This is a genomic window from Ottowia massiliensis (assembly GCF_900240305.1).
GTDB classification, from domain to species: domain Bacteria; phylum Pseudomonadota; class Gammaproteobacteria; order Burkholderiales; family Burkholderiaceae_C; genus Ottowia; species Ottowia massiliensis.
Map to the genome: position 1 here is coordinate 812,095 of NZ_LT964854.1, position 56,552 is coordinate 868,646.

The following is a 56,552-nucleotide window of genomic DNA, read 5'->3' on the forward strand; positions in this document are numbered from 1 at the left end:
ACGCCCGCGCACAACCAGCAGCGCCTGGCCTGGCAGGCCGACGAGCCGATGAACCCTGCCTCCGTCATGAAGATGGTGACCACCTACGCGGGGCTGGACATGCTGGGCCCCGCCCACTTCTGGCGCACGCGCGTGTATGCGCAAGGCCCCATCAGCGGCGGCGTGCTCAAAGGCAACCTGCTCATACAGGGCAGCGGCGACCCCAAGCTGGTGCACGAGCGCCTGCAAGAGCTTTTGCAGGCCGTGATGGACAAGGGCATTCTGGAAATCCGTGGCGACATCATTCTGGACAACGGCATCTTCGCCGTGTCCGCGCGCGACCCCGGCGCGTTTGACGACGAGCCTCTGCGCCCCTACAACGCCGCGCCCGACGGGCTGCTCGTCAATTTCAAATCCATCATCTACAAATTCACCCCGGCCGCCGGCGGCAAGCGCGCGGCCATCACCACGGAGCCGCCCATCAGCGGCGTGCGCATACCCGCCAGCATTGCCACGGCCAAGGGCGCCTGCGGCGACTGGCGCAGCAAGATACGCGCCAATTTCACCCATCCCGCGCAGGTGAGCTTTGCGGGCCGCTATCCGGCGCGCTGCGGCGAGCAAACCTGGGCCGTGGCCTATATCGACCCCGCCAGCTACGCCAGCCGCGTGATTGACGCCATGTGGCGCGGCATTGGCGGCAAGCTCACCGGCCAGGTGAAAAACCTGCCCAACCAGCCCGCGCAGGGCGAGCTGGTGGCCACCGGCTACTCGCTGCCGCTGGCCTCCATCATTGCCGACATCAACAAGTTCTCCAACAACGTGATGGCGCAGCAGCTCTTTCTCACCCTCTCGGCCCATGATGGGCACAGGGGCAGCTTTGAAGCTTCGCGCGGGGCGCTGCGCCGCTGGTGGGCGGGCAACCGGTGGCTGGGCGCGCTGCCTGCGCCCATTGCCGAAAACGGCGCGGGCCTCTCGCGTCTGGCGCGCGTGACGCCGCGCGCGCTCGTCGCCCTCTTGCAGCAAGCCGCGCGCAGCCCCAATGCCGCCGCGTTTGAAAATTCCCTGAGCGTGGCGGGCGTGGACGGCACCACGCGCGACATGACCGCGCCCGAAGTGCTGGGCCGCGCCCACCTGAAAACCGGCACCTTGCGCGACGTGACCGCCATCGCCGGCTACGTGCAGGGCCAAAGCGGCCGCCGCTACGCGGTGGCCGCCATCATCAACCACCCCAACGCGCCCGCCGCCCGCCCTGCCCTGCGCCAGCTCGTGGCCTGGGCCGCGCGCGACTGATTTCGCCCGCCCGTCAATCCGCAATTGCAGCCCCGCGCCTGAAGTCACATCCAATGAACCCAAAAAACGACTGGCTCCAGGCGCTGCGCGCGCTGGCGGCACTGGCCGTGCTGTTTTTCCACATGGCGCCGCACTGGGCCACCTCGCCGCACCTGGCCCCTGCCCAAGCGTGGATGCACTGGGGCTTTTCGGGCGTGGATGTCTTTTTTGTTCTCAGCGGCTTCGTCGTCTATCAGACAGCCGACAAGACCAGCTACAGCGCCAGGCGCTTTTTGCTGCGGCGCGGGCTGCGCATCTACCTGGGTTACTGGCCAGTGCTGCTGCTGACGGCCGCCCTGGCCTGGGCCGCCAGCGCCTGGCCGCCGCTGGGCAAGGCCGTGCGCAGCGCCCTGCTGCTCAGCCCCAGCCTGTTTGACAACTGGGTGCCCACGGCCTGGTCGCTCACCTACGAGCTGTATTTCTATCTGTGGATTGCGCTGGTCTTTCTTTTCGCGCCCCGCTGGCGCGCGCCCGCCATGCTGGCGGCTTTTACAGGGCTGCTGCTGTGGAACGCCGCCTGGTACTTCTGGCGCTACCCGACCGTGCAGGCGGGCCTGCAACCCGCGCGTTTCGCGCTGACGGGCCTGGGCCTTGAATTTCTCGCGGGCGCGCTGTGGGCACACCTGCGCAAGCGCCAGGCCTGCCTGCACGCGGCCGCCCACGCCAAATGGCTGGCGCTGGCGGGCGCGTGCTGCATCGTCTATGGCCTGGGCATGGGCAGCCAGTCGCCCATGTATGACCGCATTGAGTTCATGCGCGCGGCCACCTTCGGCGTGGCAGGTTTTGGTTTTTTGCTGGTGGCGCTGGCTTTTTCAGACTGGCAATGGCGCGCCCCCCGCCCCCTGGTGGCGCTGGGCGACGCTTCTTACGCCCTGTACCTGCTGCATCCGCTGCTGCTGGACCAAAGCAGCCACCTGCGCGTGCGGCTGCCCGCCGGCAGCCTGCTGGCGCTGGACGCTTTTTTGCTGGCGCTGCCCGTGGCCATCAGCGCCATTTCCCTGCTGTGGTTCCGCTGGATTGAATGGCCTTTGTTCAACCGCGCCGCCGCCAGCGGCTGGGCGCGGCGGCTGACGGGCCATCCGGCGCGCTGAACCGGTTTTCAGTCTGTCCCATTCAAGCCTGGCTGGGCAGTTTCGCCTGCGCTGCGCGCAGCAGCCGCTCGATCTGGCCGGCCTGCGGCAGCACCGGCCCGTAAAAGAGCGTGGCGCTGGCCGTGCCGATGAGCAGGGTGGGAAAGTCCTGCACGTCCGCATCGCCCAGCGCGTCGGCTTCGTCTTCAATGTCGATCCAGCGAAAGGCCAGATCGGGCCGCGCGCGGGCGGCGGCCTCGAAGGTGGTCTGCCACTGGCGGCAGGTGTCGCACCAGGCGGCGCACAGGCACAGCACGGCCAGCGGAGCGGGGCGTTCGGCAGGGCTGTCGGCAGAGTGCGCGGCCAGCGTTTGCGCCAGAAGGGTTTGCAGCGATGCGTGGGATGTCATGTGAAGCGCCCGCCAGGGGCATGAAAGGCGGCCCGTCCACGGCCGGTTCAAAGAGAGAAAAGGGCGGATTTTCTACACTCGCCGCCCTATGACTGTGGTTCTGGGCATTGAATCTTCGTGCGACGAAACCGGCGTGGCGCTGGTGGAAATCGGGCCTGGCGGCGCGCCGCGCCTGCTGGGCGAGGCGCTGCACTCGCAAGTGGCCATGCACGCCGACTATGGCGGCGTGGTGCCCGAGCTGGCCAGCCGCGATCACATCCGCCGCGTCATTCCGCTGGCGCGGCAGGCGCTGGAGCAGGCGCAGCGCACGCTGGCAGACGTGGACTTCATCGCCTACACGCGCGGCCCCGGCCTGGCTGGCGCGCTGCTGGTGGGCGCGGGCGTGGCCTGCGCGCTGGCGGCTGCGCGCGGCCTGCCGGTGCTGGGCGTGCATCACCTGGAGGGGCATTTGCTCTCGCCTTTTTTGAGCGATGACGCGCCGCGCTTTCCCTTCGTGGCCCTGCTGGTCAGCGGCGGGCACACGCAGCTGATGCGCGTGGACGGCGTGGGCCGCTACGCCCTGCTGGGCGAGACGATTGACGACGCGGCGGGCGAGGCGTTCGACAAATCCGCCAAGCTGCTGGGCCTGGGCTACCCCGGCGGCCCGGCGCTGGCGCGGCTGGCCGAGGCGGGCCGCGCCGATGCCTATGCGCTGCCGCGCCCGCTGCTGCACAGCGGCAATCTGGACTTTTCATTTGCGGGGCTGAAAACCGCCGTGCTCACGCAAGTCCGCAAGCTGCCCGCCGGGCCAGACGCGGCCACGCGCGCCGATCTGGCCGCCAGCACGCAAGCGGCCATTGTGGACGTGCTGGTGAAAAAGTCGCTGGCTGCGCTCAAGGCCACGGGGCTGAATCGCCTGGTGGTGGCTGGCGGCGTGAGCGCCAACCGCCTGCTGCGCCAGCAGATGGACGCCGCCTGCGCCGCCCGCCGCGCGCGCGTGCACTACCCCGAGCCGCGTTTGTGCACCGACAACGGCGCCATGATCGCCGCCGCCGCCGCCTTGCGCTGGCAGGCCGGGCTGGCGCGGCCCGAGCGGCGCTACGCCTTTGATGTGAAGCCCCGCTGGCCGCTGGAGCCAATCAGCCAGGGCGGCCCGGCATGCTGAACGCGCGCGAGTTCAGCCACCGCCTGCTGCAAGAAGTCATCACGCCCGCCAGCACCGTGATCGACGCCACGGCGGGCAACGGGCACGACACGCTGTTTCTGGCCCGGCTCGTGCCCACCGGCCGCGTGTATGCCTTTGACATTCAGGCCGCCGCTATCGAGCAAACGCGCCAGCGCCTGGCCCGGCACGCGCTGGCCTGGCCCGCAGAACCTGCTGCGCCCGTCACGCTCATTCACGACTCGCACGCGCGCCTGGACCGGCACCTGCCTGCTAACGAGGCCGTTTGCGCCGCCATCTTCAACCTGGGCTACCTGCCCGGCAGCGACAAAAGCGTGATCACGCAAGGCGAGAGCACCTGGCGCGCCGTCGAAAGCATTCAGGCCCGGCTGCGCCCGGGCGGGCGCATCGCCATCGTGGCCTACCACGGCCACGATGGCGGCGCGGACGAAATGGCGCTGCTGCAACGCCGCCTGGCCGCGCTGGATGCGCGGCAGTGGCAGGTGCTTCAGTACCAGTTCATCAACCAGCCCAACTGCCCGCCCGTGTGCTTTGGCATCGGCAAAAAAGCGCCAGAGCGCGGCTGAGAGCATGGCCCGGCAGCCCTGCTTACTCAAAAGAAGGAGCGAATTCAAGGGGCATTAAATGCCGGGCAGCGCAATATCCACTAGGACATCATGCTATGAATAAAGGAGCTAAATAGCGGGCAAAGCAGCCGCCTTCCCGCCTGCTCATGGCTCAAACAGCGCCTGCGCCTTGCTCATCCCCATCCGCCTGGCCGGCATTCCCGGGCGGGGCGTGAACCGCCCCTTGCTGGTCTGAAGCGGACGGCGCGCCGCCCTCCGGCGCATCAGCGGCATCGGACGCTGAAGGCGGGCTGAAACTGGCCAGCGCCTGCCCCATGCGCACGCCCTGGCCGGGCAGCAGGCCCTCGGCGAAGCGCAGCTGCGCCTCGCGCGGCCACAGCAGGATGACCGTGGAGCCAAGCAAAAAGCGCCCCATCTCCGCGCCCTGCGCCAGCGTCAGCGCGCGCTCGTCGCGGTAGCGCCACTGGCGCGGGTAATAGGTGCGCGGCGGGTTCACCGTGCCGTGCCACACGGTGGCCATGCTGCCGACGATGGCGGCGCCCACCATCACCAGCGCCAGCGGGCCGCAGGCGGTGTCGAACACGCTGATCACGCGCTCATTGCGAGCAAACAGGCCCGGCACGGCTTCAGCCGTGGCGAAATTCACCGAATACAGATCGCCCGGCACGTAAATCATCTGCCGCAGCCGCCCCTCGCAAGGCATGTGGATGCGGTGGTAATCGCGCGGGCTGAGGTAGATGGTGGCGAAGTGCCCGCCATTGAACAGGCCCGCCAGCGCCTCGTCGCCGCCCAGCAAAGCCGTGGCGCTGTAGTGATGCCCCTTGGCCTGAATGAGCTGCCCCAGCTGTATGGGGCCAAGCTGGCTGATGACGCCATCTGCCGGGCACACCCAATCAGCCTGCGCCAGCGGGCGCGCGCCTTCGCGCAAGGCGCGGGCGAAAAAGTCATTGAACGTGGCGTAGCTGGCAATGTCCGGATTGGCCGCCTCGCTCATGTCCACCTTGTAGCGGGCGATAAAGCGGCGAATGAGAAAAGGCGCATGCGGCCCCGGCCTGCGGGCCAGCCAGCCCGCCAGTTGAGTGAGCAGGCGCTTGGGCAGCAGGTGCTGGGCGGTAACGGCTAGGTTCATGGCAATGGCTGTCGGAAAAAAGCGGATTGTCCTTGCAGACGCCTTGCAAAAGGAGAAGGCGGCGGGCCAGCCATGGCCCGCGCCGCTTCAAAACAGACCTTGGGCCATCAGCCCTTGAACCCGTTCACCGCCTGAGTGCGATGGGCGGCGGGCCGGAATGGGCTGCAAAACCTGTTCAAAGCCTGGCCGTAGAGGCGCGAAAAGCGCGAACAGGCTGCCGGCAGGCTTTCACTCGCGCAAGCTCTCCACCGCGCCGGAGACAGCAATTTTTCCCTGCGCCAGCAAGGCGCGGTGCTTGTCCAGGCGCCGCAAGTCGTAGTAGTAATTGACCATCAGCCCCCAGGACTGCTTCAGGCCCTTGGGCGACGGATCGCCCAGCCAGTTGATGCGCTCCACGCGCGCGCCGTTGCCCAGGTGAAAGCGCGCCACGGCGTCCAGCGGGCGCTTTTGCGCGTCCGTCTCGCGCCCCAGGTAGCGCGCAGCCGCCGCCAGCAGCCAGCGCGCCAGGGGCGACTTTTCATCCAGCGCCGCCACGCCATCGAGCGCCTTGAGCAGCGCCTCGGCCGTCACATCGCCCTTATCGCCCTTATCGCCCTTACCGGCCGCGCCCAGCTGCCGCGCCAGCGCCTGGCGCGAGCGCGAGCTGGCCGCTTGCAGCAGCTCGCCAGCATGAGCCTGCACCCAGCCGCGCAAGCCGGGGATGGGCGAGAGCGTGGCAAAGGTCTTGATCTGGCCGAATTCGGCGCGCAGCGCCTCCACCACGCGCTTGATGAGCGAATCGCCAAAGCTCACGCCTTTGAGGCCCTGCTGCGTGTTGCTGATGGAATAGAAGATGGCCGTATTGGCGCGGCTGAGATCGGCGTGCGCGGCGCTTTCATCCAGCAGCGGCGGGATGCTGGCGGCCATGTCTTGCAGCAGCGCCACCTCCACAAAAATGAGCGGCTCGCCCGGCAGGCGGGGGTGAAAAAAGCCGTAGCAGCGGCGGTCTTCGTCCAGGCGGTTTTTGGCGTCGGCCCAGCTGGTGATGTCGTGCACCGCCTCGTATTTGATGAGCTTTTCCACCAGCGCCGCAGGCGACTGCCAGCTGATGCGCTGCAAGTCCAGAAACGCCACGTCAAACCAGGTGGAAAACAGCGCCTGAAGCTCGGCATCGAGCGCCAGCAGGCGCTTGTCGCTCTTGAGGGCGGGCAGCAGCTCGGCGCGCATGTCCACCAGAAAACGCATGCCGTCAGGAAAAGCCGCAAAGCGCTGCAACAGCCGCGTGCGCGGCGAAACGAAAGCGCGGCGCAAACGCACTTCGGCCTGGGCCTCGGCCGGCGTGCCCAGCGCGGCCTCATAGTCGCGCCGCGCCTCTTCCAGCATGCTCACATCGGGGGCGAACTGCTCGCTCATCAGCAGCCAGCAATCGTGGCGCTGCTGCGCCGTGGCCCGCGCGTACCACTGCGCCACGCCAGCGGCCAGGCGCGCGCCTTCTACATCGCTAATCAGCGGATTGCCCACGGCCTGCAACTCGGCCAGCGTGCGGCGCAGCACGCGCGGCGACAGGGCCTCGCCCTGACGGCCCAAAAGCGAACCCAAGCGCTCGCGCATGGTGCGGGCCGTAGCGCTTTCGGCAGCGGGAGACAAAGCCGGACCAGACGTCTTTTTCATAGCAAACCTCCTGGTTTTTGAACACAAGAGCGCCCAAGGCGCGCTCAAGGAAAACAGCTCCCGGACAAGATATATCCGTTTTCTTTTTTAGGCACAGGCGGAGTTTCCCTAGGTGCCCTTTTGCAATCTCCTGCACGGCAGGGCCAGAAACGCGAGATGAATGAACTGCCAGCGCCAATGCAAAGCGCCGTGGCGATGAATGCTGATGGCAGCTTCAGCGCTCAGCGTGCCCGCGCTGGATGAGCGGGTGCTTTTGGGCTTGGGCGGCTTGGCGGCCAGCCGTCAGCGCAGGGAATGAGAGTCTCCCGAAAGGCATCTTTTCGCTCCTTGATTGATAGCGATACGTCCTAGGAGATACAGCGCAAGCGCCAATTTAAAGGGCCTGTATTCGCTCCTTTTTTCGACATTAAAGGAGCTTGCAAAGCTCCTGCGGCAAGCGCATAAAAAGCCGGCGCAGCTTTCGGAAGCTGCGCCGGCTTTTTGAATAAAGAGATGCGAAAACGGAAACTGCTTGGCGCGGCTGGCGGGGATCGAACCCACGACCCTCGGCTTCGGAGGCCGATACTCTATCCACTGAGCTACAGCCGCAAGGGGGCGGATTATCCCCGATTCAGAAGCTGGCCTGGTAGCGCAGTTGCAGGAAGTTTTCGCCTGGATTGGGGCGTTTGATGCCAGCGTTGGAGACGTGCTGGATGCGCAGCACGAATGCGTGGCGGCGCTCTGCGTCCAGCCACAGGCCCGCGCCCGCGTGCGAGGCGAAGTTGTAGCGGGTGCTCATTTCGCGGCGGCGGTTGGAGTAGTGCCGGTCGGTGAGCGAAAAGCCGATGCCCAGATCAAAAAACCAGCGCGAGGCGGCCGTTGGGCTGGTGCGCAAAGTGGGCGTGATGCCAAGGGTGGTGGCATGGGCGTAGCCTGCGGGGCCGCCGTCTTGGCGGCGCGCAGCCCAGTGGGCCAGCCAGGCGTCCCAGTAGCCCTGCCAGTGCCAGCCGCCCCATTGGCGCTGAAAGCCCTGCCAGGGCAGCAGCACGCCGATGGTCTGGCTGTGCGCGGCGTGCGGCGAAGCGCCAAGCTGCGCGTAAACGGCATAGGGCTGGCTGGCCGGGAGCGCGTCAGTTTGGGACGGCTGCACAGGTTCAGCCGTGGCGGACCAGGAGGCCAGCAGGCTGCAAATGGTGAGCGTGATTTGGCGTTTCATGAGCTTGCGGGTTTTGCGCATGGGAAAGGCGTAAGGCAGGGCAGTTTTGCAAGCCGCCCAGCGCTGCGTCAACCATAGCAGGCGCGACTTGCGAGAGTTGGAGTGCATGGGGGCGAAACAGCCACAGCTGCGTCAGGCCCAGCAGGGTGGATTTGAGATGGATGGAGGCCAGCGCCACGTCCAGATCGGCAGGCAGGCGCTTTTGCGCCACGCACATTTGCAGCGCCGTGTGGATGTTTTGCTGCCACATGTCGAAGTAGCGGGTCATCACGGCGACGATGGCGGCGTTTTCTTCGGTGTGCTCGCACTTGAGGTGCAGCACGCTGCTGAATTTGCGGTAGGCCTCGTCGCGCTCCAGGCGCTCGAAGCTGTTGAGAAACGCCTGCCGCAAACTTTGCAGCATGTCGGCGGCATTGCGGATGTCGGCCTCCAGCTGGTTGCTGACCACATCGAAGATGCGGGCGAACAGCGCATCAAACAAATCTTCCTTGTTCTTGAAGTGCCAGTAGAGCGCGCCGCGCATGACGCCGGCGGCTTGCGCGATTTCGTGCAGCGAGGCGCGCGCGACGCCGCGCTGGTGGAAAACGTCCAGCGCGGCTTGCATGAGGCGTTCGCGCGTTTCTTGCGCCTGGGCTTTGGTTCTACGCATGGCTGACTACAATACAAATCAGCGGGATTCTATACATGCGTTCATGGATGTATGTATTCAACGTAAATTGCAGGGTTTTCCCTTGAATTGCGGCGCAAACATTCATTCGTGTATGTATGATGCGCGGCTTCAGTATTTTTCTTCCGGCCGCGTCATGTGCATGGCGCGGCCCGTTTTTTCTCTTTCACGACATGCAGAAAGCAGGCAAGCAGATGAGCCTCCGTCTTTCAAAACAACTGGGGCTGGCCGCGCTGGCGGTGGCCGCTGCCTTCACGCTGTCCGCGTGCAGCGAGAGCATCGCTGCGGAAGAAGGCGGGCAACCCAAAAACAAACAAGCTGGTGGTCAGCCGAAAGAGCGTCCGGCCCCCGTCGTGGGCGTGGTGACGGTGCACGCCCGGCAGGTGGCCACGGCGGTGGATTTGCCGGGCCGCCTGGCCGCGCGGCGCGTGGCCGATGTGCGTCCGCAAGTGGGCGGCATCATCAAAAAACGTCTGTTTGAAGAAGGCAGCCAGGTCAAGGCCGGGCAGGCGCTTTACCAGATTGACGATGCGGTGTATCTGGCCAATCTGGAAAGCGCCCGCGCGCAGCTGGCCACGGCGCAAGCCGCGCTGGCCAAGGCCGATGCGGATTTGACGCGCTACAAGCCGCTGGTGGCCGCCAGCGTGATCAGCCAGCAGGAATACGACGCGGCCGTGGCCACCAGGCAGTCCGCGCAGGCCAGCGTGAAGGCGGCCAATGCGGCCATCCGCTCGGCGCAAATCAATGTGAATTACTCGCGCATCACGGCGCCCATTTCGGGCTATATCGGCCAGTCTTACGTGTCAGAGGGCGCGCTGGTGACGGCGGGAGACGCCAACAAGCTGGCAACGATTCAGCAAACGCACCCCATGTATGTGAACGTCACGCAATCGGCCGCCGAGGTGATGAAGCTCAAGCAGGAAATTGCCGATGGCAAACGCAAGCTGGTCAATGGTGCGGTGGAGGTGAGCATCAAATTTGAAAACGGTCAGGAATACGCCCACAAGGGCCGCCTGCTGTTTGCCGACCCGACGGTGGACGAGGCTACGGGCCAGCTGACTTTGCGCGCCGAAGTGCCCAACCCCGACAACGTGCTGCTGCCCGGCCTTTACGTGCGCGTGGGGCTGTCGCAGGGCGATATCGGCAATGCCTTTGTCGTGCCCCAGCAGGCCGTCACGCGCGGCAAGCAAGACACGCTGATGATCGTCAATGCCGAAGGCGGCATGGAGCCGCGCGTGGTCACCATCGCGGGCCAGCAAGGCGGCGACTGGATCGTGACGGACGGCCTCAAGGATGGCGACAAAGTCATCGTGGAAGGCATCATGCTGGCGGGCATGAGCGGCTCGCCCAAAGTGCAAACGCGCGAGTGGACGCCTGGCGGCGGCGCGGCGCAGCCAGGCGCGGCAGCGGGCGCAGCGCCCGCGCAGCAAGAACAACAACAACCGCAACAACAGGGCCGCTAAGCCGGCGCGCCAGGCAAAGGAGCATTCATGGCCCGTTTTTTCATTGATCGCCCCATCTTCGCGTGGGTGATCTCCATCTTCATCATCATCGCTGGCGTCATCGGCATCCGCAATCTGCCGGTTTCGCAATACCCGTCGGTGGCCGCGCCCACCATCCGGCTATCAGCCACTTATCCGGGCGCTTCCGCGCAGGTTCTGGAAGACAGCGTGCTGGCCGTCATCGAGCGCAACATGAACGGCATCGAGGGGCTGGACTACATGAGCACCAGCGCTTCGGCCAATGGCGTGGGCGAAGTCAGCCTGACCTTCACGCCCGAAACCGACGAAGACCTGGCGCAGGTGAACGTGCAGAACAAGCTCTCGGAAGTCACGGCGCTGCTGCCTGCCACGGTGCAGCAAAACGGCATCACGGTGTCCAAATCGCGCTCCAACTTCCTGATGGTGCTCATGTTCGACTCCAAGGTGATGGAAACGGAGGACATCGCCGACTACGTGGAGCGCAACGTCCGCCCCGAAATCCAGCGCGTGAGCGGCGTGGGCGAGGCGCGGCTGTTCGGCGCGCAGCGCGCCATGCGCGTGTGGGTCGATCCGAAAAAGCTGAAGAACTACAACCTCTCTTTCCTGGACGTGTCTTCGGCCATTTCGGCGCAGAACGCGCAGATTTCCGCCGGCTCCATCGGCTCCCTGCCTGCCGAGGCCGGGCAAACCATCACGGCCACCGTCACGGCGCAAGGGCAGCTGAGCACGCCGCAAGAGTTCGGCAACATCATCTTGCGCGCCACCACGGGCGGCGCCAATGTCTATCTGAAAGACGTGGCCCGCGTGGAGCTGGGCAGCCAAAGCTATGACAGGTCCACGCGCCTGAACGGCAAGCAGGCCGTGGGCATGGCCGTCATGCTCTCCAACAGCGGCAACGCCATCGCCACGGCCACGGCTGTCAAAGCCAAGATGGAGCAGCTGCAGAAATTTTTCCCGCAAGACCTGTCCTGGTCAGCGCCTTACGACACCTCCACATTCGTCGGCCTGTCCATTGAAGCGGTGGTGCACACGCTGCTTGAGGCCGTTGTGCTGGTGTTTCTGGTGATGTTTCTGTTTTTGCAAAACATCCGCTACACGCTCATTCCCACCATCGTGGTGCCCATCTCGCTGCTGGGCGCATTTGCGGGCATCTGGTATCTGGGCATGTCCATCAATGTGCTGACCGTGTTCGCCATGGTGCTGGTCATCGGCATCGTGGTGGACGACGCCATCGTGGTGGTGGAAAACGTCGAGCGCATCATGAGCGAAGAAGGCCTGCCGCCGCTGCAAGCCACCAAGAAAGCCATGAGCCAGATTTCCGGCGCGGTGGTCGGCATCACGGCGGTGCTCATTTCCGTGTTCGTGCCGCTGGCCATGTTCAGCGGGGCCACGGGCAACATCTACCGGCAGTTCGCGCTGACCATGGCGCTGGCCATCGCCTTCTCGGCCTTTTTGGCCTTGTCGCTCACGCCCGCGCTGTGCGGCACGCTGCTCAAGCCCGTGCCCAAAGGCCATCACATGGAAAAAAGCGGCTTTTTCGGCTGGTTCAACCGGGGCTTCAGCGCCACCACGCATGGCTATGAAGGCATCGTGGCCCGCTTGCTGCGCCGCTCTTTGAGCCTGATGGTGGTTTATCTGGCGCTGGCCGCTGGCGCGGTGTGGGTGTACATGCGCCTGCCCACGTCCTTTCTGCCCAATGAAGACCAGGGCACGCTGATGGTGAGCATGCAGCTGCCCGCTGGCGCAACCAAGGCCCGCACCGACGCCACGCTGGCCACGGTCACGCAGATTGCCACGTCCATGCCCGAAGTGGACAGCATGATTGGCGTTTCCGGCTTCAGCTTCACCGGCTCCGGCCAGAACATGGCCATGGGCTTTGTCATGCTCAAAGACTGGAGCCAGCGCAAGGCGCCGGGCAGCGACGCCGCCTCGGTGGCCGGCAAGATCACCGGCGCCATGATGGGCATGGTGAAAGACGGCTTTGCCTTTGCCGTCAGTCCGCCTGCCATCATGGAGCTGGGCACCAGCTCGGGCTTCACGTTCTTCCTGCAAGACCGCAACAACAACGGCCATGCCGCCTTGCTGGCCGCGCGCAACAAGCTGCTGGGCCAAATGCGCTCCAGCAAAATGTTCAACGCGCAAAACACCCGCACTGGCGGCCTGGAAGACGCGCCCCAGATCAAGATTGACATCAACCGCGCCGCTGCCGCTGCGCAAGGCATTGACTTTTCCAGCATCCGCTCCGTGCTGGCGATGGCGCTGGGCTCGTCCTACATCAATGACTTTCCCAACAACGGCCGCCTGCAACGCGTGATCGTGCAAGCCGATGCCTCTTCGCGCATGCAGCCCGAAGATGTTCTGGCGCTGACGGTGCCCAACTCCTCGGGCCAGGCCGTGCCGCTGTCTACCGTGGCCTCGGTTTCATGGGAAGAAGGCATGCAGCAAAGCCAGCGCTTCAACGGCTACCCGGCCATGCAAATCGCAGGCGCGGCCGCCAGCGGCTACTCCTCGGGCGAGGCCATGGCCGAAGCGCAGCGCATGGTCGATGAAATGGGCGGCGGCTACAGCCTGGAATGGGCGGAGCAGTCGCGCGAAGAAGTCAAGGGCAGCGCGCAAACCGTCATCCTCTACGCCTTCGCCATCCTGGCCGTGTTTCTGGCGCTGGCGGCGCTGTATGAAAGCTGGTCGATTCCGCTGGCCGTCATTCTGGTGGTGCCGCTGGGCTTTCTGGGCGTGGTTCTGGGCACAACGGGCCGCAACTGGTTCAACGCCGTGCCCACTTACCTCAATGACATCTACTTTCAGGTCGGCCTGATCACCGTGATCGGCCTGTCCGCGAAGAACGCCATCCTGATCATCGAATTTGCCAAAGACGTGCAAGAGCAAGGCAAAACCGCGCTGCAAGCCGCGCTGCAAGCCGCGCACCTGCGTTTCCGCCCCATTCTGATGACCTCGTTCGCCTTCATTCTGGGCGTGGTGCCGCTGTATCTGGCCTCGGGCGCCAGCTCGGCCAGCCAGCGCGCCATCGGCACCTCGGTGCTGTGGGGCATGCTGATTGGCACGCTGCTGTCGGTGTTCTTCGTGCCCATGTTCTACGTGCTGGTGCGCAAATTCTTTAAGGGCGGCAAAAAGGCGGCCGCGCCTGAAGCCGCGCTGGCTGCGCCCGCAGAATCCGGGCCGCAACACGGATGACCCCGCATCAAGAGGATCCAACAACATGAACGACACCTCCACTTCCTTCATGCGCCGCCTGGCCGTGCCGCTGGCCGCCGCCCTCGTGCTGGCGGGCTGCTCGCTCACGCCCCGATACGAGCGCCCCGCCGCGCCCGTGCCCGCACACTGGCCCGGCGCGCAGCCCGCCGAAGGCGGCCCAGCCGAAGACCAGGCCCAAACCCTGGCCGCGCCCGACCTGCCCTGGGAACAGTTCGTGCAGGACGAACGCCTGCGCGAAATCATCCGCCAGGCGCTGCAAAACAACCGCGATCTGCGCGTGGCCCGCCACAGCGTCGAGCAAATGCGCGCCAGCTACCAAATCGCCCGCGCCAACCAGTTCCCCACGCTGGGCGCCAGCGGCAGCTACACGCGCTCTGCGCCCGCCACCGTGCCGGGCGGCGCCAGCGTCAACTCCAACGCCAGCCTGAGCGTGGGCATCACCGCGTGGGAAATCGACTTCTTCGGCCGCATCGCCGCCCTCAAGCAAGCCGCGCTGGCCCAGTATCTGGCCACCGAAGAAGCGCAGAAAAACACGCAAATCAGCCTCATCGCCGCCATCAGCAGCGCGTGGCTGTCGCTGCAAACGCACACCGAACTGCTGGCCCTGGCCGAACGCACGCTCGCCACACGCGAAGAGTCGCTCAAGCTCACCCGGCTGCGCCTTGACAACGGCGTGGCCACCGCGCTGGACATGCGCCAGGCCGAATCGCAGGCCGCCGCCGCCCGCGCCAGCCGCGCCGAGCAAAAGCGCCTGCGCGCCGAAGACCTGAGCAACCTGGCCCTGCTGGCAGGCCAGCCCATCGCAGAGCAACTGCTGCCCAAGGCCGATGAAACGCAGCTCTCAGGCTTTGCCGACGTGCCCGCCGGCCTGTCTTCCGACGTGCTGCTGCGCCGCCCCGACATCCGCCAGGCCGAGCAGCAACTCATCGCCGCCAACGCCAACATCGGCGCGGCCCGCGCGGCCTACTTCCCCACCATCAGCCTCACGGCCGGACTGGGGCGCGCCAGCAGCGACCTGGACGGCCTGTTTGGCAGCGGCGGCCAGCGCGCGTGGAACTTTGCTCCCGCCATCTCCCTGCCCATCTTCGACATGGGCCGCAACCGCGCAGGCGTGGAATCGGCGCAAGCCGCCCGCGACATCGCCGTGGCCCGGTACGAAAAAGCCATCCAGACCGCCTTCAAGGAAGTGGCCGATGCCCTCACCGCCCGCCAGGCGCTGGCCGAGCAGCTTCAGGCCCAGCAGCAGCAGACCGACGCCGAGCGCGAACGCTACCGCCTCGTCGATTTGAGCTACCGCAACGGCGTGGCCAACAGCCTGGACCTGCTCGATGCCCAGCGCTCGCTTTTTGGCGTCGAACAAGCGCTGGCCCAAACCCGGCTGGCGCAGCGCGCCAACGAAATCACGCTCTACAAAGCCCTGGGCGGCGGCTGGAACCAGACGCAGCCTGAATCTGACCAAAAACAAGAAAAAGAAACGTCAAAAGAGTGAGAAAACGGGGTTTTTTCACCCGAAACCTATAATTTGCGCCCTTCAGCAGGGCCTGAAGCCCAACACGGCTTCAGGCCCTGTTTTCCATCCTGACCCCGCCCAAAAAAGAGGCCGCCATGAGCGAAAACACGCAACCCACGTCCAGCGACCAGCCCGAATCTTTCAAATGGCTGCTATGGCCCGTCATTGCCGCCGTCGTGGCGCTGACGCTCTTTAGCCTGACCCAGCCCGCTCCCGGCAGCTATGGCAGTCTCACGCGCAGCGGCGAAGGGGCCGGGAGCGTCGATGCGCGCATCGCCAAAGTCGGCGCGCTCAACCTGGCAGGCCAGGCCGCCACGCAAACCGCCTCCGCCGAAGCCGCTGCCGCGCCCGCTGAAGCGGCGGCGCCCGCGCCCGCCGCAGCCGCCACGGGCGAAGTGCCTGCCCTGTACAAGAAAAGCTGCGCCATGTGTCACGGCACGGGCGCAGGCGGCGCGCCCAAGGTGGGCGACAAGGACGCCTGGGCGCCGCGCATCGCTACGGGCATGGACGAACTCATGAAAGTGGCCATCAACGGCCGGGGCGGCATGCCCGCGCGCGGCGGCACCAAGGCCAGCGACGACGAAATCAAGGCCGTCGTCGAATACATGGTGGCGCATTCCCAATAATCCGCTCCCCCGAACGCCCGGCTGCTTTCCAAAACCCTGTTCAGCGCCTTCCCGCAAAGGGCGAAAGCAATGAATCAGGATGGGCTGCCTTGGGAGCAGGCCTGAATGCACGGCGATATTGGGATCGCCGGGAATGGATGGCCTCATGCCCTCAAACCGGCCCATCCGCCTTCCGCCCGCAATGGCTCTGCGTTCCTGACTGAAAACCGGCCCAAAGTCCGCCCGCAATGCGAAAAGCGCGGCCTCGGGCGCCCTCTTCCTGCTTGCTTCGGCTGGCGCTTGCAGGCGGCCAAAGCCGCTTGCAAGGATGAACAGCGGCAAGCTGGCTTTTCAGCTTTTCAATGCCCGTGGCGCGTGCAAGAACGTGCAAGAGGCCGCTGCGAAGACGGCATAGCCAGCGGCCTTTCTGACCGTGCCGCTTGCAGCAGGTCCGGCCGCGCCGCTTCATTCATCCGCCGCAACGCTCCGCTCCGGGCGGCGTGAGCGATCCAGAACCCGCTGCCTGTTTTCCGGCCGCGCGTTGGCACGGGCGCTTTCGGCGGGCAAGGCTTCGCGCCATTTCTGCGCAACCCCTTTCGACAAGCAAGGCGCGCCTGTGCGGGTTAAAAATTAAATTTAATTTAATATGATGCCCGCCATGCTGATCTCCACCCTTTCCCTGCTTTCTGGCGGCACGGCGCATGCCTTGCCGCGCCGCGCTTCGCGCTCCGGGCGGCTTCTTGCGCGCGGCCTGGCGCATGCCATTCGGGTTTTCTGCCTGTGCCGGGCCGTGCGCTGCGCTTTGGGGCTGGCCGTTTGCGGGGCGGCGCTGGCGCTTTCCGCCTGCTCGAAGAGCGGGGCGGGCGATGGCACGCTCACGCTGTACGGCAATGTGGACATCCGGCAAATTGCGCTGGCGTTTGAAGGCTCCGGCCGCGTGCTGGAAATGGCCGTGGACGAAGGCGCGCGCGTGCAGGCCGGGCAGACGCTGGCCGTGCTGGACACGCAGACGCTGGCTTTGCAGGCCGCGCAGGCGCGCGCGCAAATCGAGGCGCAGCGCCAGAGCTTGCGCAAGCTGGAAAGCGGCACGCGCCCGCAGGAGGTGGCGCAGGCGCAAAGCCGCGTGGCCGCCGCCCGCGCCGATGCCGCCAGGGCGCGGCAAGACCTGGCCCGGCTGCGCCAGCTGGCTGGCGGCGGCGCGGCCAGCCGCCAGGCGCTGGAGCACGCGCAGACCGCCGCGCAGGTGGCCGAGGCCAAAGTCCGCGAGACGCAAGAGGCGCTGCGGCTGGCGCAGATTGGCCCGCGCGAGGAAGACATTGCCGCCGCCCGCGCGCAACTGAAAGCCGCCGAGGCCGCGCTGGCCCTGCTGGAGCATCAGATTGAGCAGGGCGCACTGCGCGCGCCCGTCAGCGCCGTGGTGCGCGCGCGCCTGCTGGAGCCGGGCGACATGGCCAGCCCCCAGCGGCCCGCCTACACGCTGGCGCTCACCCAGCCCAAGTGGGTGCGCGTGTATGTGGCCGAGCCGGATCTGGGCCGCGTGGCCCCTGGCATGCCCGCCGCCGTCACGACCGACAGCCAGCCGGATCAGCCCCTGCGCGGCACGGTGGGCTACATCGCCTCCGTGGCCGAATTCACGCCCCGGCAGGTGCAAACGGCCGAGCTGCGCACCAGCCTCGTCTATGAAGTGCGCGTGCAGGTGGATGACCCGGCCGACGCCTTGCGGCTGGGCCAGCCCGCCACCGTGCGGCTGCAAGGCGCGCCTGCCGCCGGCCAGCCTGCCCGTGCGCCCGCTGGCGGGCAGCCGTGAGCGGATTCATCTTCGCCCGCCTCCATGCCCTCCGCTGGCCAGCCCGTCCGGCTGAAGGCCGGGGGCGCGCCGCCAGATGGCATCAGAAACAGGAGCAAATTCAATGGGGTTGAAATGCCTTCTTGCGCAGTTTCCACTAGGACATCATGCTATTGATACAGGAGCGAAATGATGTCGCCTGGCCCATCTGCCGCCTGCGCTGCGCGCACCCCAATCCGCCCGTTTCGCGGCGGGCGGGCCGTGCCCGGGCTGTAACGCCATGAGCTTCATCGTCCAGGCCCAAGGCATCAGCAAGACCTTCGCCGCGCCCGCAGGCGGGCGGCTGCACGCGCTGCGCGAGGTGTCGCTGCAAGCGCGCGCGGGGCAGCTCACGGCGCTGGTCGGGCCGGATGGCGCGGGCAAAACCACCCTCATGCGCCTGCTGGCCGCCCTGCTGGCGCCTGACGCGGGGCGCCTTGCCGTGCTGGGCCATGAGCTGGGCCAGGGCGGCGCGCGCCAGCCGCAGGCCGTGCAAAGCCGCATCAGCTACATGCCGCAGCGCTTTGGCCTGTATGAAGACTTGAGCGTGCAGGAAAACCTTGACTTGTATGCCGATCTGCACGGCGTGCCGCCCGCCGTGCGCGGCGCGCGCTACGCCCGGCTGCTGGAGATGACCGGCCTGGCGCGCTTTACCGGGCGTCCGGCGGGCAAGCTCTCCGGCGGCATGAAGCAAAAGCTGGGCCTGGCCTGCACGCTGGTGCGCTCGCCCGATTTGCTGCTGTTGGACGAACCCAGCGTGGGCGTCGATCCTCTCTCGCGGCGCGACCTCTGGGCCATCGTGCAGCAGCTGGTGGAGGCCGAGGGCCTGAGCGTCATCGTCAGCACCGCCTACATGGACGAAGCCGCGCGCTGCGCCCAGGTGTTCGTGCTGCACCAGGGCCGCGTGCTTGCGCAGGGCGCGCCGCAAAGCCTGCGGGAAAAGGCGGCGGGGCTGACCTGCACGGCCTGGCCGCCCGCCGGACAGCCCCCGCGCCAGTTGCAGGCGCGCCTGATTGACGCGCGCCGCCTGATCGCCGACGCCGTGCCCGCTGGCGGCGCGGTGCGCTACATCCGCCAGCCCCATGCCAGCGCCGCCGATGTGGCTGCGCTGCTGCAAGGCGCGGCCACGCAGCCGCGCCCGGCCGGGCTGGAAGACGCCTTCATGCTCCTTCTGCGCCAGCATGAAGACGGCGCGCAGGCTGGCGAGGGCGCGGCAGCGGAAGCGGCGGCGAAGCCGGAAGTGGCGCAAGTCGCCGCAGAAGTTGCCGCAAACGTAGCCGCCAAAGAGCGCCCCGCCATCGCCGTGCGCGATCTGGTGCGCCGCTTTGGCGGCTTCACGGCGGTGGCCAGCACTTCGTTTGAGGTGGCGCGCGGCGAAATCTTCGGCCTGCTCGGCCCCAACGGCGCGGGCAAGACCACCACTTTCCGCATGCTCTGCGGCCTGCTGCCGGCCACCAGCGGCCAGCTTGAGGTGGCGGGGCTGAACCTGCGCACGGCCCGCGCCCAGGCGCGGGGGCGCATCGGCTACGTCTCGCAGAAATTCGCCCTCTACGGCAACCTGAGCGCGCGCGAGAACCTGGCATTTTTCGGCGGCGCCTATGGCCTGCGCGGGCGCGAGCTGAGCCGCCGCGTGAGCGAGAGCCTGGCCGAATTCGGCCTGGACGGCAGCGCCCCCAGCGGCCTGCTGCCCGGCGGCTACAAGCAGCGCCTGGCGATGGCCGCCGCCCTCATCCACCGCCCGCAAATTCTGTTTCTGGATGAGCCGACCAGCGGCATCGACCCGCTGGCGCGCCGCGCTTTCTGGCGCGCCATCACCGCGCTGGCGCAAGGCGGGGTGACCGTCATCGTCACCACCCATTTCATGGAAGAGGCCGAGTACTGCGACCGCATCGCCATCCAGGACGCGGGCCGCCTGCTCGCGCTGGGCACGCCGCAGCAGGTGCGCCAGCTGGCCGGCGGCGCGCCCGATATGGACAGCGCCTTCATCGCCATCGTCGAGCAGGCGCGCGCCAGCGCATCAGAAACAGAAGCAAATTCAGGCAAGGAAAAAATCCGCTGGCGCTTATTCCACCAGGACACATTGCTATCAAGAAAGTAGCGAGAAAAATGCCTTCCCCAGACTCAATCCTGAAAGCGGGCCTCATGACCGCATCGCCTGCTTGCTGCATTCGCGCCGCGCGGGCGGCAGGCGGGCCGCTGCAATGAGCGCCCCGCTGCCTGCGGGCGGCTTTTTGCGCCGCCTGGCCGCGCTCACGCGCAAGGAGACGCGGCAGATGCTGCGCGACAAGAGCAATCTGCTCATGGGCCTGCTGCTGCCGCTGGCGCTGATATGGCTGTTTGGCTACGGCCTGTCGTTTGACGTGAACCGCGTGTCGGTGGCCGTGGTGCTGCAAGACCCGGCCCCGGCGGCGCGGCAGGCGCTGGCCGGGCTGCAAGGCTCGCGCTACTTTGACGCGCGCTGGATGACGGACATGCACGCCGCCCGGCAAGCCATGCGCCAGGGCGAGGTGGACGCCATCGTGCAGGCGCCGGGCGACTTCGCGGCGCGGCTGGCGGCGGGCGGCGCGGCGGTGCAGCTCATTCTGAACGGCCTGGACGCCACCACGGCCAGCGCGGTGGAAGGCTACGTGGAGGCGGCGCTGGCGCTGCCCGCCGCGAAAGAAGCCGGCCGCGCCGCCGCCCGCACGGGCGCGCAGGCCGCGCGGGTGGAAGTGGTGCAGCGCCTGTGGTTCAACGAAGCGGGCATCAGCGTCTGGTATCTGGTGCCGGGGCTGGTGGTGCTCATCCTCACGCTGATCGGGGCGTTTCTGACTTCGCTGCTGATCGCGCGCGAATGGGAGCGCGGCACGCTGGAGGCGCTGTTCGTCACGCCCGCGCGGCCGCTGGAAATCGTGCTGTCCAAGCTTGCGCCCTGGCTGCTGGTGGGGCTGGCGGATGTGGTCATGTGCCTGCTGGCGGCGCGCCTGACCTTTCACGTGCCCATGCGCGGGCCGCTGGCGCTGGTTTTGGCGGCGGCGCTTCTCTATCTGACCGTGTCGCTGCTGCTGGGGCTGTTCATCTCGGGCGTCACGCGCAACCAGTTCCAGGCCAGCCAGGTGGCGCTGCTGGCGAGCTTTCTGCCCGCCACGGTGCTCTCGGGTTTCATGTTTGACCTGCGCAACATGCCTGCCGCCGTGCAGTTCATCGGGCAGCTGATGCCCGCCACGCACTTCATGGGCGTGATGAAAACGCTGTTTCTGGCGGGCGCGGACAGCGCGGCCACGCAGGCGGCCATCGCGCGCGGCATGGCCACGCTCGCGGCCTACGCGCTGGCGCTGGCCTGGGCCACGCAGCGCACGCTGCGCAAAACACTGGACTGAAGCCCATGTTCCGCACCTTCATTTCCGCCTTGGCCGATGCCTGCTGGCGCACTGCCGCGCTGATGCGCAAGGAGCTGCTGACGCTGCTGAAAGACCCGGCCAACCGCATCATCTTGCTCGTGCCCGCGCTGCTTCAGGCGCTGCTGTTCGGCTACGCGCTGAGCTTTGAGCTGAAGCACGCGCCCTACGCCGTGCTGGAGCCAAGCCGCAGCGCCGCCTCCGCCGCCTTGCTGGCGCGGCTGGACAGCACGGGCGTTTTCAAGCGCGTGGCCACGCTTTCTTCGGCCAGCCAGATCGCCCCGGCCATAGACAGCGGGCGGGCGCTGGCCGTCATCACCTTCCCGCCCGATTTCGCGCAGCGCCTGGCGCAAGGGCAGGCCGCGCCCGTGCAGGTGGTGCTGGACGCGCGCAACTCCTCCACCGCCGCAGCGGCGGGCAGCCAGATCGCCGCCATCGCCGCGCGCTACAACGAGCAGGAGCTGGGCCTTGCGCCCGGCATCCGCGTGCAGCGGCGGGCGTGGTTCAACCCCAACCTGGACTCCAGCTGGCATCTGCTGCCGGGGCTGATCGCCTCGCTCAGCATGATCCAGACCATGCTGCTGGCCGCCCTTGGCGTGGCGCGCGAGCGCGAGCAGGGCACGTTTGACCAGCTGCTCGTCACGCCGCTGACGCCGCTGCAAATTCTCATCGGCAAGGCGCTGCCGTCCATGCTGGTGGGGCTGCTGCAATCGAGCCTCGTGCTGCTCATCATCCGCTTCTGGTTCCAGGTGCCGATGGCCGGCTCCCTCTGGCTGCTCTACCTGGGCCTGCTGGCCTTCAACGCGGCCACCGTGGGCGTGGGGCTGTCGGTTTCGGCGCTGTCGCTGACCATGCAGCAGGCCATGCTCTACAACTTCATGCTCGTCTTGCCCATGACCTTGCTGTCGGGCCTGATGACCCCCGTGCGCAACATGCCGCAGGCGCTGCAAGCGGCCACGCATGCGAACCCGCTGCGCTTTGGCGTCAGCATCGTGCGCCGCGTCTATCTGGAAGGCGCCACGCTGGCCGACGTGGCCCCCGATTTCCTGCCCCTGCTCGCCATGACCGCCCTTTCCCTGCCCCTGGCCGCCTGGCTGTTCAGAAACCGGCTGGGGTGAAGGCGCGTGCAGCCAGCCTGTTTTTCGCTACCGTATTCATAGCATGATGTCCTAGGGGAATGTGCGCAAAACGGCTTTTTCACCCGCCAGATTTGCTTCTGTTTTTGATGCCCTGCGGGGCGGGCGCGTGAGCCAGCACAGCAGCAAGGCGGCCGCTCCGGCCAGGCTGGGCAGCCAGGCCGGCAGCGTGGCCAGCCAGCGGGCGGCCAGGCGCAGGGCCTGGCCCTTGTAGGCCACCTTGGCGGCGCGGGCGCTGTATTTGGCAAAGCGCGCGGCGCCCATTTCGTTCAGCGCGCGCAGGCCCTGGCGGCCATAGGTGGCGGCCCTTTGCACGGCAGCCGGCCCCATGCGCTCGGTCAGCGCCAGGCTTTCGGCAAGCGGCGCGCCGGTGATGTCTTGCAGCACGGCAGCGCGCGCGCCGTGGGCGCGGGCCAGGCGCGCGGCGCGCGAGAGCGAGGCGGCGTCGGTGGTGGCGGCCAGCAGGCGCGCGCCGCCGGGCGTGGCGGCCAGCGCGCTAACGTCGGCCAGGGTGCCCTTCAAACCGGCCAGCTCGTGCGCCATTTCGCTCAGGCGGCGCTGCTGGCGCAGGCGCGCGGCGGCGCGCATGAGCATCTCACCCAGCCAGCCGGGCAGCGCGTTCGCGCGGCGCAGCCATTTGAGGGCCGACAGGCCGCTTTTGGCCGTGGCGGCGGCCGCGACGGCGGGCGCGGTGGCGCCGCCGGAGGGCGCGGCAGCGGCGGCTCCGCCCGCCTGCACCGCCGTGGCGGCCACGCCCAGGCTGGCCAGGGCGATGAGCACGGGGTCGGTTTCTTCGCCTTGCGCGTAGAGCCAGCCCTGCCGGGCGAGGTCGCGCAGGTCGCCAATCACCAGAAAGTCGCTGATGACGCCAGCGGCCTGGCCCACGGCTTCATCGCTTTGGCCGCTCCACACGCCTTCGGCGGCTTTGCCGGCCTGGTAGGCGAGGCTTTCGCGCCGGGCGGCGATTTCCCGCGCCAGATGCTGCGCCGCCGGATCGCCGCGCACGTAGCCGTAGGCCATGAAGTAGTCGAGATACTGCGCGGCCTCGGCGTAGCGCTCTTGCGCCACCAGCTCGCGCGTGCGCGGCAGCGGGTCGGTGCGGGTGAGGGCCAGCACGGCAAGCTGTTCATGCACCGGCCCTTGCGTGAGCCACAGGGGCGCGCCCAGCAGGGCCAGGCTGATCAGGACGGCAAGAAGGCGGAGCATGGCGCAAGAGGGCAAAGCGTCAGATTCTTGCTATTCGGTTCATGGCATGCAGTCCTGGTGGACATTGCGAAAACAGGCTTTTCAGACCCCTTGAATTCGCTCCTGTTTTTGAATGCCGCGCGGCAGCCGGTTTCAGGCAGCGGATTCAGGCCGTGAACGCCAGCGGGCGGCCCGCGCAGTCGCTGGCAAGGGTGGAGAGATCGGCAAAGAAGTCGTTGCCGGTTTTGGTGTCGTGCCAGATGCCGTCTGCCCAGCGGTAGTGGAAGCCGCCAGCGCGCGCGGCCATCCAGATTTCGTGCAAGGGGCGTTGCAGGTTGATGACGAGCTGGCTGCCGTTGGCGAAGGTGAGCGTCATCAGGCCGCCCGCGCGCTGGTTGTCGATGTCGGCGTCGGTGTCTTCGTTGAGGGCGTCGCACTGCTCCTCAACACGGCGCAAAAGGGCTTCTGCCAAATCAAGGTATTCAATGTCGGTCATTACAATCATTTTTCATGAAGCAGCACGCGAATATTTTATTAATCCCGTTAATCCGCCCGATTAATCGCATATTTGCGGCTTGCGCGGCGGTTGGGCTGGCCGGCGCTTTGGCGGGCTGCGGCCAGCGCGGGCCGCTGTATTTGCCCGACACGCCGGCTGCCCGCCAGCGGGCCACGCTGCCCGAGACGCTCTGGCCTGCGGGCCATGAAGCGGCGGAACCCGCTGCCGAACCTGCCGCTGAACCTGCCGCTGAATCTGCACGCCCGGCCCTGCCGCAACCTGATTTTTCTGCCCCATGAATTCATTTCCCTTGCCCGGCGCGCCGGTTTTTCACCGCAGTGAAAACGGCGCGTTGATGATTGAAGACCTTGGCCTGGATGAGCTGGCCCAGGAGCACGGCACGCCGCTTTTCGTTTACTCGCAGGCGGCCATTGAAAGCGCGCTGTCGGCCTGGCAGCGCGGGCTGGCCGGGCGTGACGCGCTGGTGTGCTACGCCGTCAAGGCCAATTCCTCGCAGGCCATTCTCAGCTTGCTGGCGCAGGCCGGCTGCGGGTTTGACATCGTTTCGGGTGGCGAGCTGGCGCGCGCGCTGGCCGCTGGCGCGGAGCCGGAAAAAATCGTCTTTTCCGGCGTGGGCAAGACCCGCCGCGAGATGCAGGCCGCGCTGGAGGCGGGCATTGGCTGCTTCAACGTGGAAAGCGAAGCCGAGCTGCTGGCCCTCAACGACGTGGCCGCCGCCTGCGGCCTGACGGCGCCCGTGAGCATCCGCGTCAATCCTGACGTGGACGCGCGCACGCACCCCTACATCTCCACCGGCCTGCGTGACAACAAGTTCGGCATCGCCCACGATCACGCCCTGGCCGCCTGCCAGCTGGCCGCTTCGCTGCCGGGGCTGCGCGTGGCAGGCATCGGCTGCCACATCGGCTCGCAAATCACCGAGGCCGCGCCGTATCTGGACGCGCTGGAGCGCGTGCTCGATTTGCTCGAAGCCATCGAGGCCGCCGGCGTGCCGCTGGGCCAGATTGACCTGGGCGGCGGCCTGGGCATTGCCTACGCCGATGAAACGCCCCCCGCCGCCGACGCGCTGTGCCAGCTGCTGCTGGCGCGGCTGGATGCGCGCGGCCACGGCCAGCGCCGCCTCATCGTGGAGCCGGGGCGCGCGCTGGTGGGCAACGCGGGCGTGTGCCTGACCGAGGTGCTGTACCTGAAGCCGGGCGAGGACAAGAGCTTTTGCATCGTGGATGCCGCCATGAACGACGTGCCGCGCCCCGCGCTGTATGAGGCTTTTCACCGCATCGAACCCTTGCAGGCCGCAGCCGAAGGCGCGCCCGGGCGCGTGTATGACGTGGTCGGCCCCGTGTGCGAAAGCGGCGACTGGCTGGGCCGCCGCCGCCTGCTGGCCGTGCAGCCCGGCGACAGGCTCGCCGTGTTTTCCGCCGGCGCTTACTGCATGAGCATGGCCAGCAACTACAACAGCCGCCCGCGCGCGGCCGAAGTGCTGGTCAGCGGTGACATGGCCCGCGTCATCCGCCAGCGTGAAACCATCGAAGACTTGCTGCGCGGCGAGCTGCCCTGAAAGCCTGATCGGAAAACAGGCTCCGGAAAAGGCGCGCCCGCCGCCAGGGCCGGAGGCGGGACAGGGAGCGAGACAGGGAGCGCGCCGGAAACAGGCCAGGCGCAGGCGGCAGGCGCGAAGGGCTGAAGCAAGGCGTTTTCGCTCCTTTATCCGTAGCAATGGGTCCTAGTGGAACGAGCGCAAAACGGTATTTCGGCCTCTTGAATTTGCTCCTGTTTCTGATGCAATCCGGCAGGCGCTGCTCCCGCTGCCAGCGCCTGGCGCTTGCGGGCGGGCCGCAAGCCGCTTTCTACAGCGCGCGGCTGATGATGATTTTTTGCACGTCGCTGGTGCCTTCGTAGATTTGGCACACGCGCACGTCGCGGTAGATGCGCTCGACGGGAAAGTCTGCCGTCACGCCGTAGCCGCCCAGGGTCTGGATGGCGGTGGAGCACACGTGTTCTGCCGCTTCGCTGGCAAAGAGCTTGGCCATGGCAGCTTCTTTCAGGCAGGGCTGGCCTGCGTCGCGCAGGGCGGCGGCGTGCCAGATGAGCTGGCGGGCCGCTTCCAGGCGCGTGGCGCAGTCAGCCAGGCGGAAGGCCACGGCCTGGTGCTCGAAGATGGGCACGCCGAAGGCTTCGCGCTCCTTGGCGTAGCGGATGGCGAACTCCAGCGCGCTGCGCGCCATGCCCACGCTTTGCGAGGCGATGCCGATGCGCCCGCCTTCAAGGGCGGACAGGGCGATCTTGTAGCCCTCGCCTTCTTCGCCAATGCGGTTCTGGCCGGGAATGCGGCAGTCTTGCAGCAGGATTTGCGCGGTGTCGCTGCTGTGCTGGCCCAGCTTGCGCTCCAGGCCAGCCACTTTCCAGCCCGGGTTGCTGGTGGGCACGATGAAGGCGCTCAGGCCCTTTTTGCCTGCGTTTTTGTCGGTGACGGCGATGACGATGGCGGCCTGGCCGTTCTGGCCGCTGGTGATGAATTGCTTGACGCCGTTGAGCGCGTATTCGCCGCCTTCGCGCGTGGCGGTGGTGCGCACGGCCGATGCGTCGCTGCCCGCGTGCGGCTCGGTCAGGCAGAAAGCGCCCAGGATGTCGCCGCGCGCGGCGGGAACCAGCCATTGCTGTTTTTGCGCCTGTGTGCCGTATTTCATGAGGATGGCGTTGTAGGGGCAGTTGGTCACGCTGATGGCGGTGCTGGTGCCGCCGTCGCCTGCGGCGATTTCTTCGAGCACGAGCGAGAGCGTCAGGTAGTCCAGCCCCGCGCCGCCGTACTCTTCGGGCACGCAGATGCCGTAGCAGCCCAGCGCGGCCAGGCCCTTGTGGGCCTGCCGGGGAAAGGTGTGATCGCGGTCCCACTGGGCGGCATGGGGCCAGAGTTCTTCCTGCGCGAAGGCGCGCACGGCGTCGCGGATCATTTTCTGGTCTTGCGTCAGCAGCATGGCTGGTCTCCTGGGTTGGTTGGGGGAAGGCGTTTTTTATGGGCGGCGCGCGCGCCTGGCAATGCCTGCAAACCCTGCCTTCGCGCCTACCATCAGGGCCGCATGCCGCACGCTTGCGCAGTGATCGCGCAGCGCTTGCGTGTCCGCGCATTCGAGAACTTGAGGAGAGTCCGGAAAATGAGCTTGTTTCAATGGCAGCCGCGCCCCATGCAAGCGCTGCAAGGCGGCGGCGTGATTGCGCCCGATGAGCGCCTGCCCTGGCCGCAGACGGCGGCAATGGGGGTGCAGCACGTAATCGCCATGTTCGGCGCAACGGTGCTGGCGCCCATCCTCATGGGTTTTGACCCGAACGTCGCCATTCTCATGAGCGGCATGGGCACGCTGCTGTTCTACCTGGTCACGGGCGGGCGGGTGCCGAGCTATCTGGGTTCGTCATTTGCCTTCATCGGCGTGGTGATTGCGGCCACGGGCTACGGCGGGCAGGGGCCGAATGCGCAGATGGCCGTGGCGCTGGGCGGCATCATGGCCTGCGGCGTCATTTACATGCTGCTGGGCGCGCTGGTGCAGGCCGTGGGCGCAGGCTGGATCGAGCGGCTGATGCCGCCGGTGGTCACCGGCTCGGTGGTGGCCGTGATCGGCCTGAACCTGGCGCGCGTGCCCATCAAGAACATGGCGCCCACGCCGTTTGACGCCTGGATGCAGGCGGCCACTTTCCTGTGCGTGGCGCTCATTGCGGTGTTTGCGCGCGGCATGCTCCAGCGCCTGCTCATCCTGGCCGGGCTGCTGGCGGCCACGGCGCTGTATGCCGTGCTGACCAACGGGCTGGGGCTGGGCGCGCCCATAGACACATCGGGCATCGCCGCCGCGCCCTGGCTGGGGCTGCCCCGGCTGGCAGCGCCAGCGTTTGACCCCAACGCCATCGCCCTCATCGCGCCGGTGGCGCTCATTCTGGTGGTGGAAAACCTGGGCCACCTCAAGGCCGTGGCGGCCATGACGGGCCGCAGCATGGACGCCCACATGGGCCGCGCCTTCATGGGCGACGGGCTGGCCACCATCCTCAGCGCCGCGTCAGGCGGCACGGGCGTGACCACGTATGCCGAAAACATTGGCGTGATGGCCGCCACGCGCATCTATTCCACCGCCGTGTTCGTCGTGGCCGCATGCATGGCGCTGCTGCTGGGGTTTTCGCCCAAGTTCGGCGCGCTCATTCAGGCCATTCCGCCTGCGGTGATGGGCGGCGTTTCCATCGTGGTGTTTGGCCTCATCACGGTGGCCGGGGCGCGCATCTGGGTGGAAAACAAGGTGAATTTCGCCGACAGCGCCAATTTGCTGACGGCGGCCATCACGCTGGTGCTGGGCACGGGCGATTTCACGCTGGGTTTTGGCCGCTTCGAGCTGGGCGGCATTGGCACGGCCACTTTCGGCGCGATCTTGCTGCACGCGCTGCTGCGCCGGGGGCGGCGCGGCCTGACGGCCAGGTAAGAGGGCGTGTGCGGCGGCAAACCGCCGTCCGCGCGCGAGCAACAAAAAAGGCAGCGCGAGGCTGCCTTTTTTGCGGAGATTCGCGGAAAGAGCGCGTCCGCTTTTCAGCGGGCCACCTTGCCGTAGCGGTTGCGGAATTTCTCGACGCGCCCGCCCATGTTGTCCACCGACTTTTGCGTGCCGGTGTAGAAGGGATGCGATTCGCTGGAAGTGTCGAGCTTGAACAGGGGCAGTTCGCGGCCATCGTCCATCTTCACGGTTTCCTTGGTGTTCACGCAGGAGCGGGTGACGAATTTGAAGCCGTTGGACAGGTCCACGAAGCAGACTTCGCGGTATTCGGGGTGGATGCCTTCGCGCATGGATGTTTCCTTTGGGCTGATGCGGCAGCCACGCTGGCCCATCCAGCGCACTTGCCGCGAAAAAACGGGGGATTCTAGGGTTTTGGGGCTGTCTGGCAAGCCGCTTCTGAAAAAGAAGCAAATTCAGGGCCGCCTGAATGCGCTTTCCCGCAATGAATACGGGGACGTTTTGCTATGAATCAAGGAGCTAATCTGACCGGGCGGGGCGTTAGCCGCCCCGGCGCATCATGTCGAAGAACTCGACATTGGTTTTGGTGGCCTTCATGCTCTTGATGATCATCTCCATAGCCTCGATTTCGTCCATGTTGTACATGAACTGGCGCAGGATGCGGGTTTTTTGCAGCACGTCAGGCGACAGCAGCAGCTCTTCGCGGCGGGTGCCGCTGCGGTTGAGCTGGATGCTGGGGAACACGCGCTTTTCATAGAGGCGCCGGTCCAGATGGATTTCACTGTTGCCGGTGCCCTTGAACTCTTCAAAAATGACTTCGTCCATGCGGCTGCCGGTGTCGATCAGCGCGGTGGCGATGATGGTGAGCGAGCCGCCTTCTTCCACGTTGCGCGCCGCGCCCAGAAAGCGCTTGGGGCGGTGCAGCGCGTTGGCGTCCACGCCGCCGGTGAGCACTTTGCCGCTGGAGGGCACCACGTTGTTGTAGGCGCGGGCCAGGCGGGTGATGGAGTCCAGCAGGATGACCACGTCTTTTTTCAGCTCGACCAGGCGTTTGGCGCGCTCGATCACCATTTCGGCCACGTGCACGTGGCGCGAGGCCGGTTCGTCAAACGTGGAGGCGATGACTTCGGCCTTGACGGAGCGCTGCATGTCCGTGACTTCTTCGGGGCGCTCGTCCACCAGCAGCACCATCATGTGGCTGTCGGGGTAGTTGGTGCTGATGGCGTGGGCGATGGTTTGCATCATCACCGTTTTGCCGCTCTTGGGCGGAGCCACGATGAGGGCGCGCTGGCCTTTGCCGATGGGGGCGATCACGTCGATGATGCGGCCCGTGATGTTTTCCTCGCCCTTGAAGTTGTCGCGCTCCAGCCGCATCAGCTCCTTCGGAAAGAGCGGCGTGAGGTTCTCGAACATGATCTTGTGCTTGTTCTGCTCGGGCGGCAGGCCATTGACCTTGTCGAGCTTGGTCAGCGCGAAATAGCGTTCGCCGTCCTTGGGGATGCGCACCTCGCCTTCGATCATGTCGCCCGTGTGCAGGTTGAAGCGGCGCACCTGGCTGGGGCTGATGTAGATGTCGTCCGTGCTGGCGGTGTAGCTGGTGTCGGGGCTGCGCAGAAAGCCGAAGCCGTCGGGCAGGATTTCCAGCACGCCGTCGGCAAAAACCTGCTCGCCGGCGCGGGCGCGCTTTTTGATGATGGCGAACATCAGCTCCTGCTTGCGCATGCGGCCGGTGTTTTCGATTTCCAGTGCCTCGGCCTGCTTGAGCACTTCGGAGACGTGCAGGGCCTTGAGTTCGTTCAGGTGCATGGAACCAGTCTGGCAGTGATTTCAGCCCGCAAGGCAGGCTGCGTGGGTTGCAAAAGAAGAAAGGGAAAGGGCGCGGCGCAATGGCGCGGGGAAAGGGCTGCGCAAACCTGAACCGGTTGCGGCCCTGGCTCCAGTGGCGGCAGGCGTTGCTGGCCTGCTTTTGCCGCTTGCGGCGCGCAAGAAGCGCGCGGCGCGCCAGCCAGGCGCCTGGCTGGCAAGGGGCGGATTATTGCAGGAAAACCCAAAAGAAAAAGGCATGCGCCGCAACGGGCCGCATGCCTTCTGGAGGTGGCGCAAAAGCGCCAAGAGTCAGACGTGCTGATCCACCAGCGCCGTCATCTGCGCCTTGGTCATGGCGCCGACTTTGGTGGCGGCCAGCTGGCCGTTTTTGAAGACCATGAGTGTGGGAATGCCGCGAATGCCAAAACGCGCGGGCGTGGCGGTGTTTTCGTCGATGTTCATCTTCACGATCTGCAACTTGCCTTCGTAGGCGGCGGCCAGTTCGTCCAGCGCGGGGGCGATGGACCGGCACGGGCCGCACCATTCAGCCCAGAAGTCCAGCAGCACGGGCTTGTCGGACTGGAGAACGTCGGCTTCAAACGAGGCGTCGCTGGTGTGCTTGATGAGTGCGCTTGCCATGAGAAAAGGCTCCTGTGTAACGATAAAGTCATTCTATTTTTGCAGAAACTTTCACGGCCCGTCTGCGGCCTCTTGCACAGCTCCTTGCCATGAACGGCATTGCTTTTCCTCCTGATTCTTCCCTCGGCGCCCCCCCCGGTCTGCCCGCCCTGGCCCTCTGGCGCGAGGCGCTGGCGCGTGTGCGAGAGCACCTGGACGTATGCAAGGCGCATCCGGCCCGCAGCGTGGTGCTGCTGCCCTTCGCGCAGCTGCTGCCGGTGGCGCAAAGCCAGTGGGCCGCGCTGTATCCCGATGGTTTTGCGCCGCACTTCGAAACCACGCACACCTGGGCGCAGCGCCTGGCCTGCTTCACGCCCGGCCCGTATGACATCAGTTTCAGCGCCGCGCGCGACGCGCTCACTGCCCGCGACCTGCTGGAAAGCGCGCGCATGGCGCTGCCGCGTGATGCTGCCCGCGACGCCTTCACGCCCTTGCTGGTGCAGGCAGCCCTGCAAGCGGCTCCGCTGGCCGCCGCCGTGCCTTCGCGCCAGCGGGCGGACTGGGGCCGCTGGGCCGCCGAGGCCGTGCCCGCGCCGTCTGATGGCTGGCTGGCGCACGAAAACGCCCTGATGCGCCTGGCCCTGCAATGGGCCGCCGCCAGCGACTACGCCACCGACGTGCTTTTTGCTGCGCGCACGCTGGAGCAAACGGATGCGCTCATTGCCTTTCATGGCGCGCAGGCCGACGAGCTGACCGGCTCGCTCATTGACTTTTTCACCCCTGAAAAAGCCATTTCCCTGCCGCTGCCCGCGCCGCCCGCGCCAGAGGCTTCATCCGCCGCAGAGCGCATTCGCCTGCACTCCGTGCCGGATGCAGAAAGCGAAGCCCGGCGCGCCGCCGCTTGCGTGCTGGCGCACCTGGCCGCCGGGCGCGCCCCCGTGGCCCTGGCCAGCAGCGACCGCGCTCTCATGCGCCGCGTGCGCGCCTTGCTGGGCGACCGCCTGAACGTGCGCGACGAAACGGGCTGGAAGCTCTCCACCACCCAGTCCGCCGCCATCCTCATGGCCGCCCTGCATGCCTGCGCCCGCCAGGCCAGCAGCGACGACGTGCTGGCCTGGCTCAAGCTCGCCCCCGCCGCCAGCGCCTGGCCCGCGCGCGCCGTGCCCGAGCTGGAAGTCTATCTGCGCCGCCATGCCGTGAGCCAGTGGCCCCAGAGCCTGCCGGAAGACGCGCCGCCCCATCTGGAGCAGGCCCTGCAAGCCATCCATGCCGCGCGCGCCGCCTGCCAGACCCCGCGCGCCCTGTCCGCTTGGCTGACGGCCCTGCGCGATCTGCTGCAAGCCGCTGGCCAGTGGGAGCCGCTGGCGCAAGACGCCGCTGGCGCGCGCGTGCTGGAGACGCTTTTGCTGACAGATGCCGACGCCCTGCACGAGCTGCCCGCCGCCCGCCAGCGCCTGAGCCTGCCCGCCTTCACCGCCTGGGCGGCTGACGCGCTGGAAGCCGCCAGCTTCATTCCGCCTGCCGCGCCCCAGCCCGATCTCATCTTGCTGCCGCTGGCGCAAGTCATGGGCCGGCCGCTTGCCGCGCTGGTGCTGCCCGGCTGCGATGAAAACCACCTGCCCCTGGCCCCCGAGCCGCCCGGCTTGTGGACGCCGCCGCAGCGCGCCCACTTGCGCCTGCCCACGCAAGCTGCGCAGCAGGCCGCCCAGCAAACCGCCTGGCAGCACGCCCTGGCCGTGCCTTGTGTGGACCTGCTCTGGCGGCAAGGCGACGAGCGCGGCCAGCCCCTGCTTGCCAGCCCGCTGGTGCGCCATCTCGCGCTGCAACTGGGGCTGAATGAAACGGCAGACGATCCCTGCTCCACCCGCGCCATTGACCCCGCGCCCACGCCGCGCCCCGCGCCGCAAGGCAGCGCCCTGCCGGTTGCCACGCTCTCGGCCAGCGCCTATGGCGACTTGCGCGCCTGCCCCTACCGCTTTTTCGCCCTGCGCCAGCTCAATCTGAAGGAAGCGCCCGAACTCGATGCCGGGCCTGACAAACGCGACTTCGGCAACTGGCTGCACGCCACGCTCCACCACTTTCATGAGCGCCTGAAAGCCAACCCGAAAGCGGATCGCCCCGCCCGCGCCGCCTGGCTGGATGAAGCCGCCCAGGCCGTCACGCAAGAAAAAGCCCTGTCAGAAAGCGACTTTTTGCCTTTCTCCGCCCAGTGGCCCGCCTTGCGCGAGAGCTATCTGGACTGGCTGACGGAGCATGAAAAGCAAGGCCATCACTACGAGCGCGGCGAAGAAGATGCCGCCGCCGCCCTCGGCCCCGTCACCCTGCAAGGCCGAATTGACCGTATCGACCGTATCGACCGCATCGACAGCGCCCCCGGCCAGCCCCCCCGGCGCCTGCTGCTGGACTACAAAACCGAAAGCCTGGACCGCACCAAGAGCCGCGTGAAAGACGCCGAAGACATCCAGCTGCCCTTTTACGCCGCCTTGCTGCCCGATGACGAAGTGCAGGCCGCCTACCTCAGCGTCAGCGAACGCGCGCCTGTCCAGACCGTCGATCAGCCCAGCCTCACCGCCTTGCGGGACGCCCTTGTGGAAGGCGTTTCGCACGACATGCGCGCCATCGCCGCTGGCGCGCCCTTGCCGGCGCTTGGCGAAGGCAGCGCCTGCACCTGGTGCGCCGCGCGCGGCCTGTGCCGCCGCGATTTCTGGAGCGAAGCGCCCGCCCCGCCCCGGCCATAGCCGCCCGCCGGAGCGGGCTGCGGCCGTTACGGATCGATGGCGTCCATCCAGGCAAAAAGCTCATCCAGGTCGTAGTCGCCGCCGTGGGGGCGCTCCCAGGACAGGGCGAAGTCCACGACGTAGCTGCGGTTTTGCAGGGTAAGGGCGAGGATGGCGGGAATGGCCAGCGACATGTCGCTGTCCTTGCTGCCCTGGCGTATGCGCCAGTAGCGCGCCGTCCAGCTGCCCGCCCAGCCGGCGTAGCTCATGGCGTTCATCTGGCGCACTGTGGCCTTGTCGGCGCGCTGCGTCTGGCCTTCGGGCGCGTGCTCGGCGGAATAGGCGGTGAAGTGGCGCTTGTCATGGCGGGCGTCGCCGAAAAGCTGGTTTTCGCCGCTGGACAGGTCCAGCGCGTCAAACGCGGGCGGCGTTTTCATGCGGCCCAGGTGGCGCAGGTAGCGCTCAAAGTCCAGCCCGGTCACTTCCCCGTCCTTGATTTGCAGCCAGCCGAAGGACGAAAGGTTCTGCCCTTCATTCAGCGCCTTCTGCGCCGAGGCGGTCACGAGCGCGGCCAGGTAGCGGCGGAAGGTGCCTTGGCCCTCGGCGTCCAGCGTCAGCAGGCGGCCGTAGGCGTTCCTGAGGCCCAGGCTGTTGAGATAGGGCGCGAAAGTGGAGGCCAGCGCGGCGGAAACGGCCTTTTGCTCCGCATTGAGCGTGCCTGCCACGGTCTTGCGCTGCACCTTGTAGTCGAGCATCGAGATGTCGATTTTTTTGTAATCGTCGATGCCCCTGAACTGCCACTCGTAGGCCGCATCGGCGTGCTCCAGATTGGTGATGGGGCAGTAGGCGGAGACGGCGAAGATGTGATCGCGCTCCTCGGCTGCGCCCGCCTCCTTCAGGGCGGCGGCGTAATCGTCATGGTTGCCGCTGGCGCCCAGCAGGGCCGAAAGCGCACCGCCCGCGCTCGTGCCGTTGGAGATGATTTTGTCGGCGTCGCCGGGCATGCGCGAGTCGTTGTAGCGCAGCCAGCGCACGGCGGCTTTCAGATCAACGATGGCCGCCGGGGCCTTGCCGCTGGCCTGCGTGCGCCCGCGCGCGCCGGGCGAAGCCACCACGTAGCCCTTCACCAGCGCCATGGCAATGGCGTTGGGCGCATCGCTTCTGGCTCCGCCGTCCATGCCGCGCGCCGCTGGCGTGCCGGGCTTGGCGGGCATGTAGCCGCCAATCTGGTTGGGCAGGAAGATGGGCGCGGTCTTGGCGTCGTAGCGCCCCACCTGGCCGCCGTTGAAATAAGCCTCCGGAATGTAGATGTTCATCACCTGATAGTCGCTTTGCGCAGGGCGGCTCACGTAAGGCACGCCCTCCCAGGCGCGCACCGTCACGCTTTGCCCGCCCGCGCTCACCTGCTGCGTGGTGTAGCGCCCGGCGTCAAACACCAGCGGATCGGCCGCAGGCGCGACAGAAGCAACTGGACCGGCAATGGCCTCCGGCGGCTGCCGCAGATCGCCCGCAGGCGCGGAAGAAGCCGGAGGAGCGCTCTGGCAGGCGGCCAGCGCCAAAGCGGCCAGCGGCGCAAAAAGGAAGGGCAGGCGGAGCATGGAAGCATCCTTTCAGGGTTGGGCAGACAAAAAGACGCAGGCAAGACCGCACCTTGCCGCGCCTTGCACGCATGGCAAGGGCCGCAAACCGCGCACAGACAGCCCAGGCCATGCATGAGGCAGACTCTATATAGCTCCTGTATCAATAGCATGATGTCCTAGTGAAATAAGCGCAGAAGCCCTTTTCAGCCCCTTCAAATTTGCTTCTGTTTTTGATGCACCGGATCGGCCATCCCGGGCGGCCAGCGCGCCAGGCGGGCGCCGGGCCATGCGAAGCGCAGCGCCCTGCCGGGGCCTTCCTAGAATCGCCGCGCACTACAAAGGCTTTTGTCACATGTTCAGCTTTTTCCGCCGCAAGAAAACCGAAGCCGGGCCTGAAGCCGGGCCTGAAGCCGGCGCATCTTCCGCAGATGCCCCCGCAGATGCAGCCCCGGCTGCGCCCGCGCCTGAGCCGGAACCGGCCGGGCCGGCCCCGGGCTGGCTGGCCCGCCTGCGCGGCGGCCTGACGGGCGCGGCCCCGGCATCGCCCGCCTCCCCCGCCGCGCCATCACAAGCGCAAGAAAGCGCGCCGCCCGCTGAAACCGCCGCGCCTCAAGTCTCGCCAGTCACGCCTGCCGCGCCTGCTGAAGCGCCGCCCGCAGCCGCCGCCTCTGCGCCCCCCGCCCCCGCTCCGGCGGCCCCNCCAGCGCCAGCAGCAACAGCACGACGGCGCCGATCCAGGCCAGGGTGGCGGGCATGTCGAGCTGGGCGCGGCTGGAGGCCAGGGCCGCGCCCACGCCGTCGGATGAAGCCAGCAGCTCGGCCATGACGACCACGCGCCAGGAGCTGCCCAGCGCCACGATCCAGGCCGGAAAGAGGTAGGAGATGACGTGGGGCAGGTAGATGTCGGTCACGCGCATGTGCCAGGGCAGGGCGAAAACTTGCGAGAGATCGCGCCAGCGCTGCTCCAGCGTGCGCGCGCCCTGCATGCCGCCCGCGAAAACAACAGGAAAGCTGGCGATGAAGACGGTGAAAACGGGCGTGCCGTCGCCCGTGCCGAACCAGAGCATGGCCAGCACCAGCCAGGCGATGGGCGGCGTGCCCAGCAGCACCGTGACCCAGGGGCGGGCCATCATGGAAGCCGTCATGGAAACGCCGGCGGCCACGCCCGCCACGCTGCCCAGGCCCACGGCCAGCGCCAGCCCGGCCAGCGCGCGGCGGGCGGAGATGGTCAGGGTGGGCCACAGCGGCCCGCCGCTGGCGGCGAACTGGCGCAGGGTGTCCGCCGTTTCCAGCGGGGTGGGCAGCACCAGCGGGCCATACAGGCCCGCGAGAAATTCCCACAGGGCCACGAGCAGCAACAGGCTGGCAATGGCCCCCCAGCCGCCCCACAGGTAGCCAGGCAAGGCGGCCAGCCAGGAGCGCAGCAGCGTCATGAAGCCAAAGCAGCCGGAGCCGACGCCGCTGCCGGGGGCTGGTAATAAAAGGCGTCATCCGGCAGCTTGCCGCCAATCAGGCCGGGCTGCATTTGCGCGAGCTGCTGATAGAAAAACTCCAGCTCGGGGCGGGCCTGGCTGGCGGACACGAGTTCGGCCTTGTCCACGCGCATGGCGTCGGCCACGGCTTCGGGCGTGAGCGTGTCGATGTGCTTGACCACCATCTTTCCGCACTCTTCAGGATGGGCCTTGCACCACTGGATGGCTTCGGCGTGCGCCTGCTGAAAGCGCTTGATGAGCGCGGCGTTGCCCAGCTGCCCGCCCAGCATGGCGATGCCCGCCTGCGGAATGCGCGGCGCGCGCCCCAGCAGGCGGCCCCATTCGGCCTGAATGTCGATGCCGCGATGCAGCTCCGGCGCAATGATGCTGACCGGAAAGGAGCCGCTTTTGCGCAGGCCCATCGAGACGGCCGGCTCGGCCAGCAGGGCGTTGTCGGTGCGGCGCATGAGCAGCAGCTGCATGGCTTCCATCGGCGTGGCCACGTAGCGCAGCTTCACGTCCTTGTCGGGGTCCATGCCCGCCTTTTGCGCCAGCAGGCGGAAGGTGCAGTCGGGCATGTCGCCCTTGAAGTGCATCGTGAGTTCCTGGCCCTTGAGGTCTTCAATGCGCTTGATGTTGGCGTCGCGCGTGAGCACCCACAGGATGCCCCAGATGGTGATGCTCAAAAGCTTCAGAGGCACGCCCTTGTTGTAGAGATTGGCGGGCACGTTGCTGGGCATGGCCAAAAAATCGGCCGACTTGTTCACGGCCATGGCGCGCAGCTGGTCGGGGCTTTTCCAGGAGACGAACTCCACTTGCTCGGCCACATCGGCCAGCGCCCCGCTTTCGGCCATGCGGATGAGCGGGTAGGACACGGTGGCGAACGGCCCGGCCAGCGTGAGTTTGGGAATGCGCCGGGCCGGTGTTGCAGCGGGTGTCGCGGCAGGTTGTTGCGCAAAAGCGGGCAGGGCCAGCGCCGCGCCAGCGGCCAGCAGGCGGCGGCGGCTGAGTTTTGGGGGGGTCATGGTGCGTGCCTCGTTAAAAAAAATCAGAACTTCAGAACCAGTCCAGAGCCTGGCCGCGGAGGGAGAAAGCGCCAGCCGGGCGCAGCCCGGACTTGACGCGCTTACTCCTTCTTTGAGAGCAAATTCAGGGCCTCAAAAATGCCCGTCTCGCACATTTCCGCAGGACCTCATGCTATTTGATCCATAGCGAAATAAGCGATGGCTTTGGAGCGGTTTGGGCCGCCTGCGGACAGGTTTTCAGAACTTGCCTTCCCACGATACGCCAAAGCTGCGGCCCGGCGCTTTCACCTCCATGCCTGGCAGGCCCTCGGCCAGGTGCTCGTGGTAGCGCTTGTCACCCACGTTCCTGATGGCAAAGCGCAGCGACTGCTGCGGGGCAAAGCGCCAGGTGGCGCCGATGTCCACCACGCCGTAGCCGGCCGTGGCGTCTTCCGTGCCGCGCGCAAAACGCGTGGCCACGCGGCTTTGGCGGCGCACCAGGCGCACGCCCGCATCGGCCGACCAGGCGGGGGTCAAGCGCCCTTCCCAGGCCAGCGAAAGCTCGTCGGCGGGCATCTGGAACAGCGGCTCGTCATAGTCGCCATTCGTGCCGCGAATGCGCGTGTAGGCCGCTTGCAGCCAGTGGCCGGGCAGCATCTGCCAGCGCAGGCCCGCCTCAAAGCCGGTGAGGGTGGCGTGGCCCAGGTTCACCGTTTGCATGCAGTAGCGCGCCTGCTGCGCGCCGCAGGCGGCCACGGCGGCCGGGCCGGAAAGCTGCATGCCCGTGATGTAGTCGGAAATGCGGGTGCGGAAAGCGGCGACCTGGTAGCTGAGCTTGTCGCTTTCGCCCTTGAGGCCCAGCTCGAACTGCGTGGCCGTTTCGGGCTTGATTTGCGGGCTGCCCGCGTAATAAAAGCCGTTGCTGCGCGCGCCGGACTGGTAGCGCTCGCGCAAATCTGCCGCGCGGAAGGCGCGCGAGAGGCTGGCGTAGGGGCGCAGCAGGGGCGCGGCCTCGTACATCACGCCCAGGCTGGCGGAGGTGGCGCCGTCGCTGCGGTCCAGCCCCCGGGTGACGCTGCGGTTTTTCATGCTGGCGGCGCTGCCCTTGACGCGGTCATAGCGCAGGCCCGCCAGCACATTCAGCTTGCCAAAGCGCATGTCGTCTTGCAGATACAGGCCCGTGGCCTGCACGCGGCCATGCGTGAAAGGCAGGTTGGGAACGAACTGCGTGAACTGCGGCGGGCGGCCCTGGCGGCTGTCGGGGCTGGCGGCCATGCGCCAGGCGTTCAGGCCGAAGGAAAGCAGATGCTGCGGGTGCGCCAGCCAGTCGGCGCGCGCATCCAGCCCGTTGGTGGCGAACGTCACGTCGTTGGTGATGATGTCGCGCCCCAGGCGCGAAGAGCGCACGTAGATGGTGCGGTGCATTTCCTGCCGGTAAATGCGCGCGTCCACATTCAGCGGATGGCTGCCCGCGCCCTTGCGGCTGTAGCCCACTTCATACAGGCGGCGCGTCTGGCGCGGCGAGTGGGTGGTGATGGCGCCCACGGCGGGCAGCGGGTGCGGGCGCGTCGCGCCGGGGTACCACACGTCGTCATCGCGGTGCTGCTGCACCGACACGCGCAGCTGCTGCGCGCCATCCAGCCGGTAGCGGTACTGACCGATGAACGCGCCCGAGTCATAGCCCGTGTGCGCAACGCGGCCGCGCGGCTCCTTGTAATCCTTGTTGCGCGCCAGCGAAGCGCCCAGCATCAGCGCGTGATCGCCCTGGCTGAAGTTACCCACGCCCGCGCCGCGCAAGCCCCGGCTGGCCGAGTCATAGCCCGCGCTGGCATGGAACTTCACGCCCGGCTCAAAGCGCGCCTGCGGCAGCCGCACATTGACCGCGCCGCCCAAAGCGCCCGTGCCATACAGCACCGAAGCCGGGCCTTTCACCACTTCCACGCGATCGGCCAGCCCCAGCGACATGAACGAGGCCACGGCCCCCGCTGGCTGCGCGGAGTTGAGCCGCATGCCATCGACCAGCAGCACCACGCTGTCGCGCTTGAGGCCGCGAATCACCGGATTCATGCCCTGCGCGCCATCCAGCGAAACGGCCAGCCCCGGCTCGCCGCGCACGGCCTCGCCCACATTGCGCGCCTGCTTGCGCGACAAGTCTTCGCGCGTGAGCACTGTGGTGGCAATGGGCGTTTCGGCGGCATCGGCCGCGTAGCCCTTGGCCGTGACGGTGACAGTGGCCAGGCTGGCGTCATCCGACGTCTCAGGCGGGCGGTTTTCCTGCGCGTTCGGTGCGCTTTGCGCGTGAACATGCGCGGCCAGCAGGGCGGCTGCGGCCAGGGCGATACGGGAAGGGCGGTTCATCTCGGTCGTACTCCTCATCAAACAAAGCAAATTACTTAAAGTTTATTGAAACTGTTGCGCAATGGCAATGATTTGTATCAACAGCATCAGGGTCTTGAATGCACAAAAACGCTCGAGCAAGGCCACAAAGCAAGGATTAGCAGCAATTCCCATTCATAATCGCGCCCTCTCACGCCTGCCGCAGACGTGAAAGGCGGGCCAATGGCCTGTTGCGCAAGGCGCACAAAATTTCCAAAACCACATGGGCGAGCTGGTTTTTAATTAAAACGATTCTTGTTTGGTGTACACTCCCGCCCATCGACGCGATTGATGCCGCGCGCATCAGCCCAGTCATCCAGATCATCGTGGGAGACATCGGGGCAGCCAGCCTTGATGTCGTTTAGCTAGCCAGTGGCTCCGGCGTGCCGGTTTCAGTTAGCCAAGCTTTTTTTGCCAGGGGCGCTCTCCAGAGCGCCCTTTGTCGTTTCTGGGCGTCATATCCGGGCGCAGCTTTTTCCCACTTCTCCACTTCTCTTTTCCCGGAACGATTCCAAGCGCCTGTCCGCTCCATCCCGCTCTCTGCCCGTGGCGCCCTGCTTTTCTGCACCGTTTGCCACTGCGGGCCGCGCTCATTCCCGGCAGGAGCCAGCCACGCCAGCCAGCAAGCCCCAGCGCGAAGTGGCGCGAAAAGCGCGGTTTCGGAAGCTCTTGTGGCGCGCAAATCCTCGCTGGTCACTACACCCCTCTGCGGTTTGCGTCTTGCGCTCATTGCGACCGGCTCCCTTTTCTCTCGCAGCCAGACCTTGAACCTGTTCTGAAATTCAAAAACTTCCGAATTGGCTGTGCCAGATATTGCGCCAGCGCCTTTTCAATGCGACACGCTGGCACCCTGCGGCGTCGGCATGCCTATGTGAAATCACGCATCCATAGACGGCAAATTGCAGAAGCCGGCCCGCCTGATGTTATCGTCACTCTTTTTCAACTCCAGGAAAAGGCCATGAAAAAACTACTGACCGCAGCGTTGCTTGCTCCATTGACCGCTTTCGCACACGGCATCTGGATCAGCCCGCATTACGGCGAGATGGGCATCGTCTATGGCATGGGCTATGCCGACGACGCCTACGCGCCGCAGAAAGTGCGCTTTGTCAAAGGCTATACCGCAAACTTCAAGCCAGCCAGCGTGGAAATAAAAACCCATGAAAAGCACAGCACCGTGCAGGCTGCCGCCGATGCCGCCGTTCTCACTGCATTTTTCGATAACGGCTACTGGGAAAAAGACCCGAATGGCAAATGGAAGGAAGTGGAAAAAAGCGCCATCAGCAAACCTGCCGATACATCCACCTCGCTCAAATACAACATTACCCTTCTGAAGCCATATCAGGGCCGCATGCAGCCTTTTGACCTGCCTGCACAAATCATTCCCGGCATTGACCCTTCCACGCTGAAGCAGGGCGAATCACTGCCCGTGACTGTTTATGTCGAAGGCAAGCCGCAGGCGGGCATAGAAATCACCGCTGATTACATCAATGATTTCGCCAACCGCGTGAAAACAGATGAAAAGGGGCAGGCCGTTCTGACTGTGCGCAACGCAGGCCATAATGTGGTGGCCGCGCTGATCAATCACCCCACGCCGCAAAATGAACACGCGCATTTGCAGCGCAATGTCGCCACTTTGTCTTTCAAATCGGCCAAATAATCTTCTTCGACTGTGAGAACGCCATGCTCCCGTGGCGTTTTCGCTCCCCCGCCATTTCAGTTCATTCGCCAGGCAAGCAGGCGATGAATGAGTGGCGCGCGGGGCCGGTTTTATAGCGCTGAAAGAGCAGGCATTTTGCTCCTTTATCCATAGCATAGGGTCCTAGTGGAATTTGCGCTGAACGGCATTCAGACCCCGCCAAATTTGCTCATGTTTTTGCGCCCTCTCAGCCTGCGGACTGCCTGAGGGCGTCAGTGGAGAAGCATCACTGCCCCATCACCAGCGGCACGCCTGCAAAGGGCTTGCCCACAGTTTCAGGGAAAGTCTCTTCGTCAAAGACGATGTCGCCATTTTCGTCGGCCACGCCGGTGGTTTTCAGGTTTTTGAAGTCAAACAGGCTGGCATCCATCAAATGCGATGGAACGGCGTTTTGCAGCGCGGTGAACATGGTTTCCAGGCGGCCCGGGTATTTTTTGTCCCATTCGCGCAGCATTTGGCCGACCATTTTGCGCTGCATGTTTTCCTGGCTGCCGCACAAATTGCAGGGAATAATGGGAAACTGCCGGTGCTCGGCCCAGCGGATCAAATCATTTTCAGCCACATAGGCCAATGGGCGGATCACGATGAATTCGCCATTATCACTGGTGAGTTTGGGCGGCATGCCCTTGAGTTTGCCGCCGAAAAACATGTTCAGGAAAAAGGTTTGCAGCATGTCGTCGCGGTGGTGGCCCAGCGCGATTTTGTTGCAGCCCAGGCGGCGCGCCACGCTGTAGAGAATGCCCCGGCGCAGGCGCGAACACAGGCTGCAAGTGGTTTTGCCCTCGGGGATTTTGGCTTTGACGATGCTGTAGGTGTCTTGCGCTTCAATATGGAAAGGCACGCCCGCCTGCGTGAGCCAGGCGGGCAATACTTCTTCGGGAAAACCGGGCTGCTTCTGGTCCAGATTGACGGCCACCAGCTCAAATGGCACGGGCGCGCGCTGGCGCAGTTTCATCAGAATATCGAGCAGGCCGTAGCTGTCTTTGCCGCCTGACATGCAAACCATGACGCGGTCGCCTTTTTCAATCATGTTGAAATCGCCGATGGCCTGGCCTACCTGGCGGCAAAGGCGTTTTTCGAGCTTGTTGGCTTCAAAAGCCTGTTTGTCGTGGGAATTCATTTTGTCCTTGTGCATGAAAACGGATTGCAACGGGGCGGGCGAATATAGCGAAAAAGCCTTTTTGCCGTAACGGGCGGCGCATAACGGCGGCTTACCACTGCCCCGTTTGCATGCGCAGCGCCACTTCGCAGTCGTCAAAAATTTCGAGTTTGGCGATTTTCACGCGCACGCCCAGCACGCCGGGCAGCGTCAGCAGGCGCTGGCTGAGCTTGCCAATCAGCGTCTCCAGCAGGTTCACATGCTCGGCGGTGCATTCGTCAATGATGATTTGGCGCACCTTGCGGTAGTCGAGCACGTGGGTGATGTCGTCGTCTTGCGGGCGCAAGGGCTGGGGGCCGAGGTTGAGTTCGGCATCCACCTGAATGGGCTGGGGCGTGTTGATTTCATGCGCCAGGATGCCCAGGCTGGCGGCAAAGCGCAGCCCGGTGAGCGTGAGCAGGCGCTGGCCCATATCAGGCCGCGCAGCAGGCGGGGCGGCGGATGAAGCGCCAGCAGAAACAGGCGCTGCGCCCATCATGGAAAAGTCCCGCTCGAAGGGCATGAGGTGCTGCCCGCCATCGACCAGCAGCGTGGCGCCCGTGATGGCCGGCGTTGCCAGCACAAAGGCCACGGCGGCGGCCACGTCTTGCGGTGTGGACGATTTGCCCAGCGGGCTTTGCGCATGCAGCCGCTCAAACACCGCTTCGCTGGGCATGAGGTGGCTGCTCAGCGTCAGCCCCGGTGCAATGGCCGCCACGCGCACGCGCGGCGCCAGCGCCTGCGCCAGCAAGGTGGTGGCCGCATGCAGGGCCGCCTTGCTCAAGGTGTAGCTCAGAAAGTCGGGATTGGGGTTGAAGAGCTTCTGATCCAGCAAATTGACCACGCAGCCCGCCGCCGCAGGCGCCTGGCGCCCGGCCAGATGGGCGGCCAGCGCCTGCGCCAGCAGCACGGGCACCGCCGCGTTCACCTGCATGTGCGCGCGCAACAGCGCGGGGGCAAACGTGGCGGCGTCGTCAAACTCGAACAGCGCAGCGCTGTTCACCACGGCGTCCACCCGCCCGAAATGCGCCGCCACGCGCGGCACCAGGGCGCGCGCGGCGGCCTCATCGGCCAGATCGGCCTCAAACACCGCGCCGCCGCATTCGGCTGCCGTGGCCTGCGCCTCGGCCTGCGAGCGATGACAGTGAATGGCCACCCGCCAGCCCGCGCGGGCCAGATGCAGGGCAATGGCGCGGCCCAGACGGCGGCCCGCGCCGGTGACGAGAACAACGGCTTGATTAACGGCTGGATTCATTGGGCTGATTGTGCGGGCGCGCTCAATAAAAAAAGCGGGGCGAGCCCCGCTTTGACAATGGGCGAATTATGCTCCACCTTATACGTTAATAACAATATGGATGATAAGCACGTCATCTGCCGCTTCCGCCGCAAAAAAATGCTTGCCGGCAAAAACCAGCGTGTCACCAGCATGCAGAGCGTGCTTTTCGCTGTCATCCAGAACGACATTGAGATTGCCTCGCAGCACACAGACAAGCACGTCTTTGCCTGGATGGTTATGGCGTTCGATTTTTCCACCTTTTTTCAGAATCACGCGCTCAACGCTGCCGTGACCATTGGCAAAAACCTTGCCTTCGCCGCTGAGAATAGATCCAATGGAAGTCGTCATGACAAAACTCCTTGTGGTGACAGTTGTCGCAAAAAGGCGGGCGTAAGACCCGCTCGACAGGCATGGTCCAGCATCAGGGCCGTGCCGGCTGGCTGGCGCATTGGCGGCGGCTTTGTCAGCTTCCGCCTGCATCCGGCCATCAAGCAGCATTTTAGTTCTTCAAAGGATGCGGTATATTTAAAACCATTATGAAAACGGGGTTTATGATCGTGATCCCATAGCGTCATGCGATCTGCCCATAGATATATTTGACGCTCTAAACATCATTGTCACAGATAATCTCCAAGTGACAATATAAAAGGCCCGCGAAGTAAATAATCAATATCCACTGATCCAGTCTGCAGACCAGACGGGATTCGTATCTTGCGCCTTGTCTCCTGCCACTTGACAGGAAAACGACCTGGCCCGCGCCGCCCGCCAGCGCCTGAAAAGCGCCAGAAGCCAAAACGGAATTTTGTCGAGACTTTCTATTATCAGTATGGCCAGCGATACAATCAGCTGCCTGTACGACACCTAAAAAATCAGCCGCAGCAGCGGTTATAGGCATCCGGCAGGTTTTCCCGCCGCCTTTTCCCTTCCGACTCGGAACGCATCCATCTTTCATTCATGTTCAGCCTCCGCTTTCGATAAGCCCTGTTTTAAATACCCCCGCCGTTCGGCCATGAAATATTTTTAAATGACTGAAAACAATCCCCTGCAAGAGCTGATTGCCAGGCGCATCGCCGCCGCTGGCGGCTGGCTGCCGTTTGATGAATTCATGCGTCTGGCGCTTTACGCACCAGGCCTGGGTTATTACGCGCGGGGCGCGCGCGCGTTCGGGCTGGGGCCGGGCGATGGGAGCGATTTCGTGACCGCGCCGGAGCTTTCGCCCTTATTTGGCCGCGCGCTGGCGGCGCAGGTGGCGCAGGCGTTCGATGAAACAGGCGCGAGCGAAGTCTGGGAATTTGGCGCGGGCAGCGGGGCGCTGGCGGCCAGTCTGCTGGCGGAGCTGGAGCGGCTGGGGCGGCCCGCGCAGCGCTATGTGATCGTGGACATTTCCTCCGCCTTGCGCGCGCGCCAGCAGCAGCGCCTGGCCGCCTGGCCGCAGGTGCAATGGGCCAGCGCCCTGCCGCAGGCGCTGCGCGGCGTGGTCATTGGCAATGAGGTGCTGGATGCCATGCCCGTCAAGCTGCTGGCGCGCCTGGGGGGGCGCTGGCACGAGCGCGGCGTGGCGCTCGCGCCAGCGCCCTGCATGCCCAAAACGCCGGAAACGCCCGTGAACAGGGCGCAGGCAGCTATCAAAACAAAAGCGAGCGCCATGCCGGGCGGTCCTTTCTTCGTCTGGCAAGACCGTCCCACAAACCTGCGCCCGCCTGTGGAACCCGAGGAAATGGACGCCAGCGAAAGCGAGCGCGGCATGGCGGCGGATGTGGTGACGGAAATTCACCCCCAAGCGCAGGCTTTCATCGCCACCGTGGCCGAGCGGCTGCGCGCGGGCGGCGCGGGCGCGGCGTTCTTCATTGACTACGGCTTTCCCGAAGCCGAGTACTACCACCCCCAGCGCCGCAGCGGCACGCTGGCCTGCCACCGCGCGCACCGCATGGACGGCGACCCGCTCAGCGCCGTGGGCGAGAAGGACATCACCGCTCATATCGACTTCACCGCCGCCGCACTGGCCGCGCAGGATGCGGGGCTGCACGTGCTGGGCTATACCTCGCAGGCGCATTTCCTCATCAATTGCGGCCTGCCCGCGCTGATGGAACAGGCCAGCCTGCCCGAGCGCGCCGCCGCCATGAAGTTGCTGGCCGAGCATGAGATGGGCGAGCTGTTCAAGGTGCTGGGCCTGGCCACCCGCGAGTGGCCCGCACTGGGCTTTGCTGCAGGCGACCGCACGCACCGGCTTTGAAGAAGGCGCGTTTTCCCCTTCTCCTCCTTCAGCGACGGCGTGCGGCCATGTCCATCTGGCCCGAATCAGGCGTGGTCAGGCTGCATGGGCGCCTTCCTGCGGGCCTGTCCAAAGTCTGTCCGTGGGCGCGAAAAGCACAGACCCGGGCGCTCTTGGACCTTGCGAACGCTTCACCGGGCCGCAGGCGGACAGTCAGGCCCGTTTGCGGTTTGCGCCTTGCTGCCCATCCCGGTTTGCGCTCCTCCCGGCCAGGCTCTGAACAGATTTCGGGAGAGCGGCAGACTGAAATGAGCGCACCGATTTCGCTCCTGAATTCATAGCTTTAGGTCCTGGTGAATATTGCGCTGGCAGGCATTTTTGCCGCCTGAATTTGCTCCTGTTTTCAGTAAGACTGGGCGGAGCCGCGCCCGGCAAGGGCGGCCAGACTGCAACCTCTGCCGCGCAGTCACGCGCGCCGCCACATCTCTCCATGTGTCTCTCCACTTGCACACGTTGCGAGGCGCGCATGTATTTTTTTTGCCTTTCAGATTGACATGCCATGTCAAAAACCGACATACTATGCCCGTTACGGGCCGCAACCGCCGCCTGCGCCAACCCTGAGGAGAGGAGAAAACGAATGACCTTGCTGGAGCAACTGAGCAACCTGGACGCGCTCACGTCCGTGCTGATGGGCGGCGCTGCCGTGCAGCTGCAGCCCATTGCTGGCGACGTGCCGGTGGTGCAAGTCAGCATCGAGGGACGCGAGGAGCTGCCCATCTTCATCACCTGCTCCGACAGCCAGCTTCTGTGTCTGTGCTATCTGTGGACGGAAGCCGACATCCGCCCCGACCGCCGCGCCGAGCTGCTTGAGGCGCTGCTGGAGCTGAACCCGGCGGTGCCTCTGTCGTCTTTTGGCCGCGTAGGCGGGCGCTACGTGCTCACGGGCGCGCTGGCCCGCGCGGCCCGCGCAGAAGACGTGGCCAATGAAGTGGCCGTGCTCTCCGACAACGCGCTGGACGCCCTGGGCGCGCTGGCCGACTACCTGAACTGACCCGCCTGATCCGGCCACACCGGAAACCGCCCTGGAAAGGAGAAAACCCATGTCCGTCATCAAGAAACTCGTCACACTGCTGCGCGGCAGCGCCCGCGAACTGGGCCAGAGCATGGTCGATGCGAACGCCACCCGCATCTACGAGCAGGAAATCACCGATGCCAAAGCCAGCATCGGCCAGGCCAAGGCCGAGCTGACCGGCGTGATGGCCCAGCAAATGCAAACCGCGCGCGAAATCGAGCGCATCAAGGCCGACGTTTTGCGACACGAAAACATGGCCCTGCAAGCGCTGGACAAGCAAAAAGACGATCTGGCGCTGGAAGTGGCCGCCCGCGTGGCCGCGCTGGAAGCCGAGCTGCAAGCGCAAACCGAGGCGCACGCCGCCTACGCGCTGCAAGTCAGCCGCCTCAAAGACCTCATCCGCAGCGCCGAAGCCCGCGTGCGCGAGCACGAGCGCGAAATCGGCATCGCCAAAACCACCGAAAGCGTCTATCGCGCCACGCAAAGCATCTCCGAGAGCATGGGCGCCAGCGGCTCGAAGCTGACCAGCGCGCGCGAATCGCTGGAGCGCATCCGAAAGCGCCATGAGGAGCTGGCCGACCGCATGGCCGCCGCCGAAGAGCTGGACGCCGAATTCGGCCACCGCGCGCTGGAGCGCAAGCTGGCCGAAGCAGGCATCGGCGAAGACCCGAAAGTCAAGGCGCAGGACGTGATGGCCCGCCTGCGTGCGCGCCGCGCCAGCCTGGCCCTGCCCGCCCCCGGCGCGGCCGGCCCCGCAGACGCCGGAACCAGCGCCGCATGAGCGCCGCCCCGAAAAGCGCCCCGCCAGTGCAAAAGCCCCCGCGCTGGCAGGGCAACGAACAGGCGCTGCGGGCCGTGCAAGTGGCGTTTGACGTGGAAGAGGCCGTGATGGAAGCCATCCGCGTGGCCGCCTTTCACGGCAACGTCTCCACCTCCACGCAAATCCGCCAGGTGCTGGGCCTGCCCGTGCCCGCCCGCCCCAAGCGCCCGCGTCTGACCGTCACCCTCAGCGAGAGCGACTACGCCCTGCTGGCCAGCCGCTACGGCCTGAAGCCGGACGACCGCCTGGGCATCAAGGAAAAAGCCACGCGCGAGCTGATGGCGTTCGTGCCGCCCCAAATGCCCCAAATGGCGAAACCCGGCGAAAAGAGCGGTTCATGAAGCGGCCAAGCGCCCGGCCTCTTTTCAGCGCCTGTTCTCTGAACGGCTTTTCAGGCCCCAATCAGCGTTTTGTCCTAGTGAAACCTGCGCAGGCCGCTATCGTTTCAAGAGCGTACGGCCGCTTGGGCGGCCCAGCGGCTGCGGCGGCTTGCCTGCCTTGATTTCGGCATTACGCATTACATTTCGCAGCGTCATTCAACATCTTTTAGCCAATGTCTTCCCTGTTTGCCGCCCTGACCTCGTTTCCCGCCGTCGTCTATACCGTGCTGCTGGGCGTGGTGCTGGTTTACTGGCTGCTGGCCATCATCGGGCTGGTGGATTTCGAGGCGGGCGCAGACATGGACATTGGCGCAGACGCGGCAGATGCGGGCGATGCGGGTGATATCGGCGATGCAGGCGATGGCGGGCCGGAGGGCCTGAGCGGCCTGGCCGCCTGGCTGGTGGCGTTCGGGCTGAACGGGGTGCCGTTTTCCATTGTCGTGAGCCTGCTGGCGCTGGTGGGCTGGTTCCTGACCGGCATGGCCAGCCTGACGCTGCTGCCGCTCGTGCCTGACGCCCTGCGCTGGGCGGCGGGCGCGGGCGTGCTGCTGGCGGCGGCGGCGCTGTCCATCGTGATTGCCGCGCAGCTGGTGCGGCCCATGCGCGGGCTGTTCGTCACGCATCGCGCCATCAGCAATGCCGCTCTGGTGGGGCAGGTGTGCAAGGTGCTCACGGGCGTGGTGGACGAGCGCCAGGGCCGCGCCGAGGTGGCGCAGCGCGGCGCGGGCATCAACATCCGCGTCTGGGCGCCCGCCCCCAACAGCCTGCGGCGCGGCGACGCGGCGCTGATTACCGAATACGACCCCGCCCGCCAGCGCTACCGCATTGACGCGCTGCCGCCCGATCACGCCTGATTTCTTTCCTTTTTTCTTCCACCCGCGGCCCCCGGCCTTTTCCGCATCCAGAGTCCGTCATGACCGAATCCACCCTGCTCATCCTTTTTGCCATCGGCGCGCTTGCCGTCCTCATCCTGGGCGCGTTCGCCATGTTCGCCAAGTTCTACCGCAAGGTAGAGCAAGGCACGGCCATGATCGTCAATACGCTGCGGGCCGCGCCGGAAGTCACGTTCACGGGGCGCATGGTCTATCCCGTTATCCACAAGGCGGAGCTGATGGACATTTCGCTCAAGACCATCGACATCGACCGCTCCGGCGACCAGGGCCTGATCTGCCAGGACAACATCCGCGCCGACATCAAGGTGAAATTCTTCGTGCGCGTGAACCAGACCAGCGAAGACGTGCTGCGCGTGGCGCAGGGCATCGGCTGCGCGCGCGCTTCCAACCAGCAGACGCTGGAAGACCTGTTTTCCGCCAAGTTCTCCGAGGCGCTCAAAACCGTGGGCAAGTCGCTGGACTTCGTGGACCTGTACCAGGCGCGCGATCGCTTCCGCGACAAGATCATTGAGCAAATCGGCGACGACCTCTCCGGCTACGTGCTGGAAGACGCCGCCATTGACTATCTGGAACAAACCCCGCTGGCCAAGCTGGACGCCACCAACATTCTTGACGCGCAGGGCATCAAGAAAATCACCGAGCTGACAGCGGTCGAACACGTCGTGACCAACGAGCTGCGCCGCAACGAGGAAATGCAGATCAAGAAAAAAGACGTGGAAACGCAGGAAGCCCTGCTGGAGCTGGAGCGCCAGCAGGCCGACGCCACCGCCCGCCAAAAGCGCGAAGTGGCCGCCGTGCAGGCCCGCGAAGAAGCCGAAACCGCCAAGATCCGCGCCGAAGAGCAGACCCGCGCCGATCTGGCCCGCCTGCAAGCCGAGCAGCAAGTGGCCGTGCAGCAGGAAAACGTGCAGCGCGAAAAGGAAGTGGCCGAAAACAACCGCAAGCGCGCCGTCGTCATCGAGCAAGAGCGCGTGACCCGCGCCAAAGACCTGGAAGTGGTGGCCCGCGAAAAAGAAGTGACCTTGCAGCGCATCGACGCCGACCGCGCCGTCGAATTGCAGAAAAAGGCCATCGCCGACGTGATTCGCGAGCGCATCGTGGTCGAGCGCACCGTGGCCGAGCAGGAAGAAGCCATCAAGGAAGTGCGCGAAGTGGCCGAAGCCGACCGCACCGCCAAGGCCACCGTCATCACCGCAGAAGCCGCCGCGCAGGAAAAGCTGGTCATGGAAGTCAAGGCCGCCGAAGCGCAAGAGCGCCGCGCGCGCCACAAGGCCGCCGAAGAGCTGCTGCTGGCCGATGCCCGCCTGAAAGTGGCCGAGCGCGAAGCCGAAGCCAAAAAGCGCGAAGCCGAAGGCGTGGAAGCCCTCAGCGCCGCCCCCGGCCTGGCCGAAGCCAAAGTGCAAATGGCCGCCGCCAGCGCCCATCTGGCGCAAATGGAAGCCGAGGCCAGCGGTACGGAAAAAGTGGGCCGCGCCCAGGCGCAAGTGACCGAAGCGCAGGCGCAAGCCGAAGCCGTGGGCCTGCGTGCCCGCATGCAGGCCGAGGCCGATGGCAAGGAAAAAATCGGCCAGGCCGAGGCCAACGTGCGCACCGTCGAAGCCGAAGCCCTCACCCGCACGGGCGACGCCGAAGCGCACAACATCGACGTGAAATTCAGCGCCGAAGCGCGCGGCCTGAAAGAAAAATTCGAGGCCATGAAGGCCATGAGCGCCGAAACCCGCGAGCACGAGGAATACCGCATGCGGCTGGAGCGCGCCCACATCGAGGCCATGAGCGCCATCGAAGCGCAAACCCGCATTGCCAAAGAGCAGGCCCAGGTGCTGGGCACGGCGCTGGGCAAGGCCAACATCGACATCGTCGGCGGCGACGCGGCCTACTTCGACAGCTTTGTCAAATCACTTTCCGTGGGCAAAGGCATCGACAGCGCCATCGCCAAGAGCCAGACGCTGCAAACCGCCTTCAAAGACCAGATCGAAGGCAAGCGCGACGTGCTGGAAGACCTCAAGCAGCTTCTGGGCGCCGCCGGCCAGTCATCCAGCCAGCTGCAAAGCCTGGGCGTGACGGCGCTGCTCACCAAGATAGCCACCCAGGGCAGCGACGCCGAAAAAGACGCCTTGCGCACCCTGCTGGGCAGCCTGAACCGCCAGAGCTGACCGCCGCTGGCGGCAGGCCGAGCGCCGTCCGGGCGCAGGTCGTGAACGGGCTGAAGGAATGGTTTATTTAGCTCCTTTAACCATAGCATGAGGTCCTAGTGAAATCTGCGCAAAGCAGCATTCCAGGCCCTCATATTTGCTCCTGTTTTCAAAGCCGCCGGGCAGGCAGCGCCGGCCTTGGGAGCCTGTTTGGCGTTTGGCCGTGAGGGGGCGCAGATCATGAGCAGGTTCTGAAGCCCGCTTGGCCAGGCCGTGGGCCGGGCCTACTTGCGGCGCTGGCCCGCGCGCGGGTGTGCGGCGTCGTACGCCTGCGCCAGATGCTGAAAGTCCAGCCGCGTATAGACCTGCGTGGCGGCGATGCTGGCGTGGCCCATGATTTCCTGCACGCCGCGCAAGTCCTGGCTCGATTGCAGCAGGTGACTGGCAAAGCAGTGGCGCAGCATGTGCGGGTGCAGGCTGGCGGATGCGCCCGTGAGAGCGCCCCGGCGCTTGATGCGCAGCTGCACCGAGCGCACGCTCAAGCGCGTGCCGTGGCGGCCCAGAAAAAGGGCGCGCGCGGCATCTTCGCTGGCGGGGGCGACTTGCCCGCGCACAGCCAGCCAGCGGCGCAGCGCCTCAACGGCCTTGCGGCCCAGCGGCACGCTGCGGCGCTTGCCGCCCTTGCCCAGCACCTGCACTTCAGCGGCGGACAGATCAATCCAGCCCTGGCCGCCTTGCCAGGCCGCGTCGCTGGCGGCCACGTTCAGGCCGGTGAGTTCGCTCACGCGCAGGCCGCAGCCGTAGAGCAGCTCGAAGATGGCGGCGTCGCGCGCCTCGTGCCAGGGGCTGTCTTGCGGCACGCTGGCATCAGCCAGACGCACGGTTTCATCCACCGGCAAGGCTTTGGGCAAGAGGCGCTCGCGGCGCGGCAGGCGCAGGCCCTGCGCGGGGTTGGCGTCCGCCAGCCCATTGCGGCCCAGCCAGGCGTAAAAGCCGCGCCAGCCCGAGAGGATGAGCGCCATGCCGCGCGGGCTGCGCCCGGCCGTGCGCATGCGGGTCACCCAGGAGCGGATCTGCGCATGCCGCACGCGCGGCAGCGGCGTGCCCGCCTGGGCGGCGCTGTCGCCCAGCAGGCGCAAGGCGGCGGCGTATGCCTTCAGGCTGTTGTCGGCCAGGCGCTTTTCGTGGCGCAGATGGTCAAGGTAGCGGGCAATGAGGTCGGCATCGGCTGACATGGTGTTTATTGCTTCTGAATCAGGAGCAAATTTAAAGCACGAAAAACGGCTGAAGTCCTTTGTGAACGGGCGCTGCAACTATCAATAGAGGAGCGAAATCAACCCTCTTTTCCGCTTGCCTGCATGCGCCTGTAGCTGGCGTAAACCGGCGAGGTCCAGAGCCGCAGCAGGCTGCGCAGGTGCCAGGCCAGATGGCGGCCGCTGCGGTGGCTGGCGCGCTGGGCGGCGTGAATGACGCTGGCGCCGCCGGCGCGGGCCAGCCGCCAGCCCGCCAGTTGCAGGCGCAGGCAGAAATCCACGTCTTCGCCATACATGAAGTAGCGCGTGTCAAAGCCGCCCAGCTCGCGCCAGGCTTGCGCGCGCACCAGCCAGAAAGCGGCGTTGCTCCAGTCAGGCGCGGCATCCGGCCCGGGCTGCCCGGGCGCCGTGCCGCAGCGCAGCCCCAGGCGGCGGCGCGCCTGCCACCACGCGCGCGCGGCAATGGAGGCGGGCGTGGGCAGCAGGCGTTCGTGGTCTTGCGGCAGGCCATCGGCGCCCAGCTGGCGGGGCCACACGCACCCGGTCTGCGGCTGGGCCAGCGCCTGCATCAGGGCGGGCCAGGGGTTGCCAAGCAGGGTGACGTCAGGGTTGAGCACGGCGAAAGCGGCCTGCGCGCCAGCGGCCTGAGCAGCTTGTGTGGCCCAGAAAGGCTCGGCATGGCGGGCGAAGGCCTGGTTGTGATTGGCTCCAAAGCCCTGCGGCCGGGCATTGGCCTGCACCACCAGATCAAACGGCCAGGGCCGCCGCCCCGCAGCGGCCAGTTCCGGTTCCGGCAAATTGAGGGTGAGCACCACGCGCATGGGCAGCGGCGGCGGCATCTGGCTTGCCTGGCCTATCTGGCGCAGCAGGGCCAGCGCCTGCTCGCCGTGGCCGTGGCTGACGATGGAAACCACCAGCATGCGGGGGCGCTCCGCCGCTTTCAGGCAAACGTTTCAGCCTGGGCCAGCGCGGGGGCCGCGCGGTCTTTTTCCGACAGCAGCGGCTCGGCGATGCCATGCGCGGCCAGGGGCCAGTCCACGCCGATGGCCGGATCGTTCCAGGCCACGCTGCGCTCATGCTCCGGCGCGTAGTAATCCGTGGTTTTGTAGAGGAAGTCGGCGGTGTCGGACAGCACCACGAAGCCGTGCGCGAAGCCCGGCGGCAGCCACAGCTGGCGGTGGTTGTCTTCGCTCAGCTCCACGCCCACCCATTGGCCGAAGGCGGGAGAGCTTTTGCGCATGTCCACCGCCACGTCAAACACCGCGCCGCGTACCACGCGCACCAGCTTGCCCTGCGGCTGCCGGATCTGGTAGTGCAGCCCGCGCAAAACGCCCTTGCGGCTGCGGCTGTGGTTGTCCTGCACGAAGTTGACATCCAGGCCCGTGGCCTGGGCGAAAGCGCGGTGGTTGTAGCTTTCGGAGAAAAAGCCGCGCGCGTCGCCAAACACGCGCGGCTCCAGAACGAGCACGCCCTCAAGGGCGGTTGGAATGACTTTCATGGCGGGTTTTCAGGGTAAGAGCCGGTTCACAAGAGCTGTCTGCGCCTTGCAGCCCATCATCATTGGGCCGCGCTTTCGCCCTTCATGGCCAAATCATGAACAGACTCCAAGACGCGGATGCCGTCCGGCAGGTAGCGGCGGTATTTTTGCAGCGCGGTCTGCAAGGCGGCGGGCGGCAGTTCATATTGATAGTGGCCATTGGCCGCGCCCGTGCGGCGCGCGCCGAAGTTTTCATGAAAGCGCCAGACGCTGGCGTTTTCCTGCCGCACTTCAAACCAGGCGGAATCAAAGCCCAGCCAGAGCGCGTAGTGATAGACCATGAGCGCCGATTCGATGCCGCAGCGGGCAGGCAAGCCAGGCAGCAGCAGCCACGATCCCCAGCAAAAGGCCGTGCCGCGCGCGTCATACAGGCGCACCGTGCCCAGCGGCGCGCCGTTTTGCCCATCGGCAATGACGAAATACGCCTGCCCCTGGCTGCCTGCATAGCGGCGCAGCCAGTCCGCCTGCGCCTGCACTTGCGGCGGCACGGCAGAGAGATGGCGGGCGCGCACGGGGTCGCTGCGCAGGGCATGGATGAAGGGGGCGTCAGCCTCGCAGGCGTCGCGCAAAAGCAGCGTGCGGCCTTGCACGCAGCGCGCTTTGCGAATGACGGGCAGTGCGGTCATGGCGCTTTCTCCGGCAGCAGGCAGGCCACGCGCAGCTCGTCCACGCGGAATTCGCCCTGGCCTTCCAGCGGATCCAGCCGCAACTCCGGCTCCAGCCCTTCAGGGCTTTCGATCACGAATTCAATCAGGGCGGCGCGCTCGCGGCTGGCCGCATAGGGCTTGCGCACGGAACGGCCTTCTTCAAATCCGGCCTGCCCGCGCAGGCGGTAGAAAAGCTGCGCCACACCGCTTTGGCCAGCGTGCAGCAGGGCCTGCACGCCCAGCACGCGGCATGCTGCAGCGCGGTCTGCGGGCATGGCCAGCAGCAGCTGCGCGTCGCCCAGCCCTTGCAGCCAGCCATCTTCCAGCTGCCGCGCCTGCTGCCACTGCATTTGCCCAGGCTCCAGGCGCAGCATTTCGTGCCCGAAGCCATCCCGCCCGGCAATGGGCAAATAGCGCACGAAAGAAGCGCCCACGCGCCGCGCATGCAAATAGGCGCGCGTGAAGTCGGTGATGCCCACGGCGTCAAACCCCGGGCACAGCACGGGCTGGCCGCTGCCCAGCTGGCGGGCCAGGCAGCGAATTTCACCAGCGCGAAAGGCCGAGGCGCTGCGGTAGTAGGCCGCCACGTCAAAAACGCCGCGCGCGGCTGCCAACGCCAGCGCCGCCAGCAGCAGCGCCGCCAGCGCGCGCTCGGCGCGGCGGCGCAAGGCCACGGCCAGCGTGGCCGCCAGCCAGGGCGGCAAAAGCGTGGCCCAGAAGAAATGAAAACGCCCATACGCCAAGCGGAACAGGGCCGCAGCGCCCTGTTCGTCAGCGCCGCGCAGCCCCGCGCGCCCCAGGCTTACCAGCGCCAGATAGGCCAGCACCACAGCCAGCAGGGGCAGCCAGACTAGCGTCAGCCGCCTGCGCCGCGCCCCGCCAGCCGCCCAGACGCCCCGCAAGGCGAAAGCAGCAGCGGCCAGCAGCGCCAGCGCCAGCAGCGCCACCCAGGCCGCCTCCAGCGCCAGCGATTCAAAACCGTGTCCGCTGGCGCGCCCCAGCTTGCCCGCCATGAACCACCAGAAATCGCCCTCGTGCGGCCAGGTCAGGCGCATGGACTGGCCCAGGCTGTCCGCCCCGGACCTGCGCGTCAGGCCCATCTGCAACGCCGTGGTCAGCAGCCCCGCCAGGGCCAGCGCCGCGCCGCCGCTCATGCCGCGCGCGCGCAGCGCCTGCGGTGGCATGCGCCAGGCAAGCAGCCACCAGCCGCCGCCCATGACCAAAGCGCCCACAGCACCCGACACGTAGGAAAGCCCTGCCAGCAGCCCCAGAGCCAGCACGCCCGCCAGCCGCCAGCCGCCAGCTGCCGCATTGGGCCGGGCGCGGCCAAAGTTCAGCCAGGCCGCCCCCAGCAGCGCCAGCAGGGGCAGGGCCTGGTGATAGGCCAGGTTCTGTTCGCCCCAGTAGCTGCCGGACTGGAGCATGAACACCGTGAAG

Annotated in this window: 47 protein-coding genes, 1 tRNA gene and 1 pseudogene (2 of these 49 only partly in view); 23 read left to right on the forward strand and 26 right to left on the reverse strand. The window is 66.2% G+C overall.

The window, feature by feature from the left end:
- Positions 1-1,269 carry the 3' portion of a D-alanyl-D-alanine carboxypeptidase/D-alanyl-D-alanine endopeptidase gene (dacB, locus tag C1720_RS03690; protein WP_102283273.1) on the forward strand. It extends 207 nt beyond the left edge of the window, so the window shows 1,269 of its 1,476 coding nt (coding positions 208-1,476); its start codon lies beyond the left edge, outside the window; its stop codon occupies positions 1,267-1,269.
- A 53-nt stretch (positions 1,270-1,322) separates the two neighbouring features.
- Positions 1,323-2,399, forward strand: coding sequence for an acyltransferase family protein (locus C1720_RS03695; RefSeq protein ID WP_102283274.1), 1,077 nt, complete (start codon positions 1,323-1,325; stop codon positions 2,397-2,399).
- 22 nt (positions 2,400-2,421) lie between these two features.
- Here C1720_RS03695 and C1720_RS03700 read toward each other — a convergent pair whose 3' ends face one another.
- Positions 2,422-2,787 (reverse strand): thioredoxin family protein, encoded by a 366-nt coding sequence (locus C1720_RS03700; RefSeq protein WP_102283275.1) that lies wholly within the window; start codon positions 2,785-2,787, stop codon positions 2,422-2,424.
- An 88-nt stretch (positions 2,788-2,875) separates the two neighbouring features.
- Between C1720_RS03700 and tsaD the strand changes: the two genes are divergently transcribed.
- Entirely contained in the window at positions 2,876-3,931 is a 1,056-nt protein-coding gene (tsaD, locus tag C1720_RS03705) for a tRNA (adenosine(37)-N6)-threonylcarbamoyltransferase complex transferase subunit TsaD (RefSeq protein WP_102283276.1), read from the forward strand.
- Positions 3,925-4,515: a tRNA 5-(aminomethyl)-2-thiouridylate-methyltransferase MnmM gene (mnmM, locus tag C1720_RS03710; RefSeq protein WP_102283277.1), complete on the forward strand. Its 591-nt coding sequence runs from the start codon at positions 3,925-3,927 to the stop codon at positions 4,513-4,515. Before tsaD ends, mnmM begins: the two co-directional genes overlap by 7 nt.
- A gap of 151 nt (positions 4,516-4,666) precedes the next feature.
- Here mnmM and asd read toward each other — a convergent pair whose 3' ends face one another.
- From asd to mtrR, 6 genes are all read right to left on the reverse strand, one after another.
- Positions 4,667-5,644: an archaetidylserine decarboxylase gene (gene asd / locus C1720_RS03715; RefSeq protein ID WP_439650732.1), complete on the reverse strand. Its 978-nt coding sequence runs from the start codon at positions 5,642-5,644 to the stop codon at positions 4,667-4,669.
- Positions 5,645-5,872: 228 nt separating this feature from the next.
- Positions 5,873-7,294, reverse strand: a complete 1,422-nt coding sequence (locus tag C1720_RS03720; protein ID WP_102283279.1) for a malonyl-CoA decarboxylase — start codon at positions 7,292-7,294, stop codon at positions 5,873-5,875.
- A gap of 282 nt (positions 7,295-7,576) precedes the next feature.
- Entirely contained in the window at positions 7,577-7,834 is a 258-nt protein-coding gene (locus tag C1720_RS12790; protein WP_146006852.1) for a hypothetical protein, read from the reverse strand.
- A tRNA-Arg gene (locus tag C1720_RS03725) sits at positions 7,807-7,882 on the reverse strand. Before C1720_RS03725 ends, C1720_RS12790 begins: the two co-directional genes overlap by 28 nt.
- Before the next feature lie 22 nt (positions 7,883-7,904).
- A complete protein-coding gene (locus C1720_RS03730) occupies positions 7,905-8,489 on the reverse strand; it encodes an acyloxyacyl hydrolase (RefSeq protein ID WP_158241620.1) in 585 nt (194 codons plus the stop codon).
- The gene (gene mtrR, locus C1720_RS03735; RefSeq protein ID WP_102283281.1) at positions 8,428-9,138 is read right to left on the reverse strand and encodes a multidrug efflux system transcriptional repressor MtrR; all 711 of its coding nucleotides are present in this window, start codon (positions 9,136-9,138) and stop codon (positions 8,428-8,430) included. The genes C1720_RS03730 and mtrR overlap by 62 nt, the downstream gene beginning before the upstream one ends.
- Before the next feature lie 212 nt (positions 9,139-9,350).
- On the opposite strand from mtrR, the gene C1720_RS03740 reads away from it, so the two are divergent.
- From C1720_RS03740 to C1720_RS03775, 8 genes are all read left to right on the forward strand, one after another.
- Positions 9,351-10,619 (forward strand): efflux RND transporter periplasmic adaptor subunit, encoded by a 1,269-nt coding sequence (locus tag C1720_RS03740; RefSeq protein WP_102284484.1) that lies wholly within the window; start codon positions 9,351-9,353, stop codon positions 10,617-10,619.
- Positions 10,620-10,646: 27 nt separating this feature from the next.
- Positions 10,647-13,829 carry an efflux RND transporter permease subunit gene (locus C1720_RS03745; RefSeq protein ID WP_102283282.1) on the forward strand — a complete coding sequence of 1,061 codons (3,183 nt, stop codon included), beginning with the start codon at positions 10,647-10,649 and terminating at the stop codon, positions 13,827-13,829.
- 25 nt (positions 13,830-13,854) lie between these two features.
- Entirely contained in the window at positions 13,855-15,339 is a 1,485-nt protein-coding gene (locus C1720_RS03750; RefSeq protein ID WP_304528912.1) for an efflux transporter outer membrane subunit, read from the forward strand.
- Between the two features lie 116 nt (positions 15,340-15,455).
- A complete protein-coding gene (locus C1720_RS03755; RefSeq protein WP_102283284.1) occupies positions 15,456-15,986 on the forward strand; it encodes a cytochrome c5 family protein in 531 nt (176 codons plus the stop codon).
- A gap of 637 nt (positions 15,987-16,623) precedes the next feature.
- Positions 16,624-17,772, forward strand: coding sequence for an HlyD family secretion protein (locus tag C1720_RS03760; protein WP_102284485.1), 1,149 nt, complete (start codon positions 16,624-16,626; stop codon positions 17,770-17,772).
- A 259-nt stretch (positions 17,773-18,031) separates the two neighbouring features.
- Entirely contained in the window at positions 18,032-19,888 is a 1,857-nt protein-coding gene (locus C1720_RS03765) for an ATP-binding cassette domain-containing protein (RefSeq protein ID WP_102283285.1), read from the forward strand.
- Positions 19,889-19,991: 103 nt separating this feature from the next.
- The gene (locus C1720_RS03770; RefSeq protein WP_102283286.1) at positions 19,992-21,149 is read left to right on the forward strand and encodes an ABC transporter permease; all 1,158 of its coding nucleotides are present in this window, start codon (positions 19,992-19,994) and stop codon (positions 21,147-21,149) included.
- 5 nt (positions 21,150-21,154) lie between these two features.
- Positions 21,155-22,285 (forward strand): ABC transporter permease, encoded by a 1,131-nt coding sequence (locus tag C1720_RS03775; RefSeq protein WP_102283287.1) that lies wholly within the window; start codon positions 21,155-21,157, stop codon positions 22,283-22,285.
- 51 nt (positions 22,286-22,336) lie between these two features.
- Here C1720_RS03775 and C1720_RS03780 read toward each other — a convergent pair whose 3' ends face one another.
- Together C1720_RS03780 and cyaY are read right to left on the reverse strand one after the other, a co-directional pair.
- A complete protein-coding gene (locus tag C1720_RS03780; protein ID WP_102283288.1) occupies positions 22,337-23,509 on the reverse strand; it encodes a hypothetical protein in 1,173 nt (390 codons plus the stop codon).
- 145 nt (positions 23,510-23,654) lie between these two features.
- Positions 23,655-23,984, reverse strand: a complete 330-nt coding sequence (cyaY, locus tag C1720_RS03785) for an iron donor protein CyaY (protein WP_050715517.1) — start codon at positions 23,982-23,984, stop codon at positions 23,655-23,657.
- Between the two features lie 14 nt (positions 23,985-23,998).
- On the opposite strand from cyaY, the gene lptM reads away from it, so the two are divergent.
- Positions 23,999-24,283, forward strand: coding sequence for an LPS translocon maturation chaperone LptM (gene lptM, locus C1720_RS03790; protein WP_102283289.1), 285 nt, complete (start codon positions 23,999-24,001; stop codon positions 24,281-24,283).
- Positions 24,280-25,560: a diaminopimelate decarboxylase gene (gene lysA / locus C1720_RS03795; protein ID WP_102283290.1), complete on the forward strand. Its 1,281-nt coding sequence runs from the start codon at positions 24,280-24,282 to the stop codon at positions 25,558-25,560. The genes lptM and lysA overlap by 4 nt, the downstream gene beginning before the upstream one ends.
- A 289-nt stretch (positions 25,561-25,849) precedes the next feature.
- On the opposite strand, the gene C1720_RS03800 is transcribed toward lysA, so the two are convergent.
- Positions 25,850-26,977 carry an acyl-CoA dehydrogenase family protein gene (locus C1720_RS03800; RefSeq protein ID WP_050715515.1) on the reverse strand — a complete coding sequence of 376 codons (1,128 nt, stop codon included), beginning with the start codon at positions 26,975-26,977 and terminating at the stop codon, positions 25,850-25,852.
- Positions 26,978-27,154: 177 nt separating this feature from the next.
- On the opposite strand from C1720_RS03800, the gene C1720_RS03805 reads away from it, so the two are divergent.
- Positions 27,155-28,459 carry a solute carrier family 23 protein gene (locus C1720_RS03805; protein ID WP_050715514.1) on the forward strand — a complete coding sequence of 435 codons (1,305 nt, stop codon included), beginning with the start codon at positions 27,155-27,157 and terminating at the stop codon, positions 28,457-28,459.
- A 104-nt stretch (positions 28,460-28,563) separates the two neighbouring features.
- Here C1720_RS03805 and C1720_RS03810 read toward each other — a convergent pair whose 3' ends face one another.
- From C1720_RS03810 to trxA, 3 genes are all read right to left on the reverse strand, one after another.
- Positions 28,564-28,818, reverse strand: coding sequence for a type B 50S ribosomal protein L31 (locus C1720_RS03810; protein ID WP_050716503.1), 255 nt, complete (start codon positions 28,816-28,818; stop codon positions 28,564-28,566).
- 208 nt (positions 28,819-29,026) lie between these two features.
- Entirely contained in the window at positions 29,027-30,292 is a 1,266-nt protein-coding gene (gene rho, locus C1720_RS03815; RefSeq protein WP_102283291.1) for a transcription termination factor Rho, read from the reverse strand.
- Positions 30,293-30,601: 309 nt separating this feature from the next.
- Entirely contained in the window at positions 30,602-30,931 is a 330-nt protein-coding gene (trxA, locus tag C1720_RS03820) for a thioredoxin TrxA (RefSeq protein ID WP_102283292.1), read from the reverse strand.
- Between the two features lie 89 nt (positions 30,932-31,020).
- Between trxA and C1720_RS03825 the strand changes: the two genes are divergently transcribed.
- Complete coding sequence (locus tag C1720_RS03825) at positions 31,021-33,648, forward strand: PD-(D/E)XK nuclease family protein (protein ID WP_102283293.1); 2,628 nt, start codon at positions 31,021-31,023, stop codon at positions 33,646-33,648.
- Between the two features lie 26 nt (positions 33,649-33,674).
- On the opposite strand, the gene C1720_RS03830 is transcribed toward C1720_RS03825, so the two are convergent.
- The 4 genes from C1720_RS03830 to C1720_RS03845 all read right to left on the reverse strand — a co-directional run bounded on the left by C1720_RS03830 (position 33,675) and on the right by C1720_RS03845 (position 40,041).
- Positions 33,675-35,225 (reverse strand): subtype B tannase, encoded by a 1,551-nt coding sequence (locus C1720_RS03830; RefSeq protein WP_102283294.1) that lies wholly within the window; start codon positions 35,223-35,225, stop codon positions 33,675-33,677.
- A gap of 605 nt (positions 35,226-35,830) precedes the next feature.
- Positions 35,831-36,640 (reverse strand): ABC transporter permease, encoded by an 810-nt coding sequence (locus C1720_RS03835; RefSeq protein ID WP_102283295.1) that lies wholly within the window; start codon positions 36,638-36,640, stop codon positions 35,831-35,833.
- On the reverse strand, positions 36,637-37,704 hold the full coding sequence (locus tag C1720_RS03840) for an ABC transporter substrate-binding protein (protein ID WP_102283296.1): 1,068 nt from the start codon (positions 37,702-37,704) through the stop codon (positions 36,637-36,639). The genes C1720_RS03835 and C1720_RS03840 overlap by 4 nt, the downstream gene beginning before the upstream one ends.
- 237 nt (positions 37,705-37,941) lie before the next feature.
- Entirely contained in the window at positions 37,942-40,041 is a 2,100-nt protein-coding gene (locus tag C1720_RS03845; protein WP_102283297.1) for a TonB-dependent receptor, read from the reverse strand.
- Between the two features lie 457 nt (positions 40,042-40,498).
- Here C1720_RS03845 and C1720_RS03850 point away from each other — a divergent pair, with 457 nt between their 5' ends.
- The gene (locus C1720_RS03850; RefSeq protein ID WP_146006853.1) at positions 40,499-41,716 is read left to right on the forward strand and encodes a DUF4198 domain-containing protein; all 1,218 of its coding nucleotides are present in this window, start codon (positions 40,499-40,501) and stop codon (positions 41,714-41,716) included.
- Positions 41,717-41,981: 265 nt separating this feature from the next.
- On the opposite strand, the gene ttcA is transcribed toward C1720_RS03850, so the two are convergent.
- The 4 genes and pseudogenes from ttcA to C1720_RS03865 all read right to left on the reverse strand — a co-directional run bounded on the left by ttcA (position 41,982) and on the right by C1720_RS03865 (position 44,517).
- Entirely contained in the window at positions 41,982-42,875 is an 894-nt protein-coding gene (gene ttcA / locus C1720_RS03855) for a tRNA 2-thiocytidine(32) synthetase TtcA (protein WP_233199795.1), read from the reverse strand.
- A 91-nt stretch (positions 42,876-42,966) separates the two neighbouring features.
- Positions 42,967-43,392, reverse strand: a complete 426-nt coding sequence (locus tag C1720_RS14160) for a dihydroneopterin aldolase (RefSeq protein WP_369406076.1) — start codon at positions 43,390-43,392, stop codon at positions 42,967-42,969.
- Positions 43,387-44,148: pseudogene (locus C1720_RS14165) on the reverse strand (SDR family oxidoreductase); the annotation flags it as partial. The gene C1720_RS14160 and the pseudogene C1720_RS14165, both read right to left, overlap by 6 nt.
- A gap of 78 nt (positions 44,149-44,226) precedes the next feature.
- The gene (locus C1720_RS03865; protein WP_158241622.1) at positions 44,227-44,517 is read right to left on the reverse strand and encodes a cupin domain-containing protein; all 291 of its coding nucleotides are present in this window, start codon (positions 44,515-44,517) and stop codon (positions 44,227-44,229) included.
- Between the two features lie 676 nt (positions 44,518-45,193).
- On the opposite strand from C1720_RS03865, the gene C1720_RS03870 reads away from it, so the two are divergent.
- From C1720_RS03870 to C1720_RS03895, 6 genes are all read left to right on the forward strand, one after another.
- Positions 45,194-46,402, forward strand: a complete 1,209-nt coding sequence (locus C1720_RS03870; RefSeq protein WP_102283301.1) for a class I SAM-dependent methyltransferase — start codon at positions 45,194-45,196, stop codon at positions 46,400-46,402.
- Between the two features lie 616 nt (positions 46,403-47,018).
- Positions 47,019-47,432: a DUF2170 family protein gene (locus C1720_RS03875; RefSeq protein ID WP_102283302.1), complete on the forward strand. Its 414-nt coding sequence runs from the start codon at positions 47,019-47,021 to the stop codon at positions 47,430-47,432.
- A 49-nt stretch (positions 47,433-47,481) separates the two neighbouring features.
- Positions 47,482-48,234 carry a PspA/IM30 family protein gene (locus C1720_RS03880; protein WP_102283303.1) on the forward strand — a complete coding sequence of 251 codons (753 nt, stop codon included), beginning with the start codon at positions 47,482-47,484 and terminating at the stop codon, positions 48,232-48,234.
- A complete protein-coding gene (locus C1720_RS03885; protein ID WP_102283304.1) occupies positions 48,231-48,614 on the forward strand; it encodes a hypothetical protein in 384 nt (127 codons plus the stop codon). The genes C1720_RS03880 and C1720_RS03885 overlap by 4 nt, the downstream gene beginning before the upstream one ends.
- Positions 48,615-48,826: 212 nt before the next feature.
- Positions 48,827-49,507: a hypothetical protein gene (locus C1720_RS03890; RefSeq protein ID WP_050715500.1), complete on the forward strand. Its 681-nt coding sequence runs from the start codon at positions 48,827-48,829 to the stop codon at positions 49,505-49,507.
- 59 nt (positions 49,508-49,566) lie between these two features.
- The gene (locus C1720_RS03895) at positions 49,567-51,699 is read left to right on the forward strand and encodes a hypothetical protein (protein WP_102283305.1); all 2,133 of its coding nucleotides are present in this window, start codon (positions 49,567-49,569) and stop codon (positions 51,697-51,699) included.
- Positions 51,700-51,962: 263 nt separating this feature from the next.
- On the opposite strand, the gene C1720_RS03900 is transcribed toward C1720_RS03895, so the two are convergent.
- From C1720_RS03900 to C1720_RS14490, 5 genes are all read right to left on the reverse strand, one after another.
- Positions 51,963-52,913: a tyrosine recombinase XerC gene (locus tag C1720_RS03900; protein ID WP_102283306.1), complete on the reverse strand. Its 951-nt coding sequence runs from the start codon at positions 52,911-52,913 to the stop codon at positions 51,963-51,965.
- 98 nt (positions 52,914-53,011) lie between these two features.
- Positions 53,012-53,851, reverse strand: coding sequence for a glycosyltransferase family 2 protein (locus C1720_RS03905; RefSeq protein ID WP_102283307.1), 840 nt, complete (start codon positions 53,849-53,851; stop codon positions 53,012-53,014).
- Positions 53,852-53,871: 20 nt separating this feature from the next.
- Positions 53,872-54,429, reverse strand: coding sequence for a dTDP-4-dehydrorhamnose 3,5-epimerase (gene rfbC, locus C1720_RS03910; RefSeq protein WP_102283308.1), 558 nt, complete (start codon positions 54,427-54,429; stop codon positions 53,872-53,874).
- Between the two features lie 59 nt (positions 54,430-54,488).
- Positions 54,489-55,094, reverse strand: coding sequence for a GNAT family N-acetyltransferase (locus C1720_RS03915; RefSeq protein WP_102283309.1), 606 nt, complete (start codon positions 55,092-55,094; stop codon positions 54,489-54,491).
- Positions 55,091-56,552, reverse strand: partial view of a hypothetical protein gene (locus C1720_RS14490; protein ID WP_102283310.1) — the 3' portion only. 380 nt of this gene lie beyond the right edge of the window; 1,462 of the gene's 1,842 nt are visible here — the last part of the coding sequence; the start codon falls outside the window, past its right edge — the gene reads right to left on this strand; it ends in the stop codon at positions 55,091-55,093. Before C1720_RS14490 ends, C1720_RS03915 begins: the two co-directional genes overlap by 4 nt.

Coding starts and splice junctions, on each gene's coding strand:
- C1720_RS03695 (WP_102283274.1), top strand. CDS start 1,323: ATGAACCCAAAAAACGACTGGCTCCAGGCGCTGCGCGCGCTGGCGGCA.
- C1720_RS03700 (WP_102283275.1), bottom strand. CDS start 2,787: ATGACATCCCACGCATCGCTGCAAACCCTTCTGGCGCAAACGCTGGCC.
- tsaD (WP_102283276.1), top strand. CDS start 2,876: ATGACTGTGGTTCTGGGCATTGAATCTTCGTGCGACGAAACCGGCGTG.
- mnmM (WP_102283277.1), top strand. CDS start 3,925: ATGCTGAACGCGCGCGAGTTCAGCCACCGCCTGCTGCAAGAAGTCATC.
- asd (WP_439650732.1), bottom strand. CDS start 5,644: ATGAACCTAGCCGTTACCGCCCAGCACCTGCTGCCCAAGCGCCTGCTC.
- C1720_RS03720 (WP_102283279.1), bottom strand. CDS start 7,294: ATGAAAAAGACGTCTGGTCCGGCTTTGTCTCCCGCTGCCGAAAGCGCT.
- C1720_RS03730 (WP_158241620.1), bottom strand. CDS start 8,489: ATGAAACGCCAAATCACGCTCACCATTTGCAGCCTGCTGGCCTCCTGG.
- mtrR (WP_102283281.1), bottom strand. CDS start 9,138: ATGCGTAGAACCAAAGCCCAGGCGCAAGAAACGCGCGAACGCCTCATG.
- C1720_RS03740 (WP_102284484.1), top strand. CDS start 9,351: ATGAGCCTCCGTCTTTCAAAACAACTGGGGCTGGCCGCGCTGGCGGTG.
- C1720_RS03745 (WP_102283282.1), top strand. CDS start 10,647: ATGGCCCGTTTTTTCATTGATCGCCCCATCTTCGCGTGGGTGATCTCC.
- C1720_RS03750 (WP_304528912.1), top strand. CDS start 13,855: ATGAACGACACCTCCACTTCCTTCATGCGCCGCCTGGCCGTGCCGCTG.
- C1720_RS03755 (WP_102283284.1), top strand. CDS start 15,456: ATGAGCGAAAACACGCAACCCACGTCCAGCGACCAGCCCGAATCTTTC.
- C1720_RS03760 (WP_102284485.1), top strand. CDS start 16,624: ATGCTGATCTCCACCCTTTCCCTGCTTTCTGGCGGCACGGCGCATGCC.
- C1720_RS03765 (WP_102283285.1), top strand. CDS start 18,032: ATGAGCTTCATCGTCCAGGCCCAAGGCATCAGCAAGACCTTCGCCGCG.
- C1720_RS03770 (WP_102283286.1), top strand. CDS start 19,992: ATGAGCGCCCCGCTGCCTGCGGGCGGCTTTTTGCGCCGCCTGGCCGCG.
- C1720_RS03775 (WP_102283287.1), top strand. CDS start 21,155: ATGTTCCGCACCTTCATTTCCGCCTTGGCCGATGCCTGCTGGCGCACT.
- C1720_RS03780 (WP_102283288.1), bottom strand. CDS start 23,509: ATGCTCCGCCTTCTTGCCGTCCTGATCAGCCTGGCCCTGCTGGGCGCG.
- cyaY (WP_050715517.1), bottom strand. CDS start 23,984: ATGACCGACATTGAATACCTTGATTTGGCAGAAGCCCTTTTGCGCCGT.
- lptM (WP_102283289.1), top strand. CDS start 23,999: ATGAAGCAGCACGCGAATATTTTATTAATCCCGTTAATCCGCCCGATT.
- lysA (WP_102283290.1), top strand. CDS start 24,280: ATGAATTCATTTCCCTTGCCCGGCGCGCCGGTTTTTCACCGCAGTGAA.
- C1720_RS03800 (WP_050715515.1), bottom strand. CDS start 26,977: ATGCTGCTGACGCAAGACCAGAAAATGATCCGCGACGCCGTGCGCGCC.
- C1720_RS03805 (WP_050715514.1), top strand. CDS start 27,155: ATGAGCTTGTTTCAATGGCAGCCGCGCCCCATGCAAGCGCTGCAAGGC.
- C1720_RS03810 (WP_050716503.1), bottom strand. CDS start 28,818: ATGCGCGAAGGCATCCACCCCGAATACCGCGAAGTCTGCTTCGTGGAC.
- rho (WP_102283291.1), bottom strand. CDS start 30,292: ATGCACCTGAACGAACTCAAGGCCCTGCACGTCTCCGAAGTGCTCAAG.
- trxA (WP_102283292.1), bottom strand. CDS start 30,931: ATGGCAAGCGCACTCATCAAGCACACCAGCGACGCCTCGTTTGAAGCC.
- C1720_RS03825 (WP_102283293.1), top strand. CDS start 31,021: ATGAACGGCATTGCTTTTCCTCCTGATTCTTCCCTCGGCGCCCCCCCC.
- C1720_RS03830 (WP_102283294.1), bottom strand. CDS start 35,225: ATGCTCCGCCTGCCCTTCCTTTTTGCGCCGCTGGCCGCTTTGGCGCTG.
- C1720_RS03840 (WP_102283296.1), bottom strand. CDS start 37,704: ATGACCCCCCCAAAACTCAGCCGCCGCCGCCTGCTGGCCGCTGGCGCG.
- C1720_RS03845 (WP_102283297.1), bottom strand. CDS start 40,041: ATGAACCGCCCTTCCCGTATCGCCCTGGCCGCAGCCGCCCTGCTGGCC.
- ttcA (WP_233199795.1), bottom strand. CDS start 42,875: ATGAATTCCCACGACAAACAGGCTTTTGAAGCCAACAAGCTCGAAAAA.
- C1720_RS14160 (WP_369406076.1), bottom strand. CDS start 43,392: ATGATGGGCGCAGCGCCTGTTTCTGCTGGCGCTTCATCCGCCGCCCCG.
- C1720_RS03865 (WP_158241622.1), bottom strand. CDS start 44,517: ATGACGACTTCCATTGGATCTATTCTCAGCGGCGAAGGCAAGGTTTTT.
- C1720_RS03870 (WP_102283301.1), top strand. CDS start 45,194: ATGACTGAAAACAATCCCCTGCAAGAGCTGATTGCCAGGCGCATCGCC.
- C1720_RS03875 (WP_102283302.1), top strand. CDS start 47,019: ATGACCTTGCTGGAGCAACTGAGCAACCTGGACGCGCTCACGTCCGTG.
- C1720_RS03880 (WP_102283303.1), top strand. CDS start 47,482: ATGTCCGTCATCAAGAAACTCGTCACACTGCTGCGCGGCAGCGCCCGC.
- C1720_RS03885 (WP_102283304.1), top strand. CDS start 48,231: ATGAGCGCCGCCCCGAAAAGCGCCCCGCCAGTGCAAAAGCCCCCGCGC.
- C1720_RS03890 (WP_050715500.1), top strand. CDS start 48,827: ATGTCTTCCCTGTTTGCCGCCCTGACCTCGTTTCCCGCCGTCGTCTAT.
- C1720_RS03895 (WP_102283305.1), top strand. CDS start 49,567: ATGACCGAATCCACCCTGCTCATCCTTTTTGCCATCGGCGCGCTTGCC.
- C1720_RS03900 (WP_102283306.1), bottom strand. CDS start 52,913: ATGTCAGCCGATGCCGACCTCATTGCCCGCTACCTTGACCATCTGCGC.
- C1720_RS03905 (WP_102283307.1), bottom strand. CDS start 53,851: ATGCTGGTGGTTTCCATCGTCAGCCACGGCCACGGCGAGCAGGCGCTG.
- rfbC (WP_102283308.1), bottom strand. CDS start 54,429: ATGAAAGTCATTCCAACCGCCCTTGAGGGCGTGCTCGTTCTGGAGCCG.
- C1720_RS03915 (WP_102283309.1), bottom strand. CDS start 55,094: ATGACCGCACTGCCCGTCATTCGCAAAGCGCGCTGCGTGCAAGGCCGC.